The organism is Chryseobacterium gambrini, from assembly GCF_027920505.1.
Classification (GTDB): Bacteria; Bacteroidota; Bacteroidia; order Flavobacteriales; family Weeksellaceae; genus Chryseobacterium; species Chryseobacterium gambrini.
On sequence record NZ_CP115857.1, the window covers coordinates 2,595,217 to 2,652,887 of the forward strand.

The following is a 57,671-nucleotide window of genomic DNA, read 5'->3' on the forward strand; positions in this document are numbered from 1 at the left end:
AGAAAAATTCTGATCTTGAGCAGCCTTCCGAAAAAGATTTATACCAGACCGGAACTTTAGCAAAGATCATCAAAATCATTAAACTTCCGGAAGGAAATATTACTGCGATTACGAAAGGTTTTCACCGATTCAAAATCAAGAAAGTGGTTGAAACACAGCCTTATTTTAAAGCAGAAATATCAAAATTAAAGGATTCCAAGCCTAAAAATAAAGAAGAATACGAAGCTTTACTGGAAAATGTGAAAGATCTTGCCCTGAAAATCATTGAGCTGGATCCGAACATTCCGAATGCGGCTAACTTCGCCATCAAAAACATCAACAACAATGATGACCTGTTGAATTTCATTTGCACAAACGCCAATTTCCCTTCTTCCGATAAGCAAAAGCTTCTTGAAGAAAAGAATCTGATGGAAAGAGCCAACAAGTGCTACGAGATGATGCATGAGGATTTCAGAAAGCTGGAACTGAGAAACCAGATCCATCAGAAAACTTCAAAGGATCTTGATAAACAGCAGAGAGAATATTTCCTGAACCAGCAGATCAGAACGATTCAGGAAGAATTGGGAGGCGGTACAGAAGGCGACATAGAAGATCTTATTAAAAAGGCGAGAGAAAAAAAATGGAGTGATGAAGTAGAAGAACATTTCCAGAAGGAAATCAACCGTTTGCAGCGTCAGAATCCTAATTCGCCGGATTACAATGTTCAGAGAAATTACTTGGATTTCTTTACGGATCTTCCTTGGGAAACCTATACCAAAGATGTTTTTGATATTGCCAAAGCGGAGAAAATTTTAGATAAAGCCCATTTCGGTTTAGAAGATATCAAGAAAAGAATTCTGGAACATATGGCTGTTTTAAAGCTTAAAAACAACATGAAATCCCCTATTCTTTTGCTTGTGGGACCTCCCGGAGTCGGTAAAACGTCACTGGGAAAATCTGTTGCTGATGCACTGGGAAGAAAATATGTAAGACTTTCTTTGGGTGGTCTTCACGATGAAAGTGAAATCCGTGGTCACAGAAAAACCTACATTGGTGCAATGGCGGGAAGAATTCTTCAGTCTATCAAGAAATCCGGAACTTCCAATCCGGTGATTGTTTTGGATGAAATGGATAAAATCGGACAGGGATTGCATGGTGATCCAAGTTCGGCACTTTTAGAAGTTCTTGATCCTGAACAAAATAAGTCTTTCTACGATAATTTCTTGGAAATGGGGTATGATTTGTCTAAAGTAATGTTTATTGCAACGGCAAATTCATTATCTACCATTCAGACTCCTTTGTTAGACAGAACTGAAATCATTCAGATTGCAGGCTATACTTTGGAGGAAAAAATTGAAATCGCCAAAAGACATTTAATTAAAAAACAGCAGGAAGAAAACGGTTTGGATGCTAAATCTTTTAAACTCGGAAATGCTGAATTAAAACATATCATCGAAGCGCACACTTCGGAAAGCGGCGTAAGATCTCTGGAAAAAAGAATTGCAGGAATCGCGCGTTGGGTAGCTTTGCAGACAGCTTTGGTTAAAGATTACGATCCTAAAATCTCGATCGAAAAAGTGGATGAAATTTTAGGTGTCCCGAGACCGAAAAGCCTGTCGGAAATCACAGGAGTTCCGGGGGTTGTTACAGGTCTTGCGTGGACGAGCGTTGGCGGAGATATTTTATTCATTGAAAGTATTTTGAGCAACGGAAAAGGTTCATTATCCATGACCGGAAATTTAGGAACCGTGATGAAAGAATCTGCAACTATTGCACTGGAATATATTAAAGCGAAACATGACGAACTGGGAATTTCTCAGGATGATATCGAAAAGAAAAACATCCACGTTCACGTTCCGGAAGGTGCAACGCCAAAAGACGGACCTTCTGCGGGAATTGCGATGCTAACTTCTATGGTTTCTTCATTTAAAAATAAAAAAATAAGACCTCATCTTGCCATGACCGGAGAGATTACTTTAAGAGGAAAAGTTCTTCCGGTGGGCGGAATTAAAGAAAAACTTCTTGCTGCAACTAGAGCGGGAATTAAAGAGGTTATTCTTTGTGAAGCCAACAGAAAAGATGTGGAAGAAATTAAAAAAGATTATCTGAAAAACCTGAATGTACATTATGTAAACAGAATGGAAGAAGTTATCGAAATCGCGTTGGAGAAGTAAATTCTTTTTCAATAAAATTTTAGAGTAAAGAAAGTAATCTTTAAAATAAATTTAACAGGCCATAGCAAAACTCAATTGCTATGGCTTTTTTTTCTTTATAGACGGATAATTTTGAATTACATAAGTTAAGCAACCACTAATTAAAATTACAAATTCCTTAACTATAGAGAAAACAGATTAGAGGATTACTTAAAATATCGAAATTTTAAACAATTATTATCTACAGAACAACGAAATATTTCATAATTTTGTATTACACAAACACAAAATAATCGTATAAAAAAACATAATGTTACTAAAATTATATTCGGAAAAAAGATGTATAATAAATTTATTTCATATTTGAATGGATTGTTAGCTTCGCCTCTCAATCCCGAAGAAATTAAGATCATCAAAGAGGTTTTCAAACCTAAGACTTTATTAAAGAACCAGTATTTTCTTCAGCAAGGTGAAATATGTAAATTAACCGGATTTATCGTTAAGGGAGCTATTAAACAGTATTCTCTTGATGAAAAAGGTAAAGAGAAAGTTCTGGGTTTACTTATAGACAACTGGTGGGTCGGAGACAGGGAAAGCATGTTGAAAAATATACCTTCATCATATTATATTCAGGCATATCAGCGTTCCGAGCTGTTGATATTTACAAAAGAAGATTTTGAAGAGCATCTTATCAATCAGCCTTTTATTCTTGAAGCGCGCAGGATTCTTTTTGAAAGACAGTCTTTACAGCTTTTAAAACGGCTTTATGCGACCAATATGCTGCCTGCAAAACAAAGAATACAGGAACTTGAAAACTGTTATCCGGATTTTTTTCAGAAATTCCCGCAACATCTTATTGCTTCTTATCTTGGTTTAACCAAAGAAACTTATAGCAGGATTAAAAGCAATATGCTGAAAAACCAGTAAATTCTTATAAATTTTATTCAGTATTATAAAAAACGTTGATTTAGATCAACGTTTTTTATTGATATAGATCAACAATAATTTTTCTTTTTTATAATGAACTTTGTGTAAGCAAAAACATTTTAAAGTTTCAGCTTTCAGTTAAAAACTTTAAAAATCTTACAGATTTTCACCAGCCACCAGACCCGACATTTAAGAAATTACCATCATCCATTGTTGGACGAAGCCCAAGTAGGTATTTGGCTGTATCAGATTATTTATAACAAATTGAAAAACTAGCGATGAAAACAAAAATTATTTTATTGTTCTTTGGTCTTCTTTCGTTTTTGCCAAACGCTCAAATAGGGATTTCGAAAGACACTTCTTTTCAACCGGATTCAAGAGCAATGCTGCATATAAAGCAGGATAATTTCGCAGCAAGGATTCCGAGATCCAATACAGCATTATCTTTGCCCGTCTCCGAAACGGCAACTACCGGAACAGGAACTCAGGGATCAATAATATTCAACCGAGAAACCGGAAGTATTGTACAGAATGACGGCACAACCTGGAAAATATCGGATCCTATTGTAAGCACCATGAAGAGCAATAAAATGGCAAGATTCATAAGATCCGGCGTTGTAACTTCATCTTGCGGAACGTGCGGATTAGCCTGCGCGCTTACCGTAAGAACCTGCTCTACGGAAAATATTCTTTTTACAAACAGCAGTCCTGTTTTTAATGATATTTCTTCGAGTGTTGCTCTTGCCTCTACGAACAGCAATGTGATTAATATAAATGAAAAAGGTCTTTATAAGATTTCTTTTAAAAGCGGCGCGATTGATATAAGTACGCCTTTGTGTGCAGGAGTTGTTATCAATCTTCAATCGAGGGTAAATCTGGAATTAAGTTCTTCTACAGATGCAACGTGGAGACCTATTAATAATAATTCAAGCAGCTCAACATCCGGAGCCTTATCGGTAACTACCTTAGCTCCAGGTGCTATTGACGTGGGACAGGCACTTTCTTTTACCTACGTAGGCGTTTTCAATGCAGGTGATAAACTGAGACTGACAATGAACGGTACACAAAACATCGGAACGGGCGTGTGTACAGGAGTATTGGGAGGAAACAATATGTTTTTCTCTATGGATAAAACAGGAAACTCTGTTTCTGAAATTATTATAGAAAAAATAAACATGTAATGATGAAAAAAAATTTATTATTTGCCGTAATATTTTCCCTCCAGCTATTTCATGGACAAATAGTAATCGGCGGAAATGATATCAGTACAAAAAACATTGTAAAAATCGTGGATGGATCCAAAGGTGTTATTCTTCCCTTTTCCAATACCTATACAACCTTCCCGAAATACAATGCGTCTGCAACGGATATTTTTGATGATTATCCTAATCTTACAGGAAGTCTGATCTACAGTAAAAATGATGATCAGTACTATAAATACGACGGATATTCCTGGAATCCTGCAAGACAGATTCAGGCGATCTATCAGCCGAAAGCTTCCCGTTTAGGAGTCTCTTCAGGGATTACGATTCCCTGCATTTCATTTGGGATCGGATTCTGCTTCGCCGGAAACACGCCTACTTATCTGGCTGCAGATAACCGAAGCCAGGTGCTCGTAGACAATTTAACATTAAAAAACACAGGAAATGTAACTATAAAACAATCCGGCATCTACGATATTGCTGTTGCCTTAGGCTTTACAGGAGGTAGTTTCGGATTACAGGCAGGAATTACAGAATTTAAAATGAGTCTTCAGGTAAAATATACCTCAACATCAGATTGGGAAACTGTAGTTACCAAGACCAATTATTCTATTATTTTTGTAATCGACACACAGGGAAACAAGACTTCAAGCTTTTCGCAGACCGTCTACTTACCTTCAGGAGCAGAGCTCAGAGTGGTTCCGGAAATCAGCTCAAATGCTATTTCGGGAGGCTCTTTATCTGCTTACGGAACAGATTCTAATGCTCTTTACTCGTATTTGGCAGCGCGTTTAATTAAAAACTATTAATGATGAAAAAAAATATTTATTTACTATTTATCTTTTTACTGAATATTTGCAGCGCTCAGATTAATTTCACCAATCTTACTAATCCCGACTTAAATGCGAATGGCTCTGATCAGGTAATGCTGTACATCACCAATGCTAGTGAAGCGACAGGAGTAAAAGGATTTGGTCTTCCCGCTGTAGAAACTGAGACGGATCTGCCTTTTACAGGCAGCAACGCACCTTCTGCCAGAATAGAAAACCTGAGAGGAATGCTCTTATTTGTAAAGAGTACAGGACAGACGATGGTTTTTGACGGATTGGCATGGAGTAAAGCATTTGAAGTGGAATCTGATAATATTTCAAGATTTCAGATTAATTCTGTAAGTACAACTTTAGGATCAACTCTGCTTCCGATAAATTCTTTAATTGATAAACCGAATTTTCTTGCAGATCCGCTAAAGCTGAAAACGAATGTGGGAACTGGAGGAGCCAATATCAACCGATTGTATATTCGGCAGACCGGATTATACAGAATTAATCTTAATCTTACCTTCACAGGTCCTGCAGGAACTTTCAGCAACAGACTCGGAGCAGGATTGTATGTAAATGATGCGCTCCGATGCCAGTTGCTTGAAAATACAGTAAACTTCGACGGAACAAACAGGAAAATAAACCTTGATTTTTCCGTATACATGGTTCAGGGACAGTATATTACCCTGGAAACAGTTTCAGAAATAGGAGGAACTGTATCTTATACCGTAACCAATAACAGTTACGTTACCGTTGAAAAAGTTTTATAAATATCATTAAAATTATCACAAGTTCTCATTTTTGGGAACAAATTAAGGACAGAGACTTATTTCTGTCCTTTTTTCTTTGGTAAACTTAAGAATACAGAATCCAATAATAATGATCTTATACATTGAATAATCCGGGACACTGAATTGAAGTTATGTTAAACAAATTGAAAAATAGCCCTTCTGTTACAAGTGTTTTTACTAATTTTATAGAAGTAAGATTTTAAATTATGAATACAGTTCGGCTCCCTTTTCTTGTAAAACTCACGCTGGTTATTATTTCCATCATCGGATTGGGATATCTTCTTGCTTTGGGGCAGAGTATTTTAGCTCCGTTTTTTCTGGCATTTTTAATGGCGATGCTGTTTCTGCTTATTGCCAATTTTCTGGAGAAAAGATTAAGATTTACAAGATCCATGTCGACCATTGCTTCTGTTTTAATGATGCTGTTCATTTTAACGGGATTAATTTACTTTTTCGGATCACAGCTTTCGGATTTCAGTAAAGATATTCCACACCTTAAAAAGCAGTTCACCTCGGTCGCGGAAGACATTCAGCACTGGGTTTCCAGAACTTTTCACGTAAAAATAGATGAGCAGCTTAATTATATTGATCAGGGACTGAATAAACTTCTTTCTTCATCTGGCGTTATTCTGGGCTTTACTTTTGGGATTTTTTCCTCGAGTTTAGGATTCTTTGTGTTTTTTATTCTGTTTTTTATCTTCATCTTAAATTACAGAAGAGTTTTAAACAACTTTATTATTACCGTTTTTAATGAAAAACATAAAGCCAGCGTTCAGGAAGTGGTAGGCGAAGTAAGAGTGATGACCAAAAAGTACATTATCGGATTGTGTCTTCAGATTTTAATCGTTTCCGTCCTTACTTCTATTGTTCTTACGATTCTGGGAGTAAAATACGCCATTCTTTTAGGAGTTCTTACGGGCTTGTTAAATGTAATTCCGTATCTGGGAATCTGCATCAGTCTTTTGATTTCATGTTTTATCGCTTTCGCAACCTCTACTCCATCTACCTGTATTTATGTGGCAATGGGCTATATTGCGGTTCATATTGTAGACGGAAATATTATTCTGCCATTTGTGGTGGGTTCCAAAGTAAAAATCAATGCTTTATTTTCATTTATAGGAATTCTTATCGGGGAACATCTTTGGGGAATTGCGGGGATGTTTCTGTGCATTCCGGCTATCGCCATCATTAAAATAATTTTCGAAAGAGTTCAGGGACTTCAGCCTTGGGGAAAATTGCTGGGTGAAGAAGAAAAGCCCGATAAAAAGAAGAAAACCTATAAAATTTCCAAGAACATTACTTTAAAGGAAATGGATTGATTATCAAGCATTAACTATAAAAAAGAAAGCCTTCAAAATCGAAGGCTTTTATTTTTACAATGCACAAAGCGGCTGTAATCCATTTGGGCAGGTTTCTGTACAGTAGATATACTGACCGCTGTCCGGACAATATCCTACAGGATCGCCAGGATTTCCCGGATCTCCTCCTCCACCTAAACAGGGATCGCCCGGCGGAATTTTACAAGGACATCCAACAGGTCCGATATCGCATTTTTCTGCGCCTCCACCTCCTTTAATTTCTCTTAAATCTGCACGATTTAGTTTTTTAAGATTTTTCAGCATAATATTTAGTTTTATTTGTCTTGCACAACAAATATATTAAATCAATCCATATAATTCAATAAATATTTCTCAAAACCGAGAATTTATTTAAATTTCATTTCCTTTTTAATCAGCCGATTATATTTTTATTTAACTTTAATAAAAAATCATAACATGAAAATCGTAAAATTTATCCTTTCCCTTCTTTTCGGATTGATGTTCATTAATGCCGGATTAAACAAATTCTTCAATTATATGCCGATGGAAAAGCCGACTCCCGAACAAATGAAACTTTTTGCCGCATTTGGAGAAATCAGTTGGCTGATGCCGCTTACAGGAGTAGTCGAAGTTATAGGCGGTCTGCTTTTTATTTTTGCTAAAACGAGAGCTTTGGGCGCCATTATTATTCTTCCGGTAATGATCGGAATTGTCTGTCATATCTTTACCTTAGACAAATCTCCCATGGGAATGTCAATTGCCGGAGTTCTTTTCCTTATCAATATTTGGATGATTATCGACAATAAAGAAAAATATAAAACCTTAGTGAAATAATAGACTAAATGGTCAATGGTGAATTTTGCTACGCACGTGAATTTTAAAATTGCCAAACAAAGCGAATTGACCATTGACCATTCACTTTTACATCATCATACAAATGCACTGAAACCTGTAATTGATCTTCCTACGATAAGGGAGTTGATTTCTTTTGTGCCTTCGTAAGAATAAATAGCTTCTGCATCAGCTACAAATCTTGCCACATCATATTCGAGCAGAATTCCGTTTCCGCCCATCACTTCACGCGCTCTGGAAACAATATCTCTGGTTCTCATGGTACAGAAAACTTTTGCCAGAGAAGCGTGTTCATCTTTTAAAATTCCTTCATCCTGCATTTCAGAAAGCCTGAAAACCATGGTCTGCATTGCCGTAAGATTAGAAAGCATCTCTACCAAGTGCCCCTGAATCATCTGAAAAGAAGCAATCGGTTTTCCGAACTGTTCTCTTTTTCTGGTGTAATCCAACGCACTTTCATACGCTCCTCTTGCGCATCCTGTAGCCATCCATGCTACTCCTGCTCTCGTCATTCGCAAAACTTTTGCGGTGTCTTTAAAGGAATTGGCATTCTGCAACCTGTTTTCTTCTGTCACCAAACAATCTTTCAGCGTAATCAAACCATTCTGAACAATTCTCAACGCCATTTTTCCTTTGATTTTCTCAACGGAATACCCCGGATTGTCTTTTTCAACAATAAATCCTTTCACTTCGCCATCATCAAGATCTCTTGCCCAGATAATAATTAAATCTGCAAACGTTGCATTTCCGATCCATTTTTTCTGTCCGTTCAGAATCCAGCCTTCAGGTGTTTTTTTGCAAGTTACCGTTAATCCTCCCGCTGCTCCGGAACCTACTTCGGGTTCTGTTAATCCAAAGGCTCCGATTTTTTCAAACTTCTGCATCTGTGGAAGCCATTTCTGTTTTTGCTCTTCGGAACCGCAGATATAAATGGAACCCATCGACAAACCGGACTGCACTCCGAAAAAAGTAGCAATAGAAGCATCAATTCTAGCCATTTCCATCGCAATAACACCTTCCATTAGAAAAGGCATTCCGGGACAGCCGTACCCTTCGTAAGTAACTCCGCAGATATTCAGTTTTTGAAATTTTGGAATCAGTTCGTGAGGAAATTCATCACGCAGCCAGTAGTGATTAACAAGCGGTTTTACTTCTTTTTCCATGAACGCTCTCACTTTTAACTGAATTTCCCGCTGTTCAGGACTTAATGTGTGATAGATGTCGTAGAAATCGCCGTCTATATCAGGAAGCTCTTTCTTCTTTTTATTCGGATCGAGCATTTTCATCATTCCGTTAAGCTGTTTATCGTCTAATTTGGAGAAATTTTCCATCAGCTTGGGAAGATTTACTTTTTGAGAAATAGCACTCAACTGATCAAAATCTATGGATCTGAATAATTCTATGGCGTTTCGGATTTTGGAAAAAGTATTTGACATAATAATTTGTTGTGTTTGATTTGTAAAAGAACAGCAAAAATTACTCCGAAAATGAGGTAGCTGAATAGCCCACAATTTACAAAACAATGAATTACAACCACTTAAAACAGAATTTCTCTTTACAGAATTTTTACGTTTCATTTTCAAATATTACAAACGATTCTGTCTGAACTTTGGGATAAGCAAACATTAAAAAATCTATATCTATGAAAACGAAGTACATCAGACTAAGCATCGCAACAGCACTTTTACTGGGAATTTATTCATGCAAAAAAGGAGAAGTTTCTTCCGAAAATCTTGAAAAATATGCATCTGCTGATTCGGCAATAGCAATATCTTCGGACAGTGTTTCTTCTGTGGCAACCATGAAGGTAAAAGACAAGCAGTTCATTAAAACCGCAGACGTGAATATGGAAGTAAAAGATGTCTATGACGCGACCATATCCATTGAAAAATCCGTTCAGGAATTGGGAGGCTTCGTAACGCACAGCGACCTGAAAAGCAATGTGGTTTCTGAGGAAACCTACAATACATCGGATGAACAGGCAATGCTGATAAAAAAATATCAGTCCGAAAATGCCATGCAGGTAAGAGTTCCTACAGAAAAACTGGGCGAACTGCTGACTTTAATTAATAATAAAAAACTGTTCCTGAATGCAAGATCGATTAATGCGGAAGATGTAACGGCAAATATAAAATATTCGGCTCTGGAAGCTCAGCGCAATAAGAAAACAACCGACAATATTGCTCAGATGAAGGTAAATAAAGACAAAGTAACCATGAGCGATGAAAATATGAAGGAAGGAAACAGCCAGCAACTGGAAAGCATGAATATGACCGATATGCTGAAATACAGCACTGTTGACATTTACATTAAAGAACCCAAAATAAGAGTCGCAGAAATTGCAGTTACCAACACACAAAGCATAGACGATAAGTACAAATTTGATTTTCTGTACAGCGCAAAATCAGCTTTCGTGGAAGGATATTATCTGATCCAGAAAATTGTAGTAGGACTCATCACAGTCTGGCCAATTGTATTAATCGGAATTGCCGCTATTTATTTTGTAAGAAAAAGAAAACCTGCTAAAAAACAAGCTAGTACAGAAATTTAGCGATCCTAACTTCGGTTATCTATATATATTTTAAATTTTACAATAAACCTTCGGTAAATCCGGAGGTTTTTTGTGTTTAAAACTTTCTTTTCAGAATTTCCGGTTTTGTTTTATAGAGATAAAGAATTAGTTCTCCAAACAATGTATTTGCCCATGCAAACCAAGCTCTTGTAAAGTCTTTCGGATTATCTACATCAAAAGATTCGTGAATAAATCCGGTTCCGGCATGAGTGGCTTTCAGCATTTTTAAGCAGGAAACAATTTCTTCGTTATCATCCGTTGTCAAAGCCTGCATAATCAAACCCAAAGGCCAGATTTTATGCTCTCCGATGTGCGGTCCGCCAATTCCTTTGGCAAATTTACCTTCGCTGAACCACGGATTCGCCTTGCTCAGAGAAAATTTTCGGGTATTTTTATAGATCTCGTCTTCTTTGGATCTGTAACCCAAATACGGAATGGATAATAAATTCGGGACATTGGCATCATCCATAAATAAAGCATTTCCGAAACCATCGATTTCCAAGGCATAAATTTTCCCAGCTTCCGGATGATTTAAAACTGCATATTTCTGAATGGCTTCATCCACTTCTTTAGCTAAATTTTTAAACTGAGCGACGGTATTTTCATCTTTAAAAATTTCAGAAAAAATTTCCGCAGTCTCCCTCAAAGAAACCACCGCAAACATATTGGAAGAAATTAAAAACGGATAAAAAGTCGCATCGTCCGAAGGTCTGAACATCGAATGAATCAGCCCCACTTTCTTTGTAGGATTTCCATAACCTCCGGCAAATTGTGTGTCCAGAGGATTTCCGTTGGATCGCTGAAATTTATATGGTCCTTTTGAATCTTTTCTTTGCTGTTCTTTAAAAGTCTGCAAAATTAAAAGCATCGCTTTTTTCCAGTCGGAATCAAAAACGGAAGAATCTCCTGTTATTTTCCAATAGTTGTAAGATAATCTCATAACATAGCAAAGTGAATCGATCTCCCATTTTCTTTCATGAATTCCGGGTTTCATCTGGGTAGAATCATTTTTCCATTCACTTACTTTATTGGCATCATTGAAAAATGCATTGGCATAAGGATCAAGAAGAACGCATTCAACCTGCTTATTAATGACGCCTTTCAGAAGATTTTTCAGTTTTTCATCTTCGTTAGCGAGACTTAAATACGGATAAACCTGCGCGGAAGAATCCCGAAGCCACATCGCATCAATATCTCCTGTGATCACATAGGTATAAGGTTTATTATTTTTCTGGTAAAATTTTACCGTGGTATCTAAAGTATTCGGAAAACAGTTTTCAAACATCCACGCCAATTCTTCATCAGCAATTGATTTTTTGATGGTCTTGATGGTTTTCTCAACAGCCTCAGAAGTGAATTTTCTTTCGCTCAAGGGCGGTCTTTTAGAAACGTAATCGTTTGCAAATAAAAATCTTGCAGAAACAGGCAAAGCAAAAAATCCTACTCCCAAAGATGACTTTTTAATAAAATTTCTTCTGTTCAGCATGATGTCATGAAATATTATGCCTAAAAATAAGCATTTTAAATTTTAAAAAATTCATTTGTTACTCAACATACATTTGATTTTTAATCATCCATTAATATGATTGAACTAAAATTCCGTAAATTTGCAAATCAATAATTTTACATGAGGATTTGGAATTCAACAATCCTGAATCCGAAGTCACAAAACCTTAATTTCTAAAGATATGCTATCAAAAATAAATCCTACTCAAACCAATAGCTGGAAAGCACTTGACGACCAATTTGCGAATAATGATTTTGATTTAAGAAGCCTTTTTCAGTATAATCCGAATCGTTTCAATGAATTTTCAATCAAAAGACCTAATTTTTTGTTTGATTATTCTAAAAATTTAATCGATTCTAAAACGAAAAATCTTCTTTTAAATCTTGCGGAAGAATGTGAATTGAAAGATGCGATTTCCAAAATGTTTTCGGGAGATAAAATTAACGAAACGGAAGGAAGAGCAGTTTTGCACACTGCTTTGAGAGATTTTTCAGACAAAGAAATTCTGGTTGACGGAGAAAATATCAAGCCTCAGATCAAAAGAGTGCTAGATCATATGAAATCTTTTTCCGAAAGCATTATTTCAGGGGATCACAAAGGTTTTACAGGAAAAGAAATTACAGATGTGGTGAACATCGGAATCGGAGGTTCAGATTTGGGACCTGTGATGGTCGTTTCGGCTTTGAAGCATTTTAAAACAAGGTTAAACGTTCATTTTGTTTCCAATGTAGACGGAAATCATCTGGCGGAAACTGTGAAAACTTTAAATCCTGAAACCACATTATTTATCATTGCTTCCAAGACATTTACCACTCAGGAAACAATGACGAATGCCAACTCAGCCAAAGACTGGCTCTTAAAAGCGGGAAAACAGGAAGATGTAGCAAAACATTTTGTCGCTTTATCAACTAACGTTCAAGCAGTTAAAGACTTCGGCATTGCAGAAGAAAATATCTTCGAATTCTGGGATTGGGTTGGCGGAAGATACTCATTGTGGAGTGCGATTGGCTTAAGTATCGTTCTTGCAGTGGGTTACGAAAATTTTGAACAACTATTAAGAGGAGCTTACGATACAGACCAACATTTTCAGACGGCAGATTTTGGAGAAAATATTCCTGTTTTAATGGGGCTGATCGGAATATGGTACAGAAACTTCTATGCAGCAACCACTCATGCAATCCTTCCATACTCGCAATATTTAGACCGTTTTCCTGCTTATTTCCAGCAGGGTGATATGGAAAGTAACGGAAAATGTGTGGACAGAAACGGTGAGTTTGTAGAATATGAAACCGGACCGATTATCTGGGGAGAGCCGGGAACAAACGGACAGCACGCTTTCTATCAGTTGATTCACCAAGGAACAGAATTGATTCCCGCGGATTTTATTGCGTATGCGAAAAGTCCGAATAAAGTTTCTGACCATCAGGATAAATTGTTGGCTAACTTTTTCGCTCAGACTGAAGCACTTGCCTTCGGAAAAACAGAAGAAGAAGTTGAGGAAGAATTAAGAAATTCAGGAAAATCTGATGAGGAAATTGATTTCTTGTTAAACTATAAAGTCTTCCACGGAAACACTCCAACTAACTCAATACTAATCAATGAATTAACTCCTTTTTCATTAGGACAGTTAATTGCGTTATATGAGCATAAAATTTTCGTTCAGGGGGTGATCTGGAATATTTTCAGTTTCGACCAGTTCGGTGTGGAATTAGGAAAAGTTTTAGCCAATAAAATTTTACCGGAACTTGAAAGCAACGAAACAGTTAGTTCACATGATTCTTCAACCAACGGATTGATTAATTATTATAAAGCAAACAAATAAATTATTGCTGATTTTCGTTAATTTTGATTAAAAATACAAAGATATGAGTACTATTACCATTCATCTTAAAAATAAAGAAGAAGAAACTTTAATGGAAAATCTTTTGAAAAAAATGAAAATCAGCTTTGAAAAAAATGAGGATGATTTTGAGCTGACGGATGAAATGAAAAGGGTGATTGATGAAAGAAAATCTAAAAATCATAAAGAGTTCACTCCGGCTAGAGAATTTTTAAAAAAGTTGAAAAACGATCATGGCATTTGAGATTTTTCAGTATCCTGAAGCAGATGACGATATTTTGGAAGCTATAAATTATTATAAAAAGATTTCTAATTCTGTAGCATCCAACTTCGAAAAACAACTTTCAAAAGCATATGATCAATTGGAAAGAAATCCTTTTTTTCAAATTAGATATGATGATGTCAGAGTGCTTCCTCTTAAAAAGTTCCCTTACATAATTTTATTTCACATCGATGAAATTAAAAAATTGGTTTATGTAATTTCCGTCTTCTGCACACACCAGAATCCGGAAAAATATCCATAAAAATCTAATAAAAAGTAATAAAAGTAAAAATGGCAGAAATTCTTGACGGATTAAAAGTATCCAAAGAAATAAAACAGGAAATCAAAGCTGAAGTAGAAAAAATTCTCGCCAACAAGAGAAGAGCACCGCATTTGGTAGCCATTCTTGTGGGAAACAACGGAGCAAGTAAGGCTTACGTAAATGCAAAAGTAAAAGATTGTGAAGAAGTTGGATTTCAATCGAGCTTAATTAAATTTCCAAGCACCGTTTCAGAATCTGAATTATTGGAAAAGATCGATGAATTAAATAAGTCGAAAGCAGTAGACGGATTTATCGTTCAGTTGCCTTTACCAAAGCAGATTGATCAGGAAAAAATCATCAACGCAATCGATCCGAGAAAAGATGTTGACGGTTTCCACCCTGAAAATTTCGGAAAAATGGCTTTGGAAATGGATACGTTCTTACCGGCAACACCGTTTGGAATTTTAACATTACTGGAAAGATATAATATTGAAACAAAAGGTAAAGACTGTGTAATTATCGGAAGAAGTAAAATTGTAGGAAGACCGATGAGCATTCTGATGGGAAGAAAAGATTTCCCGGGAAATTCTACGGTAACGTTAACGCACTCTTACACAAAAGACATCGAAGAATATACTAAAAAAGCAGACATCGTAATTACCGCTTTAGGTGATCCTCACTTTTTAAAAGGTGAAATGATAAAAGAAGGAGCTGTAATTGTGGATGTAGGTATTACAAGAGTAGACGACGATTCTCTAAAAGGATATTATTTGGCGGGTGACGTCGATTTCGACAGCTGTGCAGCAAAGGCAAGCTGGATTACGCCGGTTCCGGGAGGAGTTGGACCTATGACAAGAGCGATGCTGATGAAAAATACCATCATTGCTTATAAAACTTCGGTCTATAACGACTAATTTTAAAATGAATTTAACAGAAGAAATATTATTAAAAGAAGGTAAAATGCTCCCTGTAATGGAGCATTTTTACACTCTTCAGGGAGAAGGAGCGCATACCGGAAAAGCAGCCTATTTCATCAGATTAGGTGGTTGCGACGTCGGTTGCCATTGGTGTGATGTAAAAGAAAGCTGGGATCCGAATCTCCATCCGTTAATGAATGCAGAAAAGATTGCCGAAACTGCAGCTAAACACTGTAAAACGATTGTTTTGACGGGCGGTGAACCTTTGATGTGGAATCTTGATATTTTAACCGGAAAGCTAAAAGAACTGGGCTGTTCCATCCATATTGAAACTTCGGGCGCTTATCCTATGAGCGGACAAATCGACTGGATTACGCTTTCGCCAAAGAAAACAGGGCTTCCGAAAGAGGAAATTTACGCCAAAGCTCATGAGCTTAAAGTAATCGTTTTCAATAACAATGATTTTAAATTTGCAGAGGAACAGGCCGCAAAAGTTTCGGAAAACTGTACTTTGTATCTTCAGAGCGAATGGAGCAAAAGAGATGAAATGTATCCTAAAATTACAGACTTCATTTTAGAACATCCGGAATGGAGAGCCTCAGTTCAGACCCATAAGTACCTGAATATCCCGTAAAAAATATGTAACTTAGCCTTTCGTATCCGAAATACTGATAGATGCAGAGAATTCGATACTCCAGATACCTGAAATCGATCATCGTTTTGCTTGACCTTATGGTTATTGCATCTATTTTTATATTCTTTTTTCTGAGCAGAAATGAAAATTTAAAATACAATCAGGAAACCTGGTATCAGAATTTATTTTCTCTGGCATTATTATTTCTGTTCTGGATGCTTCTCAGCGGCAGGACAAAGATTTATAATATTCCGAGAAACCTTACTTATACCTTATTCTTAGAAAGGCTTTTAATTCATTTTTTGCTTTTTATTATCGGAGTTTTACTCATCGGAAAAGTTAGTTATAATGTATTTTTCAATTCGGATATTTACTGGCTTTCGTTTTACCTGTTCTTCTTTATTTTCCTTGCGAAATCTTTAATTTATTTTGGAATTAAATACTTCAGAAGTCTCGGAATCAACCACAGAAATGTCATGTTCCTGAGCGAAAACAGCTCTACAGAAGTTTTAAAGAATATTTTAAAGGAGAGAAGAGATTACGGTTATAAAATTTTCGACTATAAAAATTCTGAAATTAAAGCTGAAGAGCTGATTGATTTCTGGAAGACAAACGGAATTCATACCTTATTTATTCCGACCGAAAATATATACAACGAAAAACAGGAAAGAGAGATTTTCAGATTGGCAGAAGCCAATAAGGTACATATTTCCCTTATTCCAAGCATTGTTCAGAACAATTTTTTTCTGTATGATATTGGCTATATTCAGACGCAGCCTGTCCTCAATCAGGCAAAATATCCTTTAGATTATCATTCTAATTTCCTGCTGAAAAGAACTTTCGATGTTATTTTTTCAGTAATTGTTTTGGTGGGAATCTGTTCTTGGCTTTTTCCGATCATTGCAATATTAATCCGTTCATCTTCTAAAGGTCCGGTTTTTTTCATACAGGAAAGATATGGTTTCCATGAAGAAGTTTTCAGATGCATCAAATTCAGGACGATGGTTGTGAACGATGAATCGTCTACCAAAACCACTTCGGAAAATGATTCCAGAATTACGAAAATCGGGAAATTTTTAAGAAAAACAAGCCTCGATGAAATGCCTCAGTTCCTGAATGTTTTGAAAGGTGAAATGTCTATTGTAGGGCCGCGACCGCATATGTTGGCTGTAGACGATTATTACAAACCTAAAATCGGAAGATACAGTTTAAGAAGTATGGTAAGTCCCGGAATTACGGGTCTTGCGCAGGTAAACGGACTTCGCGGTGATGCAGGAGACGTGGAAGTGGAAATGAACAAAAGAGTTTTGGCAGATGCTTTCTACGTAAGAAACTGGAGTTTCTTACTGGATCTTGTTATTATTTTGAAAACAATTTTATTGGTGGTAGGCGGAGATAAAAATGCAAAATAATGTTTTTGGTCTACATTATGATATACTAAATTTAATATTAAAACAGAGCTTCAGTCTTAGTCTCAAGTTTAATTTAATTCAATAAAAAAAGTCTAATTTAGCAGAATGTTAAAAAAGTTTTTTACAGCAGTCGGAGAATACATTCTTCTTCTTGGTAAATCTATTCAGAAGCCTCAGAAAATGAAGGTTTTCTGGAAGCTGTTCATGAGAGAAATCAACGATTTGGGCGTCAACTCTTTCGGGTTGGTGATCTTTACTTCAATATTCGTGGGAGCTGTTGTTGCCATTCAGATGTTCAACAATTTTGATGCTTCCGATTTCCCTATTCCTCCATCATTTGTAGGATATGCTACGAAAGCAGTATTAGTTCTGGAGTTTTCTCCAACCATCATCAGTTTGATCCTTGCCGGAAAAGTAGGTTCCTATATTGCTTCAAGTATCGGAACGATGAGGGTTTCCGAGCAGATCGACGCACTGGACATTATGGGAGTAAACTCCCCAAACTTTCTTATTTTACCTAAAATTATTGCCTGTGTTATTTTTAATCCTCTGTTAATCGCCATCAGTATTGTTTTTGGTATCGGGGGCGGTTATGTTGCTGGAATTTTAACGGGAAACTGGACAACCAATGATTATGTTGTGGGAATTCAGATGTATATGCCTAATCTGTTTATTTATTATGCATTTACCAAAACAATTGTTTTTGCCTTTATTATTGCTACAGTTCCATCCTATTTCGGATATAATGTAAAAGGAGGCTCTCTGGAAGTAGGTAGAGCGAGTACTCAGGCGGTTGTCTGGACGATGGTATTTATTATCCTTTCGGAATTATTATTAACCCAATTAATTTTAAGCTGATGATTGAGGTAAAAGATCTTAAAAAGAGTTTTGATGAAGTTGAAGTACTTAAAGGAATTTCAACAACTTTCGATAAAGGAAAGGTAAATTTAATTATCGGGCAGAGTGGTTCCGGAAAAACGGTTTTCCTTAAAAGTTTACTGAATGTTTATCAGCCGACATCGGGAGAGATTCTTTTCGACGGAAAAGACATCAATGTAATGACGCGTGAGGAAAAACAGCATCTTCGTTCAGAAATCGGGACTGTATTTCAGGGAAGTGCTTTGTTTGATTCTTTAACGGTGGAAGAAAATATTATGTTTCCACTGGATATGTTTACCAATTTAACATTCAGAGAAAAGAAAAAAAGGGTTTTTGATGTTATCGGAAGAGTACATCTGGATAAAGCCAACCGAAAATTCCCCTCTGAAATCTCGGGAGGGATGCAGAAACGTGTGGCAATTGCAAGAGCTATTGTCAACAATCCGAAATATCTTTTCTGTGATGAGCCAAATTCCGGACTGGATCCTTATACATCGAACGTCATCGATGATCTTTTGCTTGAAATTACCAAGGAATATAACACAACAACGATCATCAATACCCACGATATGAATTCGGTAATGACGATTGGGGAAAAAATTGTCTATCTGAGACTTGGAATTAAAGAATGGGAAGGAAATAAAGACGTCCTGATTACGGCGGGCAATAAAAACCTTATTGATTTCGTTTATTCATCAGAATTATTTAAAGAACTGAGAGAATATCTGCTTGAGAATAATAAAACTATTGATAATACCATTACAAAAATAGAAGATAATGAAAAAGGCACTTAGTATCGCATTAATAGGTTTTTCTATGTTTGCTTCTGCACAAATTTCCCTTGCAGGAAAAGCAAATTTAATTTTTCCTACGGGATCTCCTTCATGGAAAAACATTAAAGGAACCGTAAACCAGGCAATTGAAGGAGAAGGTAAAAATAATGTAGGCTTCAATATTGGTCTTTCTTTAAAAGCGAATCTTCCTGCATCGTTCTTTCTAATGCCGGAATTGTATTATACAACTTTTAAAAGTGATTTTACAGATCCTGCATCCAACACCACTTTTGATATTAAAAATAACCGTCTGGACTTACCTGTATTAATCGGACATAAAGTTTTAGGTGACTTTTTAGGGGTGTATGTAGGTCCTGTTGCAAGTTATAATTTAAGCAAAGAAGATACTTTTAACGATTTTCAGGAAAATGCAAAGGATAATTTTACAGTAGGCTATCAATTCGGGGCACAGCTTGAAATTAAAAAATTTCTTGTCAATGCCAAATATGAAGGAGCTTTCAGTAAAGATTCCAGAAACTTTATTAATAAGGTTTCCGGTCAGGAAATCAGATACGATAACAGACCTAACTTGTTTATGGTAGGTGTGGGATATAAATTTTAACCGGCGAAAATAACAACTGATAAAAAAATCCTCAGATCATTAGATTTGAGGATTTTGATTTTCACGACTGCGAAGTTCTGCTTCACGTCTTGCAATTTCTGCAGCCTGCTGTTCAAGATCTTCCTTATCTTTCTGCAACTGCTTAAATTCTTTTCTTTTCTGCTCAGCTTTTATGGCACTTCCTTTACTTACATACCCTACCATTCCACCAATAATTAAGCCGATTCCAATCCCTCCTAAGATTCCCATAATATGAGACATCTGAAGATCATTAATGGTAAAATTATTAGACGTTAAATAAAAAAGCAGGATAGATAAGGCTAAGAGTACAAGCCCGATAATGGTTAAATTTTTCATAGTGTTGTGTTTAAGTGTTTAATTAAAAAGCCCCATCAAATTTATTAAAATTCAACAAGGCTTTTACTCAAGATTAAATTCTTTATGATTTATATTTTTCCACCTGCAGCCTTGTAATATTCTAAAGCTTTAGGCAAATTTTTATTAATATCGGAGATTCTTGTTTCAGGATTCGGGTGAGTGGAAAGGAATTCCGGCTGTCTTGCTCCTGTAGATGCAGCTTCCATTCTGTTCCAGAAAGGAATTGCTTCTCTTGGATCGTAACCTGCCATTCCCATTAAATATAATCCCATCTGATCTGCCTCAGACTCCTGATTTCTTCCGTATTTCAATAAAGCAACCTGAGATCCAATTGGATAAACCTGCTGGAAAACGCTTGCCCACTGAGAATTAGAAATAGATCCTCCCAAAATCTGTCCGCCATATTGTGCAATCATAGCCTGAGAAATTCTTTCGTTTCCGTGTCCCGCCAAAGCGTGAGAAACTTCGTGTCCCATTACCACAGCCAAACCGTTTTCATTTTTTGTAACCGGTAAAATTCCTGTATATACGGCAACTTTTCCGCCCGGCATACACCATGCATTGAGCTCGTTGCTTTGAAGAAGATTAAATTCCCAATTGTAGTTCGCAAGATCTGCGGAACGCCCGATTTGCTGATAATATCTTTCGGCAGCAGATTTTATTCTGGAACCTACACTTACCACTTTTTTCGCATCTGCAGTTCCGGAAATCACTTTAGATTTTCCTAATGTTGTTTTGTATTCCTGAGCAGACATGGTCATAATTTCTGAGTTATTTGCCAGCTGCAGAGAAGATCTGCCCGTAATTGGGTTTGTAGTACAAGCAGCAACCGACAGGGCAACGGCTCCAATTCCAAAAATGTGTTTTATTTTCATAGTGCGAGTGTATACGTTCAACCTTTACAATTTTTGTTCCAAAATAATTTTAAACAATATATTTGCATATAATTTGCTATATAAATTTAACAATTATTTTAGTATTATGAAAAAGTATATTTCGATTATATTTGTTTTTGGATTTCTGATGGTCTTCCAAAACTGCTCTTCTCAAACCGCTACGGATCCTTCCGCTGTAACAGCACTTGTGAATTCCGAAGACTTCTCGTTTCATGCAGAAAGAGCCACGCCCACCAATTACGACGTTATTAATGTGATGGGTTCTCTTCCCAACGCTACAGCGTCGAGAATTCTTGATCTTTCGGGAAGCAATTATTCTATTGATCTGAGAAAAGATAAGCTTGAGGTTGTACTGCCTTATTTCGGAAGAGTTTTTAATCCTACTTACGGAAATACGACCCAAAACAGTTACAGATTTACTTCAAAAGATTTTACCGTGACGAAGTCTCAGGGAAAAAAGGGAAAATGGATCGTAAAAATTAAAGTGAATGATCAAAGTTCTGTTGATGAAATCAATATGGAGGTTTTCAAAAACGGAAAGGCTTTTACTTCTATCAGAAGCAACGACAGACAGCCGATTTCGTATGATGGATATATTACGAAAAATGAAGAGGAGAAAGAAAAGCTTTAATTAAAATTATTCTTTAGACAAAAATTTATCTACAAATAGTTTTGCTTCGGTGCTTGGATTTGAAATCATGGCTGAAGCATTTTTTTTGTGCAGAAGATATGCTTCTTCCACGGAATTATTTTTTTTCATCATGGACAGAATATATTCCTGAACCCAATATTCAAACCGTTTTTCTGCCTGTTGGATTCTTACCTCTTCGAAACGGTTGGTTTTCTTTTTAAGATTAATAAAATCATTAATTTTTTCAAAAACATCGTTCAGACCTTCATTGCTTAAAGCAGACCCTAGTAAAACAGGAACTTTCCAGTCTTTTTCTTTTGGCGGAATAAAATCTAAGGCTCTTTTTAATTCCAGTCTTGTATTTTTGGCTTTCTGAAGGTTGTCCTGATCGACTTTATTGATGAAAATAACATCCACCATTTCCATAATTCCGCGTTTGATGCCCTGAAGTTCATCTCCGCCGCCAATGATTTTTAAGAATAAAAAAACATCCGTAATATCGGCAACCAAAACTTCAGATTGCCCTACTCCAACGGTTTCTATTAAAATATAATCGTAACCTGCCGCTTCGCAGATCATCATGGTTTCAAAAGTTGTGTTTGCCACTCCGCCCAGAAATCCGGAACTCGGGGAAGGTCGTATAAATGCATTTTCTTCTTTGGCAAGTTCTTCCATGCGGGTTTTATCGCCCAAAATGCTTCCTTTATTGATGGCTGAACTTGGATCAATGGCTAAAACTGCCACTTTTTTGCCATTGGCAATGGCAAGTCTTCCGAAATTTTCAATGAAAGTTGATTTTCCGGCTCCCGGAACGCCCGTCACACCTACTCTGGTTGAGTTTCCGGTAAAAGGCATGATCTGTTTGAGGAGTTCTTCTGCCTGTATTCTGTGTTCGGCTTTTTTACTTTCAACTAATGTAATGGCTTTTGCGATCAGGCGTTTGTTTCCCGATCTTATTCCTTCTATTAGTTCTTCTGTAGAAAATTTCATTGTTTCAAAAATAGACAATTAAACGGGAATGGTCAAGAGGGAATTTATTGGATTACGAAATTTTTAAGTTGAGTTTTTTTAGGTTTGTCTTTCATTACAATGCATCAGAAATATTGTAACTGAACTCTGATCTAGCCCCGATTGAGTATTTGTCTGAGCTCATTTTAGGGTTTCGGCGGCAGCTTCGCTGCCGCCGAAACCCTAAAATAGCGAGTACGGAAAGCGGGAAACAGCTTCAGATAAAATATTTAGAATTTAATTTACTCTAACCACCCCGTCAAAAATTCTTCCGAATTTTTGACACTCCTCCAGAGGAAGGGAATTTCTTCGAATACTTTTTATTCATTTCATTATTAATAATTAGACATTGAAAACAAACTTTCTGACGGGTGTTGTAATTTTTATTTCTTCTAAATTATGTACAATTTTATCAATGGAAACGGTAATTTGCTACATTTGTTTGAATAAACAGTTAAAAAACATGAAAAAACTTATCGCTGTAGCATCATTTGCTGCCGTTTTACTGGCATCCTGTACTCCAAAAGCTTCAACAGCAACGGCTCCTGTAGCTTCGACTTCTACAGCAGAACAAATTGCACAAGGAAAAACAATTTTCGAAAACTCTTGCGGAAGATGTCACAAATTACCGGATCCGGCTTCCCATACTTCTGTTCAGTGGGTCGGAATTATGAATTCAATGGCTCCGAAAGCAAGACTTACCGATGAACAGCATCAGTGGGTGTACGATTATATCGTATCTGCAAAAAAATAAATCACAACAAAAAATAGTAATATGAAAAAACTGATTTTGGGTATGACGTTAGCTTCTGCAACCATCGTCGTATCGTGCGGACCAAAAAGTGTAGCCGTAACCGGGCCAAAATACACCTCATCCGAACAATTGGCTCAGGGAAAAACCATCTTTGAAAATTCCTGCAACAGATGCCACAAATTGCCGGATCCTGCAAAACACGACGATCAGGGCTGGATAAAAACATTAAGCAGAATGGCTCCGAAAGCGAAATTATCGGAAGATCAGCATCAAATGGTTTATGATTATCTGATTTCAGCAAACAAAAAATAGGCTTCTTTTGAAGTCTATTTTTGTTTTGCGACTATGAGTTAAATGCTAATTGCAAAGATTTTAAAAATTCACTAACAAAGTGAATTGACGATTCATTATTCACTTATTTAATCATGATTCCCAAACCTGATTCTGAAGATAAAATAATTTTTCCGTTTTTCACAAAACTTCCTACTGCATAATCATTTGAGATTAAATTAGCTCCGTCTAAATCGGCGTAATCTGCCATTCCTGTTAAATTACAGGCTGCTGAAATTCCCACGGTAGATTCCGTCATACAGCCGATCATGATTTTGTAATTCAATGCTCTTGCTTTTCTGATCATTTCTAAAGCAGGGGTTAATCCGCCACATTTCATTAATTTGATGTTGATGCTTTTATAGTAGGGAATTAATTTGTCTAATGAATCCAAATTCTGACAATCTTCATCTGCCATCCAGTTTGCAAAAGATTGTTTTTCTAAAATTCCATAATCGTCAATTGGTCTTGGCTGTTCCAGGTAAGAAAACTTCTGAACCTCATCATTTTCCTGAAGCCAGATACAATCTTCATCCGTAAAACTTGCATTGGAATCAAGAGCGATATGTCTGTTAAGTTTTAATAATTTTTCAACGTTGTTTTTATTTAAACCTTTGCATTTCACTTTGAATTTATTCCATGAACTTTTTTCGATTTTTTCAATCTGATGATCGATTTCACCGACAGAAATGGTGATGGAACTTTCAACTAAATGATCTGATGGAAGGTTATTTAATTCAGTAAAGCTTTTATTTTCCAGTTTACCGAAAAGATCCCAATAAGCGCAATCTAATGCAGAGAGTAAAAACGGATGCAGATTTAAATTCAACAGATACTTGAAAAATTCTTGAGGATGAATAATTGTACAGCTTTGAATCTGAGACTGAATTTCTTTTAATTATAAAACAAATCTCTGAAGATCAATCTGATAATAATCGATCGCCACACATTCTCCGTAACCTTTGCAATTCTGATGAGATAATTCTATGAGCAAAGCTTCTCTTTTATCATAGTTCCCGTAAGCAATTGAAAATGTTTCTTTTAAATATAACGGTCTGCGTTCAAATCTTAATTCCATTATTAAATGTACAAAAAAGGAAGCCTAAATGACTTCCTTCTTAAAATTATTTGATTGAATAATTTATCTAACAATCAGTTTTTCTGTCTGAGTTTTTTCACCCTGTCTGATGTTTACCATATAAACTCCTTTTTGTAATCCTCTGGTTGAAAATGCCTTTTTGGAAGTATTTTCACGCGTATCGGAGAACACTAATTTTCCAGACATATCGAAAAGTTTTACCTTAACGTCTTCCTTGGATTTATCAATATTTCCTACAAAGAATTCATCATAGGTAGGATTTGGAAAAACGACATATTTTGTTTCTGCGTTTCCGGCTTCCTGAGTTGCCAGTACAATATCACATTCTGCAGGATAGGTAAGACTTTCTACCTGATCTGTTCCTACGGTTTTGCTTCCGGCAGAAGCTCCTGTTCCCAAACCTCTTTTAGCAAAGGCTTTCCAGATCATACATTTGTCTGCTCCTCCTGTTTTAACCTGATCTGCCTGAAGAATGGCATCTCTTCCGTCAATAAATGTAGGACTGCAGGCCTGAAGTTTCAGCCCGTCCATTACCAATTGCAAAATTCTGGCATTTCCTGAATTCGGATTGGCTAAAACATCACTGTTATAGCCATATTTTTCTACATATTTCCACGTAAGATCCCAAAGCATGGAAGCCCATACAAATCCTATCGAGTGAGAATCTGTCATAGAATTTGTATTGTTATATGTGTAACCGTTTACTGTAAAGTCTGGTGAATATTTTGCGGGTCTGATTCCGTTCCCTGTTGTTGCCTGTTCCGCAACATAGGTTGCCATTCCTCTTGCCAGAGAAGATGTATCTCCCGGTCTGGTCGTAAGCATCAAGGCAAAATAATCTGACCAGCCTTCTCCCATCTGTTCGGTAGAGTTGGTTGAAGAAAGGCAACTGTATCCCTGTCCTGTTAGTCTGTTGGAAATTCCGTGACCATATTCATGGGCAACAACTCCATTATCTAAACTTGAATGTTTAAATCCGTTAAAATCATTAATTAAGGTCGCGTTTATTGTATTTCCTCCCGAAATCTGTGCTACTAAAAATTCTCCTTCGGTTTTCCCCATGTTAATTGAAGGAATTGTAACCTGATTTCCATAGGTTCCTGCTCCCATAGTTGTTGGAGTATCTGTACTTGGTCTGTAAACAATAACGCCTACTGCACCTGCATTCTGAGCGTTTAGAACTTTAAGACTGTATTCGCAGGTAGTACTGGTTACAACCGCGATTTTTCCTGTAAGACTTCCTGCTGCAGGTTGTGTACAGGCATCCGCTTATGAAGAAACAGCAAGATTTCCTGTTACGGACTGACCTTCGAACAGCAAAGGCCCAAAAGAAGCGGCACTGGTTAAAACTTTTGGACGGCTTGCAACCGTAGAGGGAGAATTATACTGATACCGTGAAATAGGATCTGCGCTTGTCTGTGCTCTTGACCAAAGATACATCTGCATTCTTGGCGCAAGAAGGTAAGTTGTCCCGCTGATTACCGTTTCATATCCTGAATTGAAATTGGCGTTATTCAAGCCGCTTCCGTCGAATGCTTCTGCATTTACTGCATCTCCGCTAATCCCTCCGTTTCCAAAATTATTTGTTTGAAAATTTCTTGCCGACTCTGTAAACCCAAACTTGTAAAATACATCATGAACCTTATTGTTCATGTAAAAAAGATTGGTAATGGCTGCATCTTTATGCGTAAACGGATTGATGTATCTTCCTTCTGCGAATGTGAAGTCAAAATTTCTTGAAGCTCCGCCGTCCGGAGAATATCCCGGTGTGTTTGCATTTGCCTGATCGGAGTAAGCGTACACATTATTTCCTCTTGTATTGGTATAGCTTGCTGTACCTGTAGAATGCCATCCTTCAGGTGACGCCGTGAGATCCCAAGGATTATTTAAAACAGCGCGCGATCCGAAACTTGGAGCTTCTACCGGTAGAGGAAAAACATTATAAGAGGCATTAGACGGAACTAATAATGAAGTCGTTTTCTGAGAATCTGAGCTTTCAGTAGTAAATTTTGCCGGTTCCGAATAAGAGTTCTCTTCACGGCTTTCATTATGATCAAAATTACAGCTTACCGTAAGATTGTCTTTAGTAAGTATTTCTCCTGTGGAAGCATCTGCAATTACGTGCCATACATCTGAAGATTTCTTGTCTGATACAAAAATTTCTTTAGCCAGTACAAATACATTATTCTTTTCAAAATAAACATTGGGTAAGTACTCTATTCTTGAAATTTCCTTCAAGTTTAAATTTTGCTTTAACGTTTCTTCAGGAATTCTTTCCTTCGGACTTCCCTGATTTCCGATAACAATCTCTTTTTTGAAATCATTTTTTTCAGAGATAATTTTTTCATCTTTTATCAGAACTTTACCTAAAGCATTGTACACACGAAGACCGTTGTAAGTCTGCTGTACGTTTACAATATTTGCACCAAGGCTTTTGGAATTGTCTTCATTAAGAATAATAAATCCGAGCTTATTATCAAAATTATTTTTCTGAGTAAGCTGCGCATTTTTTTTATAGTAATCCTGAATCAGTGATTTAGAATTTTGCGCATTTACTGTACTGTAAGCGAACATCACCGCTACAGAGAGTGGTATATAAAATATATTTTTATTCATGTGGCTGATTTTAAGCAAATCTAAGATTTTTTATGAATGGCTGTCAAAAAAATATATTATGTTAAAAAAGGAGGCTTATTTCGTCTCCTTCTCTTTTTTCATCTTTTTTTTCTTCGGCATTTTCGATTTGATGAATTTCTTTCGATTCTTTACCACATTCAAACTGTATTCTGTAAAACAGTACTTTGCAGATTCATCTAAAAATTTCAGGGCATTCACAAAACTGCCGCGCTTTTCAGAAAGTAAAGATCTGTAAAACCATAAGGTTGCTTTATCAATTCCCTTGATTTTCAAAGAATAATCGATCAGTTTTTCGGCTTCGTGATAATCTTCGTTATCAATAAGACAGCTAATGTAATATTGAGGAACATTCAGGTTGGTAACATCACACTGCATGGCTTCTTCAAAGTACAGCTTTCCTTTTTCATAATCTGATAACATTTCGCTGTATATTCTTCCCATCAGACAAAGACTGTCTGCGTCTTGAGGATCATAAGACAACGCATAGTTCAATGCTTCCAGACATTCCGGCAAACTGTACGGATAATTGTCTAAAGCCTCAAAATAGTATTTATTTTTAGTTAAGGTCATTTTTGTAGTTTTTTAATTCGTTTTTGAGCTGACTTCTCTGTTTTTTAAACGATTTGTCTTCATAATTCTTTTTAAAGTCGGTTCCGGAAAATGTACGTACCGGATTTCCGCGCTGAACATTCAGATGATTGTTCCATGTTTCCTGCATTCTTTTCTGGAGCTGAATGATATTCTGTTCCAATACTTTTCCTTTTAATCTTGTGATGGAAAGTTTCTTATTCTCCAGTTGCGAACGCGAATCCTGAACGAAAACACTTTGTCCTGTCGGAATGTGTGTTGCGCGAACCGCCGTATTCACTTTGTTTACATTTTGTCCGCCGCTTCCCTGACTTCTCGTGGTCTGAAACTGAATATCTTTTTCATTAAAATTGATTTTCTCCAATCCCTCCAGTTCAAAAATGCCGATAAACCAATTGCTTCTTTTATGCAGTTTCCGGAATGTACTTTTGCCAATCCAGCAAATGCTTCCTAACCATGTACTTAAAAATTCATTGAGATTTTTTGATTGTAAAAGCAAAGTCACCGATTTCAAAGTAAGGTTTTCATCGCCATTTTCACGGTGAATAATTTCGTAATCTATATTGTTCTCTTTTGCCTCTTGAAGAAAGTATTTCAGAACTTTTGCAACCACCCATTGGCATTCTAAAGGTCCTCTTCCTGAGGTTATTTGTATGAGTTTTTCCATTTTTGTAAAATTTTTAAAATTGCCTCTCTGTTTTTGGCTTCTTTAATAAATGTCGGTAATCTTTCTACCATTCGCATTCTATAAGGTAATCTTGTTCTTAAATCTGATGAAACATAATTCTCCATTTCCAACAGATGCTCTCTGTTTCTCGCCCAGAATAATTTCCCTTTAAAATCTGCCTGAAAAATAATACGGACAACCGAAAACAGGATCGTGAATTAAACCTTCTTCTTTGGGAAAAGAATTCAAATACTTTTCAGTTTTTGGCTGAATTTGAAACTGAGAATCACATTCATCGCATTTTATATTACTGATTTTAGGCTTTTCTTTTAAGTTGCCCTGCTCATAACGAATGGGATGTGCACAAATCGGGCAGTAAAGATTGACAAAAGCTTTGTACACCACAAGATCTAATGCATTCTTCTGTAAATCGCAATGTCTGCATTTCAGAACTGCCTGTTTATAATTGTGCTCATTTTCCACGACAGCATCTTCACCGCAATCCGGACAGACTACGAGAAGGTTTTCGTAATATCTGAAATGTTCCTGTTTGTATATTTTTTTCATTTTGTGTAATTATTTCTAAAATGAGCGGGATGAATAATATCCGAAAACGACAATCAAAAACAGTCGGATCATCATTACAATCTGTAGAAATAGACCCTGCTTTTAATAGAGCCAATTCATCTGTAACTTCTTCGTAACCGTTTTGTTTCAATATTTTTAAAATTGAACTGTATTTTTCTTTTTCATAAATATCAGCAATTATTAAAACTCGCTCTGTTTCATCTTCTCCTTTTCTAATTATTTCAAAGTTTTGGATGTAATAAAGCTTTAAAAACCAATTAATCCAAACCTTACAACAGTGAAGAGGTTTTCCTGATTCTAAATATGTATCAAAATCCCAATCCTCATAACCTTTACTTTTATCTACCTCATCGATATCTTCATTTAAATAAAAATTCCAGACATCTGAAATGTCTCCTATTTCTTCTTTCGAAAATTTATCAGTTTCTGAAGACAAAGACTGAAAATGCACGACAATATTTATTTTTTTAAATTCATTTAAAAACAAATTGGTTACATTAGGGTTTTTCAAAAATTCGTTTGCTTTTTCTCTTAATAATTTTCTGTTATCAGAAAAATTCTGATTTATAAATTCGAATATTTCTTTTTTAATCTCGTCTTCCATCTTAATTTATTTCGGCATTTCACTTAATTTCGGATGACCGATAGGATCAATCCTTTTCTCCAGTAAATCTTTTGCAGCCATAACTGCCCAACATTTATCGCTGGAATGAATGTTTCTGTAGAACGTGAGCAAAACTTCAGGCTTTACGACGGTAAATCCGTTAGCTTCAACAGTTTCAAGATCATTTCTTTCAAAGAAATCGATTGTGATCCTGTGGAATTTTCCGTTTTCCAGCTCAACTGTTTTCTCATATCTTCGGAAATTCTCTTCGCTCTGAAGATGATCGTACCTTGTCCAGACTTTCTGAAAACCTTCCTGTTGAAGGATTATCACTACTTCTGCTACGTTTTCTTTTTTTACAAAGACATCAATATCCTTATGGTCGTGCGCGTGTTTGTATTCCGTATGCCCGGGTTCAGACATAAAATGCCACGCCCAACCTCCTGAAATAATAATTTTATCTTTTAATTTTTCTAAAATTTCCAGTCCGCTCTTAATTCTGAATTCCGGCCAGACTTCACCGTATCGTTTTATATTATGAGGTGCTCCCATTTCTTTTGTTTTTTGTTGATTGTTACAGCATGATAGTTGCTGGTTAAAAATCTATCAACCAATAACTAAAATCCATAAACTATTTTACCTGTCCATCCTTACAATTCTCGGTTGGAAAGTTCCCAGAATATCCACCAGTTCACTTTGTGCATTCATCACTTCGTTGATGTCTTTGTATGCCATCGGTGCTTCTTCTGCATTTCCGCCTATTAAGGTGACATTCTTTAATTTTAATTCTTTTTTCATATCATTTTGAGTAAAAAGGCTTCTGCATTCGCCTCTTGAATGGGCTCTTCCGGCTCCGTGAGAAGCGGAATTCAGAGAATCCGGATTTCCTTTTCCACGGACGATAAATCCTTTTGCCGTCATGGAACCGGGAATCATTCCCAATTCGTTTTCATTTGCCGGAGTTGCTCCTTTTCGGTGAACGATTACTTCTTTTCCGTTGTGGATTTCTTTCCATGCAAAATTGTGATGGTTTTCGATCTTTGCTTTTACTCTTCCTCCGACTGCTTTTACCAGTCTTCTGTGAATATCGTCATGACACGCAGAAGCGTAATCTCCTGCAAGATTCATTGCGGTCCAATATTCTAATCCGAGGTGGGTGTTCAGATCCAGCCATGCAAATTGTTGAGCTTCTTTTGGTAAAGGACACTGTTCTGCCGCAACTCTGGAATAATACTGGGCAATTTCGGCTCCCAATCCACGCGAACCGCTGTGCGAAAGAATTCCGAGGTATTTTCCTTTCGGAAGCCCGATCTGTTGGTCTTCTTCCGTAATTTCCACTTCTCCGAATTCCACAAAGTGGTTTCCGCCGCCGGAAGTTCCCATCTGTTTGATGGCTTTTCCTTTTAATCTTCTCAAAACCGGAATGAGATCGAAGGTGTCTCTGTCGAAAATCTCGTGGTCGACGTGAGATTTGTGTGTTTCGTACATTCCGAATTTGGTATGTTCAGCAAGTGCTTTTTCGTATTTATCTCTTGCGCCTTCAAGATATGAAATGGGCGTATCCAAAATGCTGAGGCTCATTCTGCAGCCAATATCCATCCCGACTCCGTAAGGAATTACGGCATTTTCTACCGCGAGAACGCCTCCGATCGGAAGTCCGTACCCGCTGTGCGCATCGGGCATTAAAGCTCCCTGTGTTGAAATAGGCAGTTTCAATGCTGTGTACAGCTGATTTTTTGCTTCATCTGAAATATTGTTTCCGAAAATATTGAATGTCGCCCGATGTGTATTGAGCATCCTTTTCTCGGTTTTCTTGGATGAAAGCAAAGCTTCCGCAATCTGTCCGAAGGTTAAATCTTTTTCAAAGTTTTCGGGATTCACCAGAATATCTTTTAGAATAGATTTTACGTGATGGATGTTTTTGGTGGCAAAGTTCCTTTTCATCACTTCCAGCGCAATGTTTACACTCTGGTTATTCGGATAGCCTAATTTTAATATATCTTTTCCTTTAAGTTTTAAATTTCCCATTGTTTTTTGTTTTAAAATTTTCGGACGTAGTCGTCCTCTAAACTTTCTGCAATCTCAGTTGCAGACATTTTGTAGTGAAAATATCTTATACTTTTTATAAGATCAGTTTTATATTCTGTTTTCCATGAACTCGACTTTCCATAAAATTTTTTCTGAATAATTCCCTGAACTTTATATTGCTTTATATAATATTCTAATTCTGCATATTCTTTTTCCAGCTCTGCATTTACTGGTTTGTAATGCGTTATCATGTTGGGTTTTATTCTTAATATAAATCTCCATGGCTCGATAAAATCGTAATAGTCGTAATACATTTTACGAAAAGGACAATATTCTTTTCTTTTTAAAAAGTATTGTCTTTCCCGCTGAGTCAATTGGATCTTTGGATTGTTCCATTCATATGAAGAAAGAGACTTTAATTTTTGGTCTTTTTCTACATATATTCTGCGACCAAGCTTTTTTTTCTTTTTTAAAAAATGCCGAACTTCCGAATACATGAATGTGTTTATCTTTTTTAGAATGCCTTCAAAGAATTCTGCATCTTTCGTTTGCTTTACATCTTCCGTTATGGCGAAAAATCTTACAAAACCTCTTTGATATGGTTCTTCTAAAGGAATCCAAGGAATATCTCTTTTAATTTTCCAAAGCTCATTCTTACGTTTATATTTTTTTCTGATCTGTTTTTCTACATCTTTTTTTATAATTCTTTTTCTGCTTCTCAGACTTCTTATTCGAGAATACAGAAGATGATCTTTTTCCATTTGTTTGCCGGATTTCAGAATTTCTGAACCATTTTTTGCATTAAACCATCTCCAACTAAAACTATAGTTGAATTTACTTTTACCATTCCTCGGTAAGATTTTTCTTACGCCGAAATGATGATAAGGATCCTTTTTTTAGCCCAGATTGCAGCGGCATCCTTTTTTGTTGCGACCGGAGCGAAGCGCAGGTCGTAATAAAAAAGATACAGCGGAAAGCTGGAAATAGCTTCAAATAAAAAATTATCTGCTAATTCGAAAGAAATCCTAAATACTAAAAAGATTTTTCGGGGAAACTGTTTGAGTTTGAAATATTGCGCAATAAAAAACCCGAAATCTCTACGACTTCGGGTTTTGATATTTCATTTTACTGTTATTCTAAGAGTGTACCAAACCACGAAGCCTCGCCTTTGCAAAAGGCAATCCTACTGTTGAAAGCTGATTGGATATGAACATTACTTCGTTGTTTTTAAATGGTTAAACTTTATTTTACGCTGCAAATATATACATTTTTCTGAATATCAAAATTATTTTTCGGTTTTTTACCGAATCTGTAATGTTTTTTTCATAGAAACTGCTTTTTTCATCAATCTCTGTTTGTGGTTTGAGAGCTAAAATGACAAAAAATAAAATTTATTTTACTAAAATAAATAAAAAGGTATAATATTTGCCTACAAAATTTTACATCTTAACAAATAATATTATGAGAAATTTCTTTAAACCTCTACTATTTTCGGGAGTCGCCATGCTGTGCATTATCTCGTGCGACGACAATGATGACAACATGATGACTGAGAAGACCACGTATGAACTGGTTTCTTCAGACAGTAATTTAAGCAGTTTAAAAGCTGCCATCGACAAAGCAGGTCTTTCTGCAACTCTTAACCAAAGCGGAACTTTTACATTATTCGCCCCAACAAATGCCGCTTTTGCAACTTTTTTACAGGCAAACGGATATGCAAGTCTTAATGACGTTCCTACGGCGGCATTAAAAACTTTGCTGATGAACCACGTTTTGAATTCTGAAGTAAAAGCAGCAGCAATTTCTACCGGCTATGTTTCTACTCTTGCTATGGGATCTGCTTCTTCCACAAGACCGATCAGTATGTTTATCAATACGAATGGCGGTGTAAAAATTAATGGGGTATCGAATGTTGTTGCCACAGACATTGATGCCAACAACGGAGTGATCCACAAAGTAGATGCGGTAATCGGTTTGCCAACTATTGTTACTCATGCAACGGCAAATCCTCAGTTTACGTCTTTGGTTTCTGCTCTTACAAGAAGTGATATGCCGAATTTTGTTGGAATTTTAAGTGGAACTGCCAATTCTCCGTTTACGGTTTTTGCACCTACCAACAGTGCTTTCTCTTCTCTTCTTACTGAAATTGGAGCGGCTAATTTAGCAGCGATTCCAAAAACGACTTTGGAAAATACTTTGAAATACCACGTCGTTACCGGAGCCAATGTAGGATCTAATAATCTTACAAACAATATGATGGTTCCAACTTTCCAGGGCGGAAGTTTTAAGATTACCACAACGGGCGGTGCTAAGATTACAGATAACAACAACAGAGTTTCTAATATTATTGTAACCGACGTACAATGCAGCAACGGAATTATCCATGCAATTGATAAAGTTTTGCTACCCTAATTGTTTTTTTTCATATAATATTTAGCAAAATAGGCTGCCTCATTTCTGAAGCAGCCTATCTTATTTTTTAATTTTTACATTTAATCTTTAGATCCCAGATCATCCATCGGATCGTCCATTCCTTTAATGATGTTCGAATGGTAAACTCTTTCTGATCCTAAGAAGTAAATATTGTGCCTTGCTTTTGCTATAATTCCGTTATACTCTTCTTCCGTCATTCCTTCAGGAATATCTGTTTTTTCTTCCGCAGGTTTTCTGTATACCTGCAAAGCTCCGTTCTTATTCAGCACTGAATTTGCGGAAACCGCCTGTTCCAGATTATCGGCATAAACGATCACATTATTTTTTCCGATACTGTGCTTTCTGTAAGCATTAAGCATTTCGTCGTCGTGGGCAAAAGTATATTCGAAAAATCCTTTGGTCTGCTCATCTTCTTGATAATTGTCGGTAGACAGTCCGCTTTCAAGGTTTGATCTGGAAATAATGATATTTGCTTCATCAAAGCCGTTTTCTTTTAAATCTTTTTTAATTTCTTCTGTATCTACCGTTACAGGAAATACGGAAACTACTGTATAAGCCATAATATTTTGTTTTGATTATGGAGTACAGTACAAAAGCTGTGCAACTTATCTGGTCAAAAGGTTAATTTAATTTAAAAATTTATCCAGAATATCTACTGCACACTTAGGAAGGTTGGTTCCCGGACCAAAAATGAAATCGGCTCCGTTTGCATAGAGAAATTCGTAATCCTGCTGCGGAATTACCCCTCCTACAACAATGGTAATATCGTCTGCTCCAAGTTTTTTAAGTTCCTCGACAACCTGCGGAACCAGAGTTTTATGACCTGCCGCCAAAGAAGAAACTCCTAAAATATGAATGTCATTTTCTACCGCCTGTTTTGCCACTTCTTCCGGAGTCTGGAATAATGGTGCCACATCCACATCGAATCCCATATCTGCAAATGCTGTTGCTACGACTTTTGCTCCTCTGTCGTGACCGTCCTGTCCCATTTTGGCAACCATTAATCGTGGACGGCGCCCTTCTTTCTCCTCAAATTTCTGAGTAAGGTGTAAGGCTTTTTCAAAATATTCGTTTTTACCTGCGTTCATGGCGTAAACTCCTGAAATTGTTCTGATGTTGGCTTTATATCTTCCGAAGCTTTCTTCCATCGCATCGCTCATTTCGCCCAGCGTTACTCTTCTTCTTGCCGCTTCAATACATAAGGCTAAAAGATTTCCTTTTCCTGATTTGGCACTTTCACGAATCTCATTTAAAATCTGATGTACCGCTTCGGAATTTCTTTCTGCCTTTATTTTATTTAATCTTTCGATCTGCTTTCTGCGGACTTCCGTATTGTCGATGTCTAAAATTTCAATAGCATCCTGCTTTAATTCTGATCTGAAAGAATTAACCCCGATGATAAATTCTTCCCCGCTATCAATTTTTGCCTGTTTTCTCGCTGCCGCTTCTTCAATCCTCATCTTTGGAATTCCGGCTTCAATGGCTTTCGTCATTCCGCCTTCCTGCTCTACCTCATCGATGTATTTCATCGCTTCTTCAATCATCTGCTGCGTAAGACTTTCCACTAAATTACTTCCGCCCATCGGATCTACGACATCGCAGATTCCGCTTTCCTGCTGAAGAATAATCTGTGTATTTCTTGCAATTTTTGCTGAATAATCTGTAGGAAGCGCAATGGCTTCGTCCAAAGCATTGGTATGAAGAGACTGCGTTCCGCCCAGTGCAGAAGATAATGCTTCAATCGCGGTTCTGGTAATATTATTGAAAGGTTCCTGTTCCGTTAAAGACCATCCTGAAGTCTGTGAGTGGGTTCTTAAAGCTAAAGATTTCGGATTCTGGGGGTTAAACTGCTTTAATAATTCAGCCCAGATATATCTTGCCGCTCTCATCTTTGCAATTTCCATGAAGTGATTCATCCCGATTGCCCAAAAAAATGAGAGTCTCGGTGCAAAATCATCAACATTCATTCCTGCTTTTATTCCGGTTCTTACGTATTCTAAACCATCTGCAAGTGTATAAGCCATTTCCAGAACCGGAGTGGCTCCGGCTTCCTGCATATGATAACCGGAAATTGAGATGGAATTAAACTTCGGAATATTCTGAGAAGTATATTCGAAAATATCTGCAATGATCTTCATGGAAGGTGCAGGTGGATAAATGTAGGTATTTCTCACCATGAATTCCTTCAAAATATCATTCTGGATGGTTCCTGAAAGCAAATCCTGAGAAACGCCCTGCTCCTCTGCCGCCACAATATAGAAGGAAAGAATCGGCAGAACGGCTCCGTTCATCGTCATGGAAACCGAGATCTGATCCAAAGGAATTTCATTGAATAAAATCTTCATATCCTCTACAGAATCAATCGCTACTCCCGCTTTTCCAACATCGCCCACAACTCTCGCGTGATCGGAATCATATCCTCTGTGTGTCGCCAGATCGAAGGCAACGGAAAGACCTTTTTGTCCCGCCGCCAGATTTCTTCTGTAAAAAGCATTGGATTCTTCTGCCGTGGAAAAACCCGCATACTGACGGATCGTCCATGGTTTCTGAACGTACATCGTGGAATACGGACCTCTTAAATAAGGAGCAATCCCCGGAGAAGTCTGCGTTAATTCCTGGTTTTTAACGTCTTCTGCCGTATAAGAAGATTTTAACTGTAAGCCGTCTTTCTCAAAAGGATAGACCTCTGTTTTCTTTTCGGTAATAGTGAATTGAGGAGTTTTATTCTGAACTGCCCTTCTCATAATTTCAGATTTAATAGATGGCTAAAATTACACATTTTTGAGGGAATATTTTTTAAATAAAAAAAGCGAAACTGCAAAACTGTAAAATCGATTTTTACGTACTCACTAATCATAATTTTTTAATATCAATTAAAGAAATAAGTACAAACTACAAATAACTGCTAAAACCTTCTTCTGAAATTTAATGAAGGGGAAAAACATTTCCCTTCTGCAATGGCGGTTTTCATATCTGTACGATATATTCTTCCAATTGTAAATTACATTCTTGCAACTGAAAGTAATATTTTAGCGCCTGTAAGTTATATTCTTGCGCCTGTATTTTATATTCTCTCGTCTGTAAGTTATATTCTTCCTACTGTAAATTACATTCTTGCAACTGAAAGAAGTATTTTAGCGCCTGTAAGTTCTATTTTTATACCTGTAAACCATATTGAGATATACAGAAGTATGGTTTTCATTAGATTCTATATTATTTAATACACTTTTTTACATTTTCGGGAATGTCAGATAAAAAAATAATCCGGATAAAGTTTATCCGGACTATTTTGAATTTATGTTAAGAATATTACTTCTTGATTAACTTAGTACTGTAAGATTTCTCCCCATTTTTAATCGCAATTACATACACCCCTTTTACTAAACTGGATACATTAATAATCTGATTGCTAAGATCTCCCTGAAGTACCAATCTTCCATCGGCACTGTAGATTTTATAATCTGCTTTACCTTTGATATTCTTCACCCCAACAAAGTCTTCTGCCGGATTCGGATATATAGAGATATCGGATTCTGCATTATTTTTAACTTCATCCGTAGCAAGAACTGTATCTGTAATCTTCACTCTGAAGTCCATTGTTCCTCCTGCTGGACTTACAGAACCACAAGCTGAAGTAAGAGGCGTATTAAAATTACCCGCAACTCTCATTAAAGTCGTTTTATCTCCTGAATAAGCAGTTGTAGGAACTGTAAAGCTAGCAGAAACCGCTCTTACACCGGAAGCATTAGGCGTGCCACTATTTGAAAGAACCTTTTCTGAAGCTTCGAATACACCATTTCTGTTATAATCGATCCAGACATTTAGTCCCATCGGATTACTAACATAATCTGAAGTAGACAAACCATATACTGCTACAGAATATGCTGTTCCTTTCACAAGATTAATTACATTGGCAGGAACCTCAGTAATATCTTTATAAGATCTGAAAGTAGCATCTACATAATTGACATTCGCCAACTGAACACGCCCTATTGCTCCAAAATAAGGAAGCGGACTGTTCAGGACACAATAATCATATCCTGTTCTAAGAGCTTTTGTTTTAAAAGTGTAAACTCCTGAGAAAGTCCCGGGAACAGTATTTACCACTGCGGCAACTCTTACTTCATAGCTGGTTTCATCCTCAAGTCCAGTCAAAGAAACTGAATTAACACTGCTTGAAGCTGTCGTCCAGTTTGTATCTCCTACTTTTCTGTAATTTACTGAATATGTTGCTCCGGGTACTGCATTCCATCCTACAATAGCCGATGTTCTCAGTACATCAAGATCTCTTGTTTTCAAACCTGTAGGCGCATTTGTAGTAGAAGTCGGCGCAGCCGCCACTGTAATTTGTGGAGAAACCGCATAGAATACATTTCCAATTGCGGAAATTCTTAATTTAACAGCACCAGTTAAACTAGCAGGCATTTGCCCTGTATAACTTCCTGTATTTGGTGTTGATGCAACTAAGTCCGTCCATGTAGTTCCATTATCCGTTGTATAATCTATCTTTACATTTGTTACATTATATGGTGCAGCATTTGTATTTACCGCATCCCACAAGATTGTATTTGAAGCGTTGTTGTAAAGTACTGTAGCATCAGTAATTCCATTAAATTTAAATGGTCCGTCGTTACCCACTGTAACTGTTGTTTCTGAAGAAGAAACCATTGGTCTTACCGGGTTTTCGTCTCTTACAGTAACTGCGTACTTTAAAACTCGGGGAATATAAGATACTGTTTCCCAATCAGTTTTATTTGTTAAATTACCCGCCATTACCGTTGATAATTTAGGAAAATATCTTCTTCCGCCTGTTGTTCCAAAGTATGATCTTGTTAACGCTCCTACAGGATTAAAGCCCCATCCGCTGTCTCCGGAAATAGAATTGGTTGTTCCTACAGTATCATACTGCTCCCAATTGTATTTAAACACATCATTCTGTGCATCAGTAGCTGAAGCTTCCAAATAATAAGCTGTTCCTTTAGGAATGGTGTAAGCTGTAAGAGGTGCAATAACCGGAGCGGTGTTTGTAGTGATCGTCTGTTCCGTACCACAAGCACTTTTGCTATCAAGATTTGTTAGAATCTGATCAATTGATGAATAGTGAAAATACGCATCAGAATTCAATTGAACGTTATCTGGAGTAATTCCCGCATATGCCATAATAGTTGTTCCTCCTCCGGGTTCAACATTTACAGCCGTTCCTTCTGTAATATTAGAAAACGTATGGTTTCCTCCAAGCTGATGCCCCATTTCGTGTGCAACATAATCGATATCAAATGTATCTCCTACAGGATTTGTATTTTGAGTGAATGCTGATCCTTTTGCTAAAGTAGTGCTTGTTGCAGGATTTGTACAAATACATCCTATACATCCAGCATTTCCATTTCCTCCTGCCGCATTGAAAACGTGACCGATGTCATAATTTGCATTCCCAACTTGAGAAGTTAGGGTTTGCTGTAAATTTAAATTTAAATTACCGGTATAAGGATCTGTCGTTGGATCTGTATAAATAATTCCCGGTAAATTCTGGACAAGTAATTTTATACCAAATTCTTTTTCGAAAACACCATTCACACGGGTCATTGTTGCATTCATTTGGGTTACTGTATTTGTAATTCCTCCTGAAGGATCAAACAGTTTTGTATATTCTCCCGTTGTAGAAAGCGCCAAACGATACGTTCTGTATTTTGTAATAGAAGGTCTGTTTGTAATTCCTACACTAGAAAGATTTTTTTTTCCGTTTTCTAAAAGAGATTTAATATCCTTGATGTTTTTTTCTTCTGTACCACATTCAAACCCTTGGTCGCTCTGTGTTCTCTTGGATTTATAAAAAACGCCGTATGTTTTTTTATCCTTAGTAATAGGTTCTATAAACTGAAATACACCATCTTTAATAATCATTGTCTGTATTTCAGTAGGCGATGTACTGAATCTAAGGTATTTTGAAGGATCATCCACTCCTACACCTACGTAAGATCCAAGTCCGTAGGTATCTGCCATAGATTTTTCCATAACAGGATTGCTATATACCGCAAACTTTTCAACTTTACCCTCTACAGTCGGTAAAGAAATAATAACAGGCTTTGCTCCGTTTCCTGTTTCCACAGCATCTTTCAAAAGGTCTCTGAGTGATGTTAAGTCTACCCTATAAGCATACTTCACCTCCACTTCTTTTCTAATTTCAGAAACTTTCTGAGAAGACGGCTCCCATCTCTGTGCATAAGCAGAGGTAGCAATACCCGCTAAAGCACAAACCAGTAAAATTCTTTTTTTCATAATAGCCAATTAATATTTTTAAATATTCTAAACAAATATAATTTGAGTGGAAAATTACAAAAAAAATGGCTAACATTTAATATATCAGCCATTTTTAACTTTTTGATTATTTTTTCAGGTTTTTAACCCCAACTTCATACAACGCAAAAGAAATCAGATCTGCGTTTTCTCCGATCACCTGTTCCGTAGATCTTCCGGCTCCATGACCTGCGTTTTTCTCAATTCTTAGTAAAATCGGGTTGTTACAAGCCTGTTTTTCCTGTAATTCTGCACCAAATTTAAAAGAATGTGCCGGAACTACCCTGTCATCATGATCACTGGTAATAATCATGGTTGATGGATAACACGTTCCTGCTTTTACATTATGAACCGGAGAATAAGATTTTAAATAGTCAAACATTTCCTTGTTGTCTTCCGCAGTTCCGTAATCGTAAGACCAGCCTGCTCCTGCGGTAAATTTATTATACCTCAACATATCCAAAACTCCCACTCCCGGAAAGGCAACTTTGGCTAAATCCGGACGCATCGTCATGGTAGCTCCTACCAGCAAACCGCCGTTTGATCTTCCTGAAAGTGCCATGAACTGTTTGGAAGTATAGCCTTTACTCTGTAAATATTCTCCTGCTGCGATGAAATCTTCAAAAACATTTTTCTTCTGCATCTTCGTTCCTGCATCATGCCATTTTTTACCGTATTCTCCGCCACCGCGAATGTTCGGAACGGCATAGATTCCGCCGTTTTCCATCCAGATTGCATTTACAACAGAGAAAGCGGGCTGTAAGCTGATGTTGAATCCTCCATAAGAATAAAGGATCGTAGGATTTTTACCGTTAAGTTTTGTTCCTTTTTTGTAATTGATCATCATCGGAATTTTAGTTCCGTCTTTTGAAGTGTAGAAAACCTGTTCTGAAACATAATCTTCCGGATTGAATTTCACTTTTGGCTTCTGATACACTTCTGATTTTCCTGAATCAGCATTAAATTTATACGTCGTTCCGGGAGTGATGTAATTTGTAAATGAAAAATACAGCTCTTTTTCTGTTTCCTTGCCTCCAAATCCGGAAACATTTCCTTTTCCGGGAAGGGAAATTTCACGGATCAGTTTTCCAGTTCTGTCGTACTGTTTTACCTGATCAATGGCATCAATCATGTAAGTTGCGAAGAAATATCCTCCTCCTGTTGTAATTCCTAAAACATTTTCGGTCTGAGGAATAACATCTTTCCATGTTTCAGAAGCCGGATTTTTGATGGAAGTTTTTACCAGACGCATATTCGGAGCATCTTTATCCGTAAAAATATAAAGATCATCGCCCTGCGTATCAACAATGCTTACATTGATATCAAAACCTTTATTAATCTGAACAAAATCGCCGCCGTTTTTCAGATCTTTAATATACAGTTCATTTCCGTTGGTTGCGTTGGCTGCGGAAATAATCAGATATCTTTGATCTTCGGAAACTCCCGCTCCTAAATATCTTCTCGGTGTTTTTTCTCCGCCAAAAATCAACTGATCATCGGATTGTTTGGTTCCCAGTTTATGAAAATACACTTTGTGTTTATCCGTCATTCCCGAAAGTACCGTTCCTTCTTTTGGTTTGTCATAGCTTGAATAATAGAAACCTTCATCACCCTGCCATGAAATTCCGCTGAATTTTACATCAACCAAAGTTTCATCAATCTGCTTTTTTGTAATTGCATCGATAATAATGATTTTGTTCCAGTCGCTTCCTCCTTCCGAAATAGAATACGCAGCCAGATTTCCTTTTTTGTTGAAAGAAAGCTGTGAAAGTGAAGTGGTTCCTTTTTCTGAAAATTTATTCGGATCCAGAAAAACTTCGGTTGCTTTTGTTTTGTTGTTGATTCTGTATAATACCGACTGCGCCTGCAATCCGTCATTTTTATAATAATAGGTATACTCACCTTCTTTGAAAGGAGCCGAAATCTTTTCATAATTCCAGATGTCTCTCAACTGGTTTTTAATTTCATCTCTGAAGGGAATTTTCGAAAGGTAATCCTGACTGTGTTTTACCTCATCATCTACCCACTTTCTGGTGGCTTCCGAATCATTTTCCAAATCACGGAAGGGATCTGCAACGGCAGTTCCGAAATACGTATCGGTTTGGTTTCCTTTTACTGCTTTTGGATAATTCATTTTTTGTGAATAAAATGTTGCCGAAAAAAGAACTCCGGCTGTTAATAAAATGGGTGTGAATTTCATATTAAGCTATTTTTCCAAAAGTAAGGAATCTGTTTTGAATAAAAAAAACCGTCTAAAAGACAGCCTGAATTTTTAATTGAGATTTTTCAGATAAAATTCATTCAGCTTCCAGTTTAATTCCTGTGGACCGCCGTTCCAGTAATAAATGGTTTCGGCAATTTTAACCTGATAAAGATTGAATTTTTGTTCTGTGGAAACAATTTTATCTGCTTTTTTAATCTGATTGGTAACATCAATGAGATATTTTTTCATTTCTCCCGCACCAATATTTTTAATGTCTCCTATATTGAGCATCAGACGATGAGAGGGCACCTTAAAACTTGCTTCGTATGTAACTTCGGAGAACCCGTTTTCTTTAAATCTTTCATCATTTACGGTTTTAATTTCTTTTACTCTATATTTCGCATTGGTAAAATTCTGCATCAAAGCACTGAAATAATTTTTAACCTCAACCGAACATTCAGATGCCACATCTGCAGGAAGACCGGCAAGAAAAAGTCTGGTATAATCGTCTATCCTTTCTTTATAAGTGTCTTTAAGTCTGATTCTGTGGGTACTTTCTTTTCCCAGAAAATTAATAAGATAACTGTTGAGTTCTTTTACAGATTCATCATCATATTTTACAAAAGAATTAAAGTAAAGATTAAAAACATTTTCAGGCTTTAGAATATTTTGGGATTTTAAGCTTTGAAAAGAGAAAAGAAGTATTGCCAGAAAGGCAATTTTAAGCATTTTCATAAGTATAGTTCATTTTCAATTTTAGTGTATAAAAAAGCTCCTAAAAAATTAAGAGCTTATATAAATGTACATTATTTATGCGATCAAAAAAGCTTTTGAGGAAATTATTTTTAAACAAGCATTAAAAATCGCCTGTAATAAACTGATTTAAAACAATTTAAAAAAATTCATATTTTAAACATTCAATTAATATAAAAATAAAAGTCTCCGAAATACTCCGGAGACTTACAAAAGATTTTATGGTAAAGATTTTATAAACTTTCTTCTTCGCCTTTCATTTTTTCGGCGTTTTCTGCCATGATAACGGCATCGATCATCTCAGAAATATCTCCGTTCATGTACGCATCTAAGTTATACATGGATTTATTGATTCTGTGATCGGTAACTCTTCCCTGAGGATAATTATACGTTTTGATCTTTGCAGAACGGTCTCCTGTAGAAACCATTGTTTTTCTCTGTGCCGCAATATCTCCCTGAACTTCCTGCAACTTAATGTCGTATAATTTCGCACGAAGCATTTCCATCGCCAGTTCACGGTTAGCTAACTGAGAACGTGCCTGCTGACAAACCACCACCAATCCTGAAGGTTTGTGCGTAAGCTGCACTTTAGTTTCAACCTTGTTAACGTTCTGTCCTCCTGCTCCACCTGAACGTGAAGTCTGCATTTCGATATCTGCAGGATTAATTTCCACATCCACTTCTTCAGCTTCCGGAAGAACTGCAATGGTAATTGCCGAAGTGTGAACTCTTCCCTGAGATTCTGTCTCAGGAACACGCTGTACACGGTGAACTCCGGATTCGAATTTCATGATTCCGTACACGCCTTCTCCTTCCACTTTCATGATGAGTTCTTTGTACCCTTTCGCCGCTTCGTTAGAATCTGTGATCTCGTGTCTCCATCCTTTCGTTTTGAAATACATGGAATACATTCTGTAAATATCTTCCACGAAGATGGCTGCTTCATCACCTCCTGTTCCGGCACGAAGTTCCACGATGACGTTTTTGTCGTCTGCAGGATCTTTAGGAATTAATAAAACTTTTAATTCTTCCTCTAATCCCGGAATTTTTTCCAGCGCTTCGTTTTTTTCGATTTTTGCCAGTTCCACGAAATCTCTGTCGGATCCGTCGGCAATAATTTCGTCGGACTCTTCAATCGTATCCAACGCTCCTTTATATTGATCGTAAACTTTTACAATTTTCCCCAAATCGCTATATTCTTTGTTCAAAGAAGAATATCTTTTTTGGTCTGAAATAACATCAGGCTGTATAATAAGGTCTGCCACCTCATTATATCTCTGTTTTATAGCTTCTAATTTTGGAATTAATGATTTAGACATTATGAAAATTTTGTGGGTGCAAAGATACGGATTATTAATTCAATTTTAAAACTAATAGTTTGTTGTTCTGAATGAAGCGTATGCGTATTGAAGAATCTTTTTTAACGCAATGTTCACAAGAGTTTTTGAATTTATCGTTTTTTTAAGCGCAATGTCTGCAGAAGCTTTCTTTTTAAATGATTGCAAATATAATTCTGCTATCATTTGCTGAGTGAAACGCCCTTGCGAACGGATTCTTTTCAAAGCTAGTCTAATTATCCTTGCGAACTCTGCGTTAAAAAACAATGCTTAATTGTAATGATTTAACACCAAAATTTAAAAGTCAGAAGTTCAAATAATATTCTTAATGATTCAATTCTTTTAACGCAATGTCCGCAAGGTTTTTCTTTTAAATGTTTGTGATTATTTTCGGTCGCAAAGGCGTTTCACTCAGCAAGTGATAAAAATGTGTAAATGATTTCTTACGTAATAGCTTGGTGAAATTAAGGCGTCTCCAAACGATATCAAAAATATAATTCTGCTATCATTGGCTGAGTGAAACGCCCTTGCGAACATTTTTTTTCAAAGCTAGTTCAATTATCCTTGCGAACTCTGCGTTAAAAACAATACGTAATTGTAATGATTTCTTACGTAATAACTTGTTGAAATTAAGGCGTCTCCAAACGATATCAAAAATATAATTCTGCTGTCATTTGCTGAGTGAAATGCCCTTGCGGACGGATTCTTTTCAAAGCTGGCTCCATTATCCTTGTGCACTCTGCGTTAAAAACAATGTTTGATGTTTTACGATTAATTTAAATCAGCGGGATAATTTCTTATCAATTAAATACAAAACAATTCCCACAGCAACAATTCCTAATCCGATGATGCTTTCTTTAGGATTATGAATGAATGTGAAATACAAAATGTAAATGCTGAACAATAAAAAAACCGTCGGAAAAACGTAAAAAAGATTGGATTTGAATATCTTCCGATCTTCTTTTTTAATGAAATACGCCGTAGAAATTGCCAGAGTGGCAAATAACTGCAGAATAAAAGCGGTATAAACAAAAATCTCTTTAAAACTTCCCGTTAAAATAATCAACGTTGCAATCACGGCATGGGCAAAAATGGCACGGACAGGAATTCCTTTTTTATTTCCGACCGATAAGGATTTCCAGAGTCTGTTTTCTTTTGCAAAAGCCTGTGTTAAGCGGGAACCTACCCACAAATAGCCGCTGATGGTGGCGATTAACTGTAGAGCAATAAAAATATTAACCACTTTACCGAAAGTATTTCCCAGCATATTATTGGCAGCTTCCCCCATCACATCTTCTTTTCCCGCCAATTGATTTACCGGAGCGTGTTTCAGCATGATAAAATTAACCAAGAGATAACTTACGGTTACGAAAACAGTTCCTACAATGAGTGATTTCGGTAAATTTTTCTGAACATCTTTTATTTCTCCTGCAATGTAGGAAGCAGAATTCCAACCCGTGTAAGAATACGTTACGAAAACCAGAGACGTCGCAAAAGCCGGAAGCATAATTTCCTTTTGCCATGAATCATCTAATTTCAGGCTGTTCCCAATTGTTTCCGATTCTGAAATTCCGATTCCGACGATAATGAGAACAATGATGAACGCAATCTTTATCAGTGTAAAAAAATTATGAAATCTGCTTGAAGCTTTTAAGCTGAATGACAAAAAAACGGAAACCAGAAAGATAATTCCGATGGCAAAGCTGTTTCCAAAAGAAACATCGAAAGCAGAAAGGTATTTCGACATCGCCAATGCAGCCAGTGCAACGGGAGATGAAAAACCGATGATGAGGGAAATCCAGCTCACAAGATACCCTAAAAGCGGATGATACGTTTCTTTCAGATAAATAAAATCTCCGCCGTTTCCTTTGAAATGGGAACCTAATTCGGCATAGCAAAAGGCTCCGAACAAAGCAAGAATTCCTCCAATGAACCAAAGGAGGAATATGCTGTAGGTATTCGTAATGTCGGTAAGCTGAAAACCGAGTGTTGTAAAAATTCCGGTTCCGATCATATTCGAAACGACAATTGCCACTGCGGTTTTCCAGCCGATCTGATGTGAAGTTGAATTCATTAACTAAAATGTAAAATTAAGCCTTCCGAAGAAATAGTTTCCGAGAGTTCCCATCTGCACCGGAGCATATTTGAAAACCCCAAAATACGAATTTTCATAAATCTGCAGATCCGGAAAGACATCAAATACATTATTGGCTCCAACGGTTAAATTAATATTTTTTGTGAAATCATATCCTACACTCACATCGGTGACTACTTTGGGATTAAATTCCTGAATTCCTCCAAACGGATATCCGTCGCGGATTACTTTCCCGAAGTAAGTATTTCTCACCAGAAAATTAAATTTTCCGATTCCGTAATTCAGTCCTAAAGAAGCTTTGGTTTTGGGAGACAGACTTTCGATGATATTGATCTGATCCGGTCCGAAAAATTCATTCTGCAGTGTCTGAAGATTAGCAGGGAAATGGAAATCTGTAATTTTTGTTTCGGTATAATTTCCGGCAAGATTGATATTTAAATTTCCTCCTCCTATTTTCCAGTCGTAGGCAACTACCAGATCTACTCCTTTGGTTTCCGTATCAACGGCATTGGCAAAAAACCTTCCGCTTTCCACACCATAAACCGCCAGTCGATCGTCTGTAATATTACTTGTAATCACGATTCGGTCTTTTACTTTAATTAAATATCCGTCAACCGTAATAGAAAGTTTACTTATCGGCTTTAAAGTAAATCCAACGCTTCCGTTCACCGAAGTTTCCTGTTTTAATTTGTCGAAACCAAGTGCTTTTGCAGCTTCGCTGTCGTTGTTAAAAATTCCTTTGGTAACAATTGAATTTCCTGTGGTGGAAATATCTGCGTAAGAATTGTTAAAATACTGCTGTTGAAGAGATGGCGCTCTAAAGCCTGTTCCCACTGCAGCACGGATTGCATAATTTTTTGCAAACTCATATCTTACCGCTAATTTTCCGTTCAGTGTACTTCCAAAATCTGAATAGTTTTCGAACCTTCCGGCAAGATCTACATTTAATTTTTTATCCAGATCATAAGAAACATCGGCATACACTGCAGTTGAATGTCTGGATTTTGAAAGTGCATTTTGTGGTGAAAATCCAATAAACGACTGCGCTCCTCCTGCTCCGGAGATATTATCCTGATTGGTAGTCGCCGTCACAGGATTTCCGAAAATATCATATCTCATATAGGAAGCCTGATCTCCAGCTTTAATGTCGTACTGCTCAAACCTGAATTCTCCACCGAATGCGATATTGAAGTTCCTGATGTTTTTTGAAACGTCAAGATTAATTGTATTCTGAAGAAAACTGTGTGCTCCCGCATAAAAATCTGTTGGTGACTTAGCTCCTAAAGATGCATTGACGGTATTGCTTACATCATAATTGAATGTATTGCTTCCGAATGTATTGCTAAGATCAAAAAACCAGTCGTTTTTATTATATTTTGCTCCGATTGCATAAGAAATGTCATAGATTTTCGAGCCTAAAGTCGGCTGAAAACCGTTCGGATAAATAGAATACACATTGTTTGAAGTTTCGCTCGGCAATCTTCTGAAACCGTAACCCTGCCCTTCTTTGATACTGAAGCCTCCGAAGGAATATATTTTAAACTGATCGTTCAAAGGATATTCGGAATTAAAAAATAACTGCGCCTGCTTTATTTTTGCATCACCGATCTGGAAATTAAAATCATCCCGGGTTAAACCATTGGCAAGAATTTTCTGATCGTCCAGCGCTTTTGCAGCATTAAAATCCGGAGCAAAATCATACGCGAAATTATCACCGTAAATATCAAGATTATGATTCTGCGTTCTTGTTGTTTTTCCTCTTTGGTTTAATTGCAGGGATAAACTGATATAGCCGTCCTTCTTCCCTAAAGAAGTTCCGTAGTTCGCTGCTGCCTGATACGTTTCACCATCATTTCTTCCGGAAATTCCGTAATTAAGACTGGCTGTTCCGCCGAGATTCTTTTTAAGGATAATATTAATGACTCCTGCAATGGCATCAGAACCGTATTGTGCCGCCGCGCCATCTCTCAGAACCTCAATTCTGTCGATTGCGATTACCGGAATAGTACTTAAATCTGTACCTACAGAACCGTTTCCGACTGTATTCTGATAATTAACTAAAGAAGTAGTATGTCTTCTTTTTCCGTTAACGAGAACCAGAACCTGATCAGGTCCCATTCCTCTCAAAGTAACAGGATCGATATGTTCTGTACCGTCTGAAGCCGACTGCCGGACTGAGTTGAAAGACGGGATAACATAATTCAGTAAATCCTGAACGGTAGTTTGCGGTGAAGACTGCTGTATTTTTTCGATGTTGATGATGTCTACCGGAACCGGAGTTTCCAGTTTTGTGCGTTTTGCATTTCGGTTTCCTACAATGACCACATCTTCTATCTGCTGTTCTTTTTCCTGTGCCGATAAAAATCCTATTGCTAAAAGGAGTACGCTTACGCTGAGTTTTTTCATTCTATTCAGTGCTTTAAAAAAATTAATTTAAAATGGTTTGCCGAAACAAACATAAAGACCTTCAAGAAGCTGGAATTCATACGGAATACTGACTCACTTATCTTCCCCCAATCGGGTTGGAATTAGCACCTTTTCATCAGAAAATGTCGGTTGCTAAGGTTTCTCAGGGCCAAATCCCTCCACCTTTCTCGATAAATCTACCGCAAAGGTAGACTAATAATTTTAATCTGCAAAAAAAATTGAATTTTGAATTTTTCAGAAATATAAAAATTGTGAATAAGATGTGGATAACGCGTGAATTACCTATTAGGAACATATTAATTTGATGTTAGTATACAAAAATTAATTGTCGATAAACAATTTTTCAATTGTGAGTAAAATATGAATAACGTATGAGTAAGGTATGAATAAGATATGGACAACCTTCTATTTTAATGTGGAAAACAATGTGAATAAAGTATTGAAAAGCCGTTAGTATCGTATTGACAACCCTAATTTTTATTGCGGATAAAATATGAATAAGCAAAAAAAGAGACCGCTTTCGCGATCTCTCAATATAAATTTTGAAGTTATCCACTGGTTATTTTACCATCATTTTCTGAATCGAAACTCCCGTATCTGATTTTAAATGAACCAAATACATTCCTACCGGATAATTTGTTTTTAATTCATAGGTCCCGTTTTCATTATTTAATTTAAATGAATCCATTTTTTTACCGCTCATATCGTAGATAAAGATTTCCCCATTCTTCGCTTTGTGGTAAATTAATTTTGCCAGACCATTTTTTACAGGGTTATCCGCAATCTGTAAAGAAAGCTTATTTTCAGCATTCACATCCAATGTGGATAAACTTCCTACATAATTTCCAAAAATTCTGAATTCTCCCGGCTGAAGAGTAATCGGAGCCGTTGTAGAAGTTACATTAGAAACAGAGTTATCCATTAGATTCTGCCACTGACCTACATACGGGAAATACGGAACCACGCTTTGAGCTGCCGTTGTGTAATTTGCTAACACCACTACATTTTTCACTCCGTTTGTAATTGCGTTGTCGTAAACGTAAATTCTCGTAATTAATCCATTCGGATCGTTTGCTAAATTATTTGATTCAACAGTATAGGTTTTTGACTTGAAAACCGGATATATATTTTTGAAATTAATAATTTTCGCCCAGGTATCATAAACTGCTTTTCTATTGGTATCTGTATCATATCCCAAAGTAAATGCGATTGGCTTCTCATCGGTTCTGCATCCGTTATTAATGGTTCCGTTCGTACATCTGTTGATGCTGAATTCGTATCCAAGTTCTCCGAACTGCCAGATCATTTTCGGACCGGGAATAGTGAAGAACGTCGCTCCGAAAGCTTTCATTCTGTCTAAAGCTGTATTAAGATTTTTAACATCATAGCTTCCGTTCACCGCTCCGTAAGCAAGGTTTTTGAACATTAACCTTTCTTCATCGTGACTTTCTCCGTAACCTACCGCTCTCATTTCAGAGAATCCATGCAATGTATGATTCATTCTGTCGAAATTACTGTTTTCTTTATAGCCCATTGTATTCTGGTTATAAGATCCGTTCTGGTTGTTCCACATCATCACTCCTTTTCCTTCTGCAACTCTGTAGTTTGCCCACTGCTGTTCTTCGGCATCGGTTCCCAAATGTTCAAAAATCATGTAAGAATTCGGATCAATTGCCCATTGCTTGTCTGCATAATATTTCAGAATATCTACTCTGTCCTGCTGATAAGCGTTTGTACAGGCTTCATCGTTTTCAGTACAGCTTTGTGTAAATCCTTTTGTTAAATCCCAACGGAAACCATCTACATGATATTCCGTTAACCATTGCTGAAGACATCTTTCAACGTAATATTTCGTTGAAGTACTTGTATGGTTAAAATCATTGAATACATTATAAGAATGTTTAGGAACCTGATTGAAGTAAGGATTATTGGCAGCAATATCTCCGTAACCGTCTCCATCCGGATCAACATTCCAAAGTCTTGCGAGCGGAGAACGCCCGGTTGCATGATTGAAAGCAATATCCAGAATTACAGCAATTCCGTTCTGGTGACACAGATCTACAAATTCTTTGAATTTTTCTGGTGTTCCGTACGCTTTGTCTAATGCATAATGGAAAGAAGTATTATAACCCCAGGAAAGGTTTCCTTCGAATTCCATGATAGGAAGCAATTCGATCGCATTAATATTCAGATTTTTCAGGTATGAAATCTTACTAATTAAAGACTGCCAGTTTTTTTCCTGCGTAAAGTCTCTTAACAGCAATTCATACACCACAAGATTTTCTTTTGCCGGACGCTGGAAATTCGTAACCTGCCAATTGTAAGGAGTCTGTCCTGTTTTAAACATAGAAACCTCAAAACCCTGTCCGGCAGGAAACGCCGGTAAATTCGGATAAGTCGTAGAAGAAATGTACTGATCGTCATAAGAAGAAAGAATCTGTGGAGAGTAAGGATCTGCCACTTTTCTTAAATCATTGGTTCTGTACTGGAAAGTATACAATTGCTGAGGCGTTAATCCGCTTAACTCAATCCAGTATAAATCGGGATTTGCAGTATCTCTTTTCATTAAATAAGCATCATTTATTGCCCAATTATTAAAACTTCCGATCACATGAACGAAATTTTTAGACGGAGCATACAAAGCCAATCCTACTTTTGTGTTATCAGTTGGATGATAATTGATCCCCTGTCTTATCCATGACGGAATTGCTTCAGAAATCACATTTCTCGGAACCTGCAAAATAAAAGTTGAGCTTTTTGAAGCTGAACCCTGCGTTGCAATCAGCTCCATATTAGCATCTCCTGTTACCGTGTAGTTATAAGAATATGAAGTTGATGCTGTAGAAGTAGAATTTACAACCGTTCCGTTGGCTTTAAGCTGAAAAGTTGCATTTACATTGGTGGTAGCTGTAATGTTAATAGAATTCCCTGTAGGAACAGATGTTAAACTGTTAGCTGCAGGATTTGTCATCGTTAAATTCAAAATCCCTACATTAACAAAAATATCAGGAGTCGTCTGATGTGCACCGGTTTTATCTTTCAGCAAAAAACCGAACCTTCCGATGCCTGTTCTTGCATAAAAAGTTGTCGGTGTAAAAGATAAGGAATAAGTGTCTGTAGCAGCATTATAATTTAATCGATTAGATTCATTGGAATTGTTCCAACTGCCATTTGTCGGGCAATCCTGACTGTTCTGATAATTGGTATCCAGAGACCACGTCCAGATATAAATGGCATTGTTTGAAACTCCCCACGCCGATTCATCAATCTGATTTCCGGGCACAGTTAACGTTATTGCATCCGTCTCATTAAACGGATTCGGGGTAATTGTATAACTTATCTGCCCAAAAATATGAGCAATGACAAACAACAAAATACCGGAATAGAATTTTTTCATATAATTCATCCTTTTAAGGTTAATTCAATACTAAAGTAAATTATTTTTCGAAAAAAAAATCAACTTTTGTTGAAAAACAGAACTTTACCCCAATTAAATAGTATGCTTTGAATAATACTTAACTGATTGAATTATAGAAATAAAAAAACCACTTAAAAAATTAAGTGGTTTAATATATGTTGTTTTGCTTTGATATTGTTTCCTCAGAATTCAGGTGAGAAAACAATGACAATCAATTAATGATGTCCGTGTCCGTGACTGTCGTGTAAGAATGGTCCGTTTCCTTTAGGATTGCTGTAGATTACTTCTACCCCTTCCTGCTCGTTCAGCTGTTTGCTTCTGATGTCTTCCGGATTAAAAGGTTTTACTTTTCCGAAATACTCTTTCAAACCTTCTGTCAACCACATTGGAATTACCAACCCGAAGAACATAAAGATACACCAAAATCCTACAAGGAACATTGTAATGAAGAAAATTGTCCAAAGGAACTGGTAAAACGGCCAAAATGCTGATAAAATCGTTATCATTTTCTTAAAGATTTTAGGCAAAAATAGGACTTTTTATTTTTTTACACAAAAGATATACGTCCTATTTTATTATTTATTTTGATTTTAAACTATTATACCATTACTTCACGCTGCTAATTTGACTATTTAAAACTAATTGAGCGATATCTTTTGTAATCTGTGTTGGGGAATGACAGTCGCAATTGCTGAATCCTAATACATATATATCTGCATCGGGAATATATACTCCCATAGATTTGAATCCGAAAATGCTGCCACCATGCTCTCTTGTAGGAGTTCCGTTGATCTCTTTTAAATGCCATCCATATCCATAGGTAAACTCTTCTCCGCTGTTTAGTTTATTTTTTGTAAAAAGTTTTTTAGTATGTATTTCATCAAGAATAGTATATCGATTAATAGCATCTTGCCATTTCAGCATATCTTCAACGGTTGACATTAAAGATCCGGAAGCGAATGGAACACTGTAGTTGATAATTGTCTTGTTTACAAACCCATCTTTCTTTTCATGATATCCATAAGCCATGTTTTTGATTATCTTTCTGTCTGTAGCATAAAAAGAGTTGTTCATCCCAATTTTTTCAAAAATATTTTTCTTCACGAAATCTTCATATGTTTCTCCGGAAACTAACTCAATTAAATATCCAAGCAATACATAACCGGAATTATTATAATCAAACTTTTCTCCGGGATTAAAATCAACAGGTTCATTTTTAAAAAAATCAATCATCATTTTGGGAGTCATTTCCTTTTGTGCGATTTCTGAGATTGATTTCATTTTCGTAAAATCTTTGATTCCAGAAGTGTGGGTAAGCAAATGATGAATGGTGATAGACTTTCCATTCGGATAATCGGGAATATACTTAGAAATAGGATCTTTTATATTTAATTTACCTTTGGATTCTAAAAGTAAAATAGAAAAAGCTGTAAACTGCTTGGTCATAGAGCCTATCTGGAATACATTTTGGACAGTCATATCCGTATTCAGTTCCAAATTAGACTTACCAAATGCTTTCTCATAGATAATTTCTCCTTTTTTAGAAACCAGGAAAACACCGCCGGGAGCATCTGAATCTTTAAACTCTTTTTGTATCAAACTGTCAATCTTAGCATCCGTCTGAGCAAAAGATATACTGAAAACAGTTGTACTAAATATAAATGTAAGTAAAAAATTTTTCATAATACTATTTTGTATTGCAAAGATAACTTTAAATAAAGTACCATGCAATACAAAGTAGTAATTATTTATAAACTAATTTTAGTGCGCAAGATCTGCAAAGAAATCATTTCCTTTATCATCCGTAATGATGAACGCAGGGAAATCTTTTACTTCGATTTTTCTTACGGCTTCCATTCCTAATTCCGGAAAATCTACCACCTCAACAGAAAGAATATTGTCTTTCGCTAAAATAGCAGCCGGACCTCCGATGGAACCTAAATAAAAACCTCCATATTTGTTGCAGGCATTGGTAACGTCTTTTGTTCTGTTTCCTTTTGCCAGCATAATCATACTTCCGCCGTGGCTCTGGAATTCATCTACATAAACATCCATTCTTCCCGCCGTAGTCGGTCCGAAACTTCCTGAAGCCATTCCTTCCGGAGTTTTTGCTGGTCCCGCGTAATAAATCGGATGATTTTTAAAATATTCAGGCATTGGCTGTCCTGCATCCAGTAATTCTTTGATTTTTGCGTGGGCAATATCTCTGGCTACAATTAAAGTACCGTTCAGCTTCAGTCTCGTTTTGATCGGATATTTTGAAAGTTCTGCTAAAATATCAGACATCGGCTGGTTCAGGTTGATTTCTACTGCTTCTTCCAGATGTGGCGGTGTTGCCGGTAAAAATCTCTTCGGATCCTGCTCCAGTTGTTCTAAGAAAATCCCGTCTTTCGTAATTTTTCCTTTGATATTTCGGTCTGCTGAACAGGAAACTCCCATTCCAACCGGACAGGAGGCGGCGTGACGCGGCAATCTGATAACTCTCACATCGTGTGTTAAATATTTTCCGCCAAACTGTGCTCCGATAGCACTTTCCTGACAGATTTTCTGAACTTTCGCTTCCCACTCCAAGTCTCTGAAAGCCTGTCCTGCTTCATTTCCTTCTGTCGGAAGATTGTCGTAATATTTTGCTGATGCTTTTTTAACAGCCGCCAAATTGGCTTCCGCGGAAGTTCCACCAATTACCAAAGCCAAATGGTAAGGCGGACAAGCAGCCGTTCCCAAATCTGAAATTTTTTCTTTGATAAATTCTTCCAGAGACTTTTCGTTCAGTAAAGACTTTGTTTTTTGATACAAAAAGGTCTTGTTTGCTGAACCTCCTCCTTTCGTTAAAAATAAAAATTCGTAATAATCTCCTTTTTTAGCATAAATATCGATCTGTGCCGGAAGATTGGAACCTGAGTTTTTCTCATCAAACATCGTTAAAGGAACCACCTGAGAATATCTTAAATTTCTTTTTTGGTAAGTATTGTAGATTCCTTTGCTTAAATATTCTCCATCATCAACGCCTGTGTAAACATTTTCTCCTTTTTTACCCATTACAATTGCAGTTCCGGTATCCTGACACGAAGGTAAAGCTCCTTCCACAGCAACCGCTGCATTCTGTAATAAATTATAAGCCACAAATCTGTCGTTGTCCGTCGCTTCAGGATCGTCGATAATTCTTCTTAAACTTTCAAGGTGGGAAGAACGAAGCATGAAAGAAACGTCTGCCATTGCCTCTTCCGCCAAAAGCTCAAGACCTTTCGGATCAATGGTTAAAATTTCTCTGTCTCCTAATGTTTCAACTTTTACGTAGTCTGAAGTCAATTTTTTGTATACCGTATCATCCTTTAGAATCGGATACGGATCCTGATATCTGAAATCCATTTTACTTTTTTCTTTGGGTGCAAAAATACGGCTTACTAAAAAAAGCATGAGTAAAATCAGTAACTTAGATTGATATTTATAATGATTATAAATTGCGAGGGTTTTCTTTTCTCATTAACTTTATACGAAGATATTTTAACCACAAAAGACGCAAAAGCTTTTAAACACTTTAGTTATTTTAAGTTTAATAAATAATGCTTTAGAAGAACACATTAGTTTTAAAAATCTTCGATTTTCATTTTGTGAAATTTGATTTTTATAAAATTTAATAAACCTCTTTGCTTTTGGGGTAAAATCAAAACTAAACAAATTTCAATCACATGAATTACAGAATAGAAAAAGACACCATGGGCGAAGTGCAGGTTCCTGCAGATAAGTTTTGGGGAGCCCAAACGGAACGTTCAAGAAATAATTTTAAGATCGGTCCGGAAGGTTCCATGCCTCATGAAATCATCGAAGCTTTTGCTTATCTTAAAAAAGCGGCGGCATTTACCAATACAGATTTAGGAGTTCTTCCTGCAGAAAAGAGAGATATGATCGCGAAAGTCTGTGACGAAATTTTAGAAGGAAAACTTAACGATCAGTTTCCTTTGGTGATCTGGCAAACCGGTTCCGGAACGCAGTCCAACATGAATGTAAATGAGGTAATCTCCAATAAAGCACACGTTAACAACGGTGGAAATTTAGGCGAAAAATCGGAAATACATGCGAATGACGATGTGAATAAATCGCAATCTTCCAACGACACTTATCCAACGGCGATGCACATCGCGGCTTATAAAAAAGTGGTGGAAACTACTATTCCGGCTGTCGAAAAACTAAGAGATACTTTAAAAGAGAAATCAGAAGCGTTTAAAGATATTGTAAAGATCGGCAGAACACATTTGATGGACGCAACGCCTTTAACGTTAGGTCAGGAATTCTCAGGGTATGTCGCCCAACTCAATTACGGTTTAAAAGCACTGAAAAATACTTTACCTCATCTTTCTGAGCTGGCTTTAGGCGGAACTGCGGTTGGAACCGGCTTAAATACCCCTCAAGGTTATGATGTAAAAGTGGCAGAATATATTTCGAAATTTACGAATCTTCCTTTTGTAACTGCAGAAAACAAATTTGAAGCTTTGGCGGCTCATGATGCGATTGTAGAATCTCACGGAGCTTTAAAACAACTTTCGGTTTCTTTATTTAAAATTGCTCAGGATATCCGATTATTAGCTTCCGGACCTCGTTCCGGGATCGGGGAAATTCATATTCCGGAAAATGAGCCGGGATCATCTATTATGCCGGGAAAAGTGAATCCTACCCAAAATGAAGCAATGACGATGGTTTGCGCTCAGGTGTTAGGAAATGACACGACGATTTCTTTTGCGGGAACGCAGGGAAATTATGAACTGAATGTCTTCAAACCTGTAA

General features: G+C 36.7%; 52 protein-coding genes and 1 riboswitch (2 of these 53 only partly in view). Of the genes, 23 read left to right on the top strand and 29 right to left on the bottom strand.

From position 1 onward, the window contains the following. From lon to PFY09_RS11740, 6 genes are all read left to right on the top strand, one after another. Positions 1-2,153: the 3' portion of an endopeptidase La gene (gene lon / locus PFY09_RS11715; protein WP_271159821.1), read on the top strand. 253 nt of this gene lie to the left of the window's left edge; only the last 2,153 of its 2,406 coding nucleotides appear in the window; the start codon falls outside the window, past its left edge; the stop codon is at positions 2,151-2,153. A gap of 318 nt (positions 2,154-2,471) precedes the next feature. Further along, on the top strand, positions 2,472-3,059 hold the full coding sequence (locus PFY09_RS11720) for a Crp/Fnr family transcriptional regulator (RefSeq protein ID WP_076393780.1): 588 nt from the start codon (positions 2,472-2,474) through the stop codon (positions 3,057-3,059). Between the two features lie 278 nt (positions 3,060-3,337). Further along, entirely contained in the window at positions 3,338-4,240 is a 903-nt protein-coding gene (locus tag PFY09_RS11725) for a hypothetical protein (protein WP_108410126.1), read from the top strand. A gap of 2 nt (positions 4,241-4,242) precedes the next feature. Next, positions 4,243-5,070 carry a hypothetical protein gene (locus PFY09_RS11730; protein ID WP_271159822.1) on the top strand — a complete coding sequence of 276 codons (828 nt, stop codon included), beginning with the start codon at positions 4,243-4,245 and terminating at the stop codon, positions 5,068-5,070. A gap of 2 nt (positions 5,071-5,072) precedes the next feature. After that, on the top strand, positions 5,073-5,849 hold the full coding sequence (locus PFY09_RS11735) for a hypothetical protein (RefSeq protein WP_271159823.1): 777 nt from the start codon (positions 5,073-5,075) through the stop codon (positions 5,847-5,849). 227 nt (positions 5,850-6,076) lie between these two features. Further along, a complete protein-coding gene (locus PFY09_RS11740; RefSeq protein WP_271159824.1) occupies positions 6,077-7,189 on the top strand; it encodes an AI-2E family transporter in 1,113 nt (370 codons plus the stop codon). Between the two features lie 54 nt (positions 7,190-7,243). On the opposite strand, the gene PFY09_RS11745 is transcribed toward PFY09_RS11740, so the two are convergent. Further along, complete coding sequence (locus PFY09_RS11745) at positions 7,244-7,492, bottom strand: bacteriocin-like protein (protein ID WP_076393790.1); 249 nt, start codon at positions 7,490-7,492, stop codon at positions 7,244-7,246. A 153-nt stretch (positions 7,493-7,645) separates the two neighbouring features. Between PFY09_RS11745 and PFY09_RS11750 the strand changes: the two genes are divergently transcribed. Next, entirely contained in the window at positions 7,646-8,023 is a 378-nt protein-coding gene (locus tag PFY09_RS11750) for a DoxX family protein (protein WP_271159825.1), read from the top strand. 95 nt (positions 8,024-8,118) lie between these two features. Here PFY09_RS11750 and PFY09_RS11755 read toward each other — a convergent pair whose 3' ends face one another. After that, on the bottom strand, positions 8,119-9,477 hold the full coding sequence (locus PFY09_RS11755) for an acyl-CoA dehydrogenase family protein (RefSeq protein WP_256040559.1): 1,359 nt from the start codon (positions 9,475-9,477) through the stop codon (positions 8,119-8,121). 206 nt (positions 9,478-9,683) lie between these two features. On the opposite strand from PFY09_RS11755, the gene PFY09_RS11760 reads away from it, so the two are divergent. Next, positions 9,684-10,592, top strand: coding sequence for a DUF4349 domain-containing protein (locus PFY09_RS11760; protein ID WP_271159826.1), 909 nt, complete (start codon positions 9,684-9,686; stop codon positions 10,590-10,592). 76 nt (positions 10,593-10,668) lie between these two features. On the opposite strand, the gene PFY09_RS11765 is transcribed toward PFY09_RS11760, so the two are convergent. Beyond that, complete coding sequence (locus tag PFY09_RS11765; RefSeq protein WP_271162346.1) at positions 10,669-12,096, bottom strand: glycoside hydrolase family 125 protein; 1,428 nt, start codon at positions 12,094-12,096, stop codon at positions 10,669-10,671. Between the two features lie 205 nt (positions 12,097-12,301). Between PFY09_RS11765 and pgi the strand changes: the two genes are divergently transcribed. From pgi to PFY09_RS11810, 9 genes are all read left to right on the top strand, one after another. Beyond that, on the top strand, positions 12,302-13,942 hold the full coding sequence (pgi, locus tag PFY09_RS11770) for a glucose-6-phosphate isomerase (protein ID WP_271159827.1): 1,641 nt from the start codon (positions 12,302-12,304) through the stop codon (positions 13,940-13,942). Between the two features lie 43 nt (positions 13,943-13,985). Beyond that, a complete protein-coding gene (locus PFY09_RS11775; protein WP_256041087.1) occupies positions 13,986-14,204 on the top strand; it encodes a hypothetical protein in 219 nt (72 codons plus the stop codon). Further along, positions 14,194-14,484, top strand: coding sequence for a type II toxin-antitoxin system RelE/ParE family toxin (locus PFY09_RS11780; RefSeq protein WP_271159828.1), 291 nt, complete (start codon positions 14,194-14,196; stop codon positions 14,482-14,484). The genes PFY09_RS11775 and PFY09_RS11780 overlap by 11 nt, the downstream gene beginning before the upstream one ends. A 29-nt stretch (positions 14,485-14,513) precedes the next feature. Beyond that, positions 14,514-15,398, top strand: coding sequence for a bifunctional 5,10-methylenetetrahydrofolate dehydrogenase/5,10-methenyltetrahydrofolate cyclohydrolase (locus PFY09_RS11785; RefSeq protein WP_271159829.1), 885 nt, complete (start codon positions 14,514-14,516; stop codon positions 15,396-15,398). Positions 15,399-15,405: 7 nt separating this feature from the next. Next, the gene (locus PFY09_RS11790) at positions 15,406-16,035 is read left to right on the top strand and encodes a 7-carboxy-7-deazaguanine synthase QueE (RefSeq protein ID WP_271159830.1); all 630 of its coding nucleotides are present in this window, start codon (positions 15,406-15,408) and stop codon (positions 16,033-16,035) included. Between the two features lie 41 nt (positions 16,036-16,076). Next, positions 16,077-17,447: an exopolysaccharide biosynthesis polyprenyl glycosylphosphotransferase gene (locus tag PFY09_RS11795; RefSeq protein WP_076393811.1), complete on the top strand. Its 1,371-nt coding sequence runs from the start codon at positions 16,077-16,079 to the stop codon at positions 17,445-17,447. Between the two features lie 105 nt (positions 17,448-17,552). After that, entirely contained in the window at positions 17,553-18,305 is a 753-nt protein-coding gene (locus tag PFY09_RS11800) for an MlaE family ABC transporter permease (RefSeq protein ID WP_076393812.1), read from the top strand. Continuing rightward, positions 18,305-19,120, top strand: a complete 816-nt coding sequence (locus tag PFY09_RS11805) for an ABC transporter ATP-binding protein (RefSeq protein ID WP_076393813.1) — start codon at positions 18,305-18,307, stop codon at positions 19,118-19,120. The genes PFY09_RS11800 and PFY09_RS11805 overlap by 1 nt, the downstream gene beginning before the upstream one ends. Next, entirely contained in the window at positions 19,104-19,721 is a 618-nt protein-coding gene (locus PFY09_RS11810; RefSeq protein ID WP_076393814.1) for an outer membrane beta-barrel protein, read from the top strand. The genes PFY09_RS11805 and PFY09_RS11810 overlap by 17 nt, the downstream gene beginning before the upstream one ends. A 39-nt stretch (positions 19,722-19,760) precedes the next feature. Here PFY09_RS11810 and PFY09_RS11815 read toward each other — a convergent pair whose 3' ends face one another. Next, a complete protein-coding gene (locus tag PFY09_RS11815) occupies positions 19,761-20,078 on the bottom strand; it encodes a hypothetical protein (protein WP_076393815.1) in 318 nt (105 codons plus the stop codon). Between the two features lie 89 nt (positions 20,079-20,167). Then, positions 20,168-20,974: a M48 family metallopeptidase gene (locus PFY09_RS11820; RefSeq protein ID WP_108410138.1), complete on the bottom strand. Its 807-nt coding sequence runs from the start codon at positions 20,972-20,974 to the stop codon at positions 20,168-20,170. A 106-nt stretch (positions 20,975-21,080) separates the two neighbouring features. Between PFY09_RS11820 and PFY09_RS11825 the strand changes: the two genes are divergently transcribed. Further along, positions 21,081-21,626 carry a DUF4251 domain-containing protein gene (locus PFY09_RS11825; RefSeq protein ID WP_271159831.1) on the top strand — a complete coding sequence of 182 codons (546 nt, stop codon included), beginning with the start codon at positions 21,081-21,083 and terminating at the stop codon, positions 21,624-21,626. A gap of 6 nt (positions 21,627-21,632) precedes the next feature. Here PFY09_RS11825 and meaB read toward each other — a convergent pair whose 3' ends face one another. Next, positions 21,633-22,616, bottom strand: a complete 984-nt coding sequence (meaB, locus tag PFY09_RS11830) for a methylmalonyl Co-A mutase-associated GTPase MeaB (protein ID WP_271159832.1) — start codon at positions 22,614-22,616, stop codon at positions 21,633-21,635. 481 nt (positions 22,617-23,097) lie between these two features. Here meaB and PFY09_RS11835 point away from each other — a divergent pair, with 481 nt between their 5' ends. Together PFY09_RS11835 and PFY09_RS11840 are read left to right on the top strand one after the other, a co-directional pair. Then, on the top strand, positions 23,098-23,388 hold the full coding sequence (locus tag PFY09_RS11835) for a c-type cytochrome (RefSeq protein ID WP_076394116.1): 291 nt from the start codon (positions 23,098-23,100) through the stop codon (positions 23,386-23,388). A gap of 21 nt (positions 23,389-23,409) precedes the next feature. Then, a complete protein-coding gene (locus PFY09_RS11840) occupies positions 23,410-23,700 on the top strand; it encodes a cytochrome C (protein WP_108410141.1) in 291 nt (96 codons plus the stop codon). Positions 23,701-23,803: 103 nt separating this feature from the next. Here PFY09_RS11840 and PFY09_RS11845 read toward each other — a convergent pair whose 3' ends face one another. The 11 genes from PFY09_RS11845 to PFY09_RS11895 all read right to left on the bottom strand — a co-directional run bounded on the left by PFY09_RS11845 (position 23,804) and on the right by PFY09_RS11895 (position 32,690). Further along, positions 23,804-24,547 (bottom strand): enolase C-terminal domain-like protein, encoded by a 744-nt coding sequence (locus tag PFY09_RS11845; RefSeq protein ID WP_271159833.1) that lies wholly within the window; start codon positions 24,545-24,547, stop codon positions 23,804-23,806. Positions 24,548-24,616: 69 nt separating this feature from the next. Next, the gene (locus PFY09_RS11850) at positions 24,617-24,796 is read right to left on the bottom strand and encodes a hypothetical protein (protein ID WP_271159834.1); all 180 of its coding nucleotides are present in this window, start codon (positions 24,794-24,796) and stop codon (positions 24,617-24,619) included. A gap of 63 nt (positions 24,797-24,859) precedes the next feature. Further along, complete coding sequence (locus tag PFY09_RS11855) at positions 24,860-26,041, bottom strand: M36 family metallopeptidase (RefSeq protein ID WP_271162347.1); 1,182 nt, start codon at positions 26,039-26,041, stop codon at positions 24,860-24,862. A 45-nt stretch (positions 26,042-26,086) separates the two neighbouring features. Next, positions 26,087-27,433: a M36 family metallopeptidase gene (locus tag PFY09_RS11860; RefSeq protein ID WP_271159835.1), complete on the bottom strand. Its 1,347-nt coding sequence runs from the start codon at positions 27,431-27,433 to the stop codon at positions 26,087-26,089. Positions 27,434-27,508: 75 nt separating this feature from the next. Further along, a complete protein-coding gene (locus PFY09_RS11865) occupies positions 27,509-28,024 on the bottom strand; it encodes a tetratricopeptide repeat protein (RefSeq protein ID WP_271159836.1) in 516 nt (171 codons plus the stop codon). Next, positions 28,011-28,709, bottom strand: coding sequence for a peptide chain release factor H (prfH, locus tag PFY09_RS11870; protein WP_271159837.1), 699 nt, complete (start codon positions 28,707-28,709; stop codon positions 28,011-28,013). The genes PFY09_RS11865 and prfH overlap by 14 nt, the downstream gene beginning before the upstream one ends. A gap of 168 nt (positions 28,710-28,877) precedes the next feature. Then, complete coding sequence (locus PFY09_RS11875) at positions 28,878-29,276, bottom strand: hypothetical protein (RefSeq protein ID WP_271159838.1); 399 nt, start codon at positions 29,274-29,276, stop codon at positions 28,878-28,880. Then, positions 29,203-29,901: a hypothetical protein gene (locus PFY09_RS11880; protein WP_271159839.1), complete on the bottom strand. Its 699-nt coding sequence runs from the start codon at positions 29,899-29,901 to the stop codon at positions 29,203-29,205. The genes PFY09_RS11875 and PFY09_RS11880 overlap by 74 nt, the downstream gene beginning before the upstream one ends. A gap of 6 nt (positions 29,902-29,907) precedes the next feature. Further along, positions 29,908-30,453 (bottom strand): nucleotidyltransferase family protein, encoded by a 546-nt coding sequence (locus PFY09_RS11885; protein ID WP_271159840.1) that lies wholly within the window; start codon positions 30,451-30,453, stop codon positions 29,908-29,910. Positions 30,454-30,537: 84 nt separating this feature from the next. After that, positions 30,538-31,929: an RtcB family protein gene (locus PFY09_RS11890; RefSeq protein ID WP_271159841.1), complete on the bottom strand. Its 1,392-nt coding sequence runs from the start codon at positions 31,927-31,929 to the stop codon at positions 30,538-30,540. Positions 31,930-31,940: 11 nt separating this feature from the next. Continuing rightward, positions 31,941-32,690, bottom strand: a complete 750-nt coding sequence (locus tag PFY09_RS11895; RefSeq protein WP_271159842.1) for a hypothetical protein — start codon at positions 32,688-32,690, stop codon at positions 31,941-31,943. 700 nt (positions 32,691-33,390) lie between these two features. On the opposite strand from PFY09_RS11895, the gene PFY09_RS11900 reads away from it, so the two are divergent. Continuing rightward, positions 33,391-34,341 (top strand): fasciclin domain-containing protein, encoded by a 951-nt coding sequence (locus PFY09_RS11900; RefSeq protein WP_256040990.1) that lies wholly within the window; start codon positions 33,391-33,393, stop codon positions 34,339-34,341. Positions 34,342-34,421: 80 nt separating this feature from the next. On the opposite strand, the gene PFY09_RS11905 is transcribed toward PFY09_RS11900, so the two are convergent. Both PFY09_RS11905 and scpA read right to left on the bottom strand, forming a co-directional pair. Further along, positions 34,422-34,922, bottom strand: a complete 501-nt coding sequence (locus PFY09_RS11905; RefSeq protein WP_108411463.1) for a hypothetical protein — start codon at positions 34,920-34,922, stop codon at positions 34,422-34,424. A 66-nt stretch (positions 34,923-34,988) separates the two neighbouring features. Continuing rightward, complete coding sequence (gene scpA / locus PFY09_RS11910; protein ID WP_271159843.1) at positions 34,989-37,106, bottom strand: methylmalonyl-CoA mutase; 2,118 nt, start codon at positions 37,104-37,106, stop codon at positions 34,989-34,991. Between the two features lie 213 nt (positions 37,107-37,319). Here scpA and PFY09_RS11915 point away from each other — a divergent pair, with 213 nt between their 5' ends. Continuing rightward, a complete protein-coding gene (locus tag PFY09_RS11915; RefSeq protein WP_271159844.1) occupies positions 37,320-37,583 on the top strand; it encodes a hypothetical protein in 264 nt (87 codons plus the stop codon). Between the two features lie 88 nt (positions 37,584-37,671). Here the strand turns inward: PFY09_RS11915 and PFY09_RS11920 are convergent, their stop codons facing one another. From PFY09_RS11920 to PFY09_RS11965, 10 genes are all read right to left on the bottom strand, one after another. Beyond that, complete coding sequence (locus PFY09_RS11920; RefSeq protein ID WP_271159845.1) at positions 37,672-40,638, bottom strand: reprolysin-like metallopeptidase; 2,967 nt, start codon at positions 40,636-40,638, stop codon at positions 37,672-37,674. A 106-nt stretch (positions 40,639-40,744) separates the two neighbouring features. Further along, the gene (locus tag PFY09_RS11925) at positions 40,745-42,856 is read right to left on the bottom strand and encodes a prolyl oligopeptidase family serine peptidase (protein ID WP_271159846.1); all 2,112 of its coding nucleotides are present in this window, start codon (positions 42,854-42,856) and stop codon (positions 40,745-40,747) included. Positions 42,857-42,928: 72 nt separating this feature from the next. After that, positions 42,929-43,594: a hypothetical protein gene (locus PFY09_RS11930; RefSeq protein WP_271159847.1), complete on the bottom strand. Its 666-nt coding sequence runs from the start codon at positions 43,592-43,594 to the stop codon at positions 42,929-42,931. Between the two features lie 251 nt (positions 43,595-43,845). Next, complete coding sequence (gene prfA / locus PFY09_RS11935) at positions 43,846-44,931, bottom strand: peptide chain release factor 1 (protein ID WP_076393854.1); 1,086 nt, start codon at positions 44,929-44,931, stop codon at positions 43,846-43,848. Positions 44,932-45,730: 799 nt separating this feature from the next. After that, entirely contained in the window at positions 45,731-47,023 is a 1,293-nt protein-coding gene (locus PFY09_RS11940; protein WP_271159848.1) for an APC family permease, read from the bottom strand. A 3-nt stretch (positions 47,024-47,026) separates the two neighbouring features. Continuing rightward, a complete protein-coding gene (locus PFY09_RS11945; RefSeq protein WP_271159849.1) occupies positions 47,027-49,450 on the bottom strand; it encodes a TonB-dependent receptor plug domain-containing protein in 2,424 nt (807 codons plus the stop codon). Between the two features lie 94 nt (positions 49,451-49,544). Then, a riboswitch (SAM riboswitch) is annotated at positions 49,545-49,648 on the bottom strand. A gap of 382 nt (positions 49,649-50,030) precedes the next feature. Further along, a complete protein-coding gene (locus PFY09_RS11950; RefSeq protein ID WP_271159850.1) occupies positions 50,031-52,868 on the bottom strand; it encodes an alpha-amylase family glycosyl hydrolase in 2,838 nt (945 codons plus the stop codon). Positions 52,869-53,104: 236 nt separating this feature from the next. Then, positions 53,105-53,395, bottom strand: coding sequence for a hypothetical protein (locus PFY09_RS11955; protein WP_175608822.1), 291 nt, complete (start codon positions 53,393-53,395; stop codon positions 53,105-53,107). A 100-nt stretch (positions 53,396-53,495) separates the two neighbouring features. Next, positions 53,496-54,572, bottom strand: a complete 1,077-nt coding sequence (locus PFY09_RS11960) for a serine hydrolase domain-containing protein (RefSeq protein WP_271159851.1) — start codon at positions 54,570-54,572, stop codon at positions 53,496-53,498. A gap of 78 nt (positions 54,573-54,650) precedes the next feature. Further along, the gene (locus tag PFY09_RS11965) at positions 54,651-56,258 is read right to left on the bottom strand and encodes a fumarate hydratase (RefSeq protein WP_271159852.1); all 1,608 of its coding nucleotides are present in this window, start codon (positions 56,256-56,258) and stop codon (positions 54,651-54,653) included. A 320-nt stretch (positions 56,259-56,578) separates the two neighbouring features. Between PFY09_RS11965 and fumC the strand changes: the two genes are divergently transcribed. Further along, a protein-coding gene (gene fumC, locus PFY09_RS11970; RefSeq protein ID WP_271159853.1) for a class II fumarate hydratase crosses the window boundary here: on the top strand, positions 56,579-57,671 show its 5' portion. It continues 302 nt past the right edge of the window; only the first 1,093 of its 1,395 coding nucleotides appear in the window; the start codon lies at positions 56,579-56,581; its stop codon lies beyond the right edge, outside the window.

Bases quoted from the DNA above. Each gene is read 5' to 3' on its own strand.
- PFY09_RS11720 (WP_076393780.1), top strand. From the start codon at position 2,472: ATGTATAATAAATTTATTTCATATTTGAATGGATTGTTAGCTTCGCCT.
- PFY09_RS11725 (WP_108410126.1), top strand. From the start codon at position 3,338: ATGAAAACAAAAATTATTTTATTGTTCTTTGGTCTTCTTTCGTTTTTG.
- PFY09_RS11730 (WP_271159822.1), top strand. From the start codon at position 4,243: ATGAAAAAAAATTTATTATTTGCCGTAATATTTTCCCTCCAGCTATTT.
- PFY09_RS11735 (WP_271159823.1), top strand. From the start codon at position 5,073: ATGAAAAAAAATATTTATTTACTATTTATCTTTTTACTGAATATTTGC.
- PFY09_RS11740 (WP_271159824.1), top strand. From the start codon at position 6,077: ATGAATACAGTTCGGCTCCCTTTTCTTGTAAAACTCACGCTGGTTATT.
- PFY09_RS11745 (WP_076393790.1), bottom strand. From the start codon at position 7,492: ATGCTGAAAAATCTTAAAAAACTAAATCGTGCAGATTTAAGAGAAATT.
- PFY09_RS11750 (WP_271159825.1), top strand. From the start codon at position 7,646: ATGAAAATCGTAAAATTTATCCTTTCCCTTCTTTTCGGATTGATGTTC.
- PFY09_RS11755 (WP_256040559.1), bottom strand. From the start codon at position 9,477: ATGTCAAATACTTTTTCCAAAATCCGAAACGCCATAGAATTATTCAGA.
- PFY09_RS11760 (WP_271159826.1), top strand. From the start codon at position 9,684: ATGAAAACGAAGTACATCAGACTAAGCATCGCAACAGCACTTTTACTG.
- pgi (WP_271159827.1), top strand. From the start codon at position 12,302: ATGCTATCAAAAATAAATCCTACTCAAACCAATAGCTGGAAAGCACTT.
- PFY09_RS11775 (WP_256041087.1), top strand. From the start codon at position 13,986: ATGAGTACTATTACCATTCATCTTAAAAATAAAGAAGAAGAAACTTTA.
- PFY09_RS11780 (WP_271159828.1), top strand. From the start codon at position 14,194: ATGGCATTTGAGATTTTTCAGTATCCTGAAGCAGATGACGATATTTTG.
- PFY09_RS11785 (WP_271159829.1), top strand. From the start codon at position 14,514: ATGGCAGAAATTCTTGACGGATTAAAAGTATCCAAAGAAATAAAACAG.
- PFY09_RS11790 (WP_271159830.1), top strand. From the start codon at position 15,406: ATGAATTTAACAGAAGAAATATTATTAAAAGAAGGTAAAATGCTCCCT.
- PFY09_RS11795 (WP_076393811.1), top strand. From the start codon at position 16,077: ATGCAGAGAATTCGATACTCCAGATACCTGAAATCGATCATCGTTTTG.
- PFY09_RS11800 (WP_076393812.1), top strand. From the start codon at position 17,553: ATGTTAAAAAAGTTTTTTACAGCAGTCGGAGAATACATTCTTCTTCTT.
- PFY09_RS11805 (WP_076393813.1), top strand. From the start codon at position 18,305: ATGATTGAGGTAAAAGATCTTAAAAAGAGTTTTGATGAAGTTGAAGTA.
- PFY09_RS11810 (WP_076393814.1), top strand. From the start codon at position 19,104: ATGAAAAAGGCACTTAGTATCGCATTAATAGGTTTTTCTATGTTTGCT.
- PFY09_RS11815 (WP_076393815.1), bottom strand. From the start codon at position 20,078: ATGAAAAATTTAACCATTATCGGGCTTGTACTCTTAGCCTTATCTATC.
- PFY09_RS11820 (WP_108410138.1), bottom strand. From the start codon at position 20,974: ATGAAAATAAAACACATTTTTGGAATTGGAGCCGTTGCCCTGTCGGTT.
- PFY09_RS11825 (WP_271159831.1), top strand. From the start codon at position 21,081: ATGAAAAAGTATATTTCGATTATATTTGTTTTTGGATTTCTGATGGTC.
- meaB (WP_271159832.1), bottom strand. From the start codon at position 22,616: ATGAAATTTTCTACAGAAGAACTAATAGAAGGAATAAGATCGGGAAAC.
- PFY09_RS11835 (WP_076394116.1), top strand. From the start codon at position 23,098: ATGAAAAAACTTATCGCTGTAGCATCATTTGCTGCCGTTTTACTGGCA.
- PFY09_RS11840 (WP_108410141.1), top strand. From the start codon at position 23,410: ATGAAAAAACTGATTTTGGGTATGACGTTAGCTTCTGCAACCATCGTC.
- PFY09_RS11850 (WP_271159834.1), bottom strand. From the start codon at position 24,796: ATGGAATTAAGATTTGAACGCAGACCGTTATATTTAAAAGAAACATTT.
- PFY09_RS11860 (WP_271159835.1), bottom strand. From the start codon at position 27,433: ATGAATAAAAATATATTTTATATACCACTCTCTGTAGCGGTGATGTTC.
- PFY09_RS11865 (WP_271159836.1), bottom strand. From the start codon at position 28,024: ATGACCTTAACTAAAAATAAATACTATTTTGAGGCTTTAGACAATTAT.
- prfH (WP_271159837.1), bottom strand. From the start codon at position 28,709: ATGGAAAAACTCATACAAATAACCTCAGGAAGAGGACCTTTAGAATGC.
- PFY09_RS11875 (WP_271159838.1), bottom strand. From the start codon at position 29,276: ATGAAAAAAATATACAAACAGGAACATTTCAGATATTACGAAAACCTT.
- PFY09_RS11880 (WP_271159839.1), bottom strand. From the start codon at position 29,901: ATGGAAGACGAGATTAAAAAAGAAATATTCGAATTTATAAATCAGAAT.
- PFY09_RS11885 (WP_271159840.1), bottom strand. From the start codon at position 30,453: ATGGGAGCACCTCATAATATAAAACGATACGGTGAAGTCTGGCCGGAA.
- PFY09_RS11890 (WP_271159841.1), bottom strand. From the start codon at position 31,929: ATGGGAAATTTAAAACTTAAAGGAAAAGATATATTAAAATTAGGCTAT.
- PFY09_RS11895 (WP_271159842.1), bottom strand. From the start codon at position 32,690: ATGGAAAAAGATCATCTTCTGTATTCTCGAATAAGAAGTCTGAGAAGC.
- PFY09_RS11900 (WP_256040990.1), top strand. From the start codon at position 33,391: ATGAGAAATTTCTTTAAACCTCTACTATTTTCGGGAGTCGCCATGCTG.
- PFY09_RS11905 (WP_108411463.1), bottom strand. From the start codon at position 34,922: ATGGCTTATACAGTAGTTTCCGTATTTCCTGTAACGGTAGATACAGAA.
- scpA (WP_271159843.1), bottom strand. From the start codon at position 37,106: ATGAGAAGGGCAGTTCAGAATAAAACTCCTCAATTCACTATTACCGAA.
- PFY09_RS11915 (WP_271159844.1), top strand. From the start codon at position 37,320: ATGGCGGTTTTCATATCTGTACGATATATTCTTCCAATTGTAAATTAC.
- PFY09_RS11920 (WP_271159845.1), bottom strand. From the start codon at position 40,638: ATGAAAAAAAGAATTTTACTGGTTTGTGCTTTAGCGGGTATTGCTACC.
- PFY09_RS11925 (WP_271159846.1), bottom strand. From the start codon at position 42,856: ATGAAATTCACACCCATTTTATTAACAGCCGGAGTTCTTTTTTCGGCA.
- PFY09_RS11930 (WP_271159847.1), bottom strand. From the start codon at position 43,594: ATGAAAATGCTTAAAATTGCCTTTCTGGCAATACTTCTTTTCTCTTTT.
- prfA (WP_076393854.1), bottom strand. From the start codon at position 44,931: ATGTCTAAATCATTAATTCCAAAATTAGAAGCTATAAAACAGAGATAT.
- PFY09_RS11940 (WP_271159848.1), bottom strand. From the start codon at position 47,023: ATGAATTCAACTTCACATCAGATCGGCTGGAAAACCGCAGTGGCAATT.
- PFY09_RS11945 (WP_271159849.1), bottom strand. From the start codon at position 49,450: ATGAAAAAACTCAGCGTAAGCGTACTCCTTTTAGCAATAGGATTTTTA.
- PFY09_RS11950 (WP_271159850.1), bottom strand. From the start codon at position 52,868: ATGAAAAAATTCTATTCCGGTATTTTGTTGTTTGTCATTGCTCATATT.
- PFY09_RS11955 (WP_175608822.1), bottom strand. From the start codon at position 53,395: ATGATAACGATTTTATCAGCATTTTGGCCGTTTTACCAGTTCCTTTGG.
- PFY09_RS11960 (WP_271159851.1), bottom strand. From the start codon at position 54,572: ATGAAAAATTTTTTACTTACATTTATATTTAGTACAACTGTTTTCAGT.
- PFY09_RS11965 (WP_271159852.1), bottom strand. From the start codon at position 56,258: ATGGATTTCAGATATCAGGATCCGTATCCGATTCTAAAGGATGATACG.